A 56,084-nucleotide genomic window follows, 5' to 3' on the forward strand; every position below is an offset into this window, starting at 1 on the left:
TGGCGAGATCTCGGCGCAGGACGTCCGGATCCGGGTCGGAGAAGCGGACTCGTTGCAGGGATGATGCCGCGGCACGGGCGGCGCCCACGACGAGGAGTCCCGACATGACGAGACCGCTCCGGTTCGGGGTCGTCGCCCCGCTCACGACCGACCCGTCGGCGTGGCTGGACCGCGTGCGCCGCATCGCCGACAGCGGCTACTCGACGCTCCTCGTGCCCGACGTCCCGCAGTGGCAGCCCGCCCCCGAGCCGATGCTCGCCACCGCAGCGGCCCACACCGGCCTGCGGGTGGGCACCTGGGTGTACGCGGTCCCGCTGCGCCCGGCGCTGATGGTGGCGTGGCAGGCGCACTCGCTGTCGCTGCTCACCGACGGGCGCTTCGAGCTGGGCATCGGCGCCGGCCGGCCGGGGATCGAGGAGGAGGTGGAGCGGCTCGGGCTCCCGCCGGTCCCGCCGGCCGAGCGGCTCGCGCGGATGCGGGAGACCGTCGCTGTGCTGCGCGAGCTCGACGGCCCCGACCGGCACACCCCGGTGGTGATGGCCGTGAGCGGCCCGAAGGCGCGGGCGCTGGCCGCCGAGGTGGCCGACACGATCACGTTCGCGTTGCACGAGGTGCCGCGGACAGAGGTGGCGGGCCTGGCGGCCGAGGCCGGCGCCGCGCGGGACGACCTCGAGTTGGCGCTGCACGTGCCGGTCGTGGGCGACACGGTCGCGGGGTTCATGGCGCCCCCGGACACGTCCCCGGACGCCCTGCGCGCGATGGACTCGCTGGCCGTGCTCCCCGCCGACCCGGTGGCCGCCGCCGAGGAGGTGCAGCGGCGGCGGGAGGAGATCGGCTTCTCCTACTTCGTGGTCGGCGACGCGGGCGCCGATGCGTTCGCGTCGGTCGTGGCCGAGCTCGCCGGGCGGTAGCCGCCCGCCGCGCCGTCGAGGTGCGCGGAGAGCCACTCGAACACCCGGGCCTGCGTCAGCGCGCGGGCGAGCGGCTGGCAGTGCAGGTCCGCCCCGTCGGCCGCGGTGAACCGGACGACCTCGTGCGGCGCGGTGAGCAGGGCCGCGAGCTCGTCGGACTGTCCCGGCCAGAACCGCTCCCCCTCCGGGTCGGTGATCAGGAGCGGGGTGCGGATCCGGTCCGCCACGTCGCGCAGCTGGTACCGGCGCACCTCGGTGAACAGGTCGAACGGGTCCTCGATCCGGTACGGGCGGGCGCGGAAGGCGAAGGTCCGTTCGGCGTCCGGATCCGGCTCGGCCTCGGCGAGGTAACGGTTGAACAGATCCTTCTGTCCGGTGTCGAGCAGCTGGACCATCTCCGGTGGCAGGTTCGCCATCCACGAGGCGGACACGTCGACGACCCCGGGATCGGCCACGGCCGCCCGGAACCGGTGCTCGAAGGCCAGTGCCCGGGGCAGCCAGTACCCGGCCTGGCTGATCCCGTAGGCCAGGAGCGCCGACGCGTCGACGTCCGGGCGGGCGACGAGCGCGTCGACCACGGGGGTGAGCACGGCCTCCCAGTCCGGCCGGAACGCGGTGCCGTGTTCGAACAGCATCGACTGCTGCCCGGGGCCGTCGTAGACGAAGGCGTTCCAGCCGCGGGCGAGCGCCCCGGCGCCCGCCGCCGACCAGAGCGCGGGCAGGGCGCCGTCGCTGCCGTTGGTGATCACCAGCGTCGGCCGCGCCGCCCCCTCGGCGGCCGGGCGCAGCAGGTAGCCCGGCATGGGCGGGCCGTCCGCGGGGACGTCGACGCGCACGTGCCTGCCGCGGGACCGGTCGATCATCGCGTCCCAGGCGCGGCGGCCCGCGCGGAACGTCGGAATCAGCACGGCGTCGGCGAGGTCTGAAGGCAGGCCGTCGACCGCGCCCAGCGCGCGCGAGTACGCCGCCGACCCCGCGAGCCACGCCCACGCCGACGCCGCGTCGTCGGCGAGTGACGCGGCGAGCTCGGCGAGCTGGCCCGCCCGGTTGGTCCACGCGGTGAACCAGCTCGACCGGTCGCCGTCGGCGATGCGGGCCGCCGTGGCGAGCCACATGCCGGGGTCGCCCACCCCGTTCGCGGTGTCGCCGAGGGCGCAGCGGAACTCGAAGTCGAAGTCCGGGTCGGTGAAGAAGGGCCGGGTGGCCGGTGAGGACGTCGTCATCGTCGCCTCCGGGGTTCGGGTCACCCCTGCTGACTCGCTCCCGGGGCCCGCGACGACACGCCCGCCCGCCTCACATCCCGGGGTGCTGCCTCGTCGAGGAGGTGACCACGTACGAGCAGAGAGGAGACCGACCGCGTGGAACCCCTCACCGCCACGATCGTCTACTACAGCGCCACCGGCACCCTGCACGCGCTCGCCCTCGCGGTGGCCGAGGGCGCGGAGAAGGCCGGCGCCGAGGTCAGGCTGCGCAAGGTCGCCGAGACCGCGCCGCAGGCGGCGATCGAGGCCGATCCCGCGTGGGAGCAGCACCTGCGCGACACCGCCGACGTGCCCGTCGTCGAACTCGACGACCTGGCCTGGGCCGACGCGGTGCTGTTCGGCACCCCCACCCGCTTCGGCAACCCGGCCGCGCAGCTCAAGGCGTTCCTCGACTCCGCGGGACCCCTCTGGTTCGCCGGAGGGCTCGCCGGGAAGGTCTACTCGGCGTTCACCGCGAGCAACACCGCCCACGGCGGGCAGGAGTCCACGATCCTCGCGCTGAGCAACGTCTTCTACCACTGGGGCGGGATCATCGTGCCGCCCGGCTACACCGACCCCGTCCAGTTCCGCTCCGGCAACCCCTACGGCACCTCGCACGTGGCAGGCGAGGGTGCGCCCGGGGAGGTCGTCCTCGAGGCGGCCCGCCACCAGGGCCGCCGCGCCGTCGAGACGGCGGCCGCGCTCAAGGCCGGACGCGCGGCGTAGGGGCGACGATGGGCGACACACCGCAGGACGAGATCGCCGCGCTGCTCGACGAACGGGTCGAGGCGTGCCGCGCCAAGGACGTCGACCGCCTGATGGCGCTGTACTCCCCCGACGTCGTCTACTTCGACGTCGTGCCACCGCTGCGTTTCACGGGGACCGATGCGGTGCGCCGGAACTTCCGGCGGTGGTTCGCCGAGTACGAGGGCCCGATCGGGCTCACCACCGTCGACCAGCGGGTCGCGGTGGACGGCGACGTCGCGTTCGCGCACATGATCCACCACGACTCCGGGTCGCTCGACGCCGCGAGCGACACGCACGAGCGCGCCGAGGAACGGAACCTCTGGCTGCGCTCGACGGTCTGCTTGCGCCGGACCGAGCACGGGTGGCGGATCACGCACGAGCACATCTCGCTCCCCGTCGACCCGCGGACCATGCGGGCCGTGCCGGACCTCGCGCCCTGACCGTCGGCGGACCCCGACCGCGGGGCCCCGGCCGAGCCGGCGGGTGCCCCGCGGTGGGCTGGGACGAGCGCGTCACGGAGCCCATCGGCGCCGGGGCACCCCGGGCTGGTGCGGGCGAGGGCCCGGTGTCACACCCCGCGGCTAGCGTGCACGGCGGCCGTCCGAAGGGAGTCCCCGTGGAGCTCACGTCCCACCTGCCGCCCGCCGACCGCGAACGGGTCGAGTCGCGGTTGCGGCACAACCTCATGGCCTGGCTGACCACGGTGCGGCCCGACGGCCAGCCGATCAGCGTGCCCGTGTGGTTCCTGCTGCGCGACGACGAGACGATCCTGGTCTACAGCCGGCCGGGCAAGCAGAAGCTGCGCAACATCGCCGCCAACCCGAGGGTGAGCCTCGGGCTGGACGTCACCGACCTCGGCCGCAACATCGTGCGCCTGGAGGGCACCGCCGCGGTCGCCGACGACGTGCCGCCCGCGGACCGCCAGCCCGCCTACCTGGCCAAGTACACCGAACGGATCGGCGCCCTGTTCGGCACCCCGGAACGGTTCGCCGAGCTCTTCAGCGTCCCGGTCGTCATCACGCCGACGCGGCTGCACTCCTGACCCGGCGCAGCGGCTGCAACGCCTCCGCCCAGGCGATCACCTCCGACAACATCCCCTGCAGCGACTCGACCCGCGACGGCTGGGGCTTGAACTCGGTGAAGTCGACGAAGTCGGTGAACACCGACAGCGAGACCTGGTCGGCGACGTCGGCCACCCTGAGCTGCCCCAGCACCTGGCGGAGCTGCTCGACGGCCCGGACCCCACCGTCACCGCCGTAGCCGACGAACCCGGCCGACTTGTGGTTCCACTCCTGGTAGAGGAAGTCGATCGCGTTCTTCAGCGCGGCCGGCATCCCGTGGTTGTACTCGGGCGTGACGAAGACGAACCCGTCGAAGGCGCGGATGGTGTCCGCCCACCGCAGGGTGTGCGGCTGCTGGTAGTTCCCCAGCAGCGGGGACAGCGGTTCGTCGAGCATCGGCAGGTCGATCTCGCGCAAGTCGATCAGCGAGAACTCCGCGTCCCCCCGCTCGGATGCGACCTCGTGCACCCACCTCGCCACCGACTCGCCCGCGCGCTGGGGCCGCACGCTCCCGAGGATGATCGCGATATTGGTCATGACCTCGACGGTATGCGCGCGCTGCGAGACGATCCATGCGTCAGAATCCGACTGACATACGCGATCGTCTTCCTGATACGGGATCCGGCTAGACTGGCGCGTCGTGGACGTCCTCAGCCAGGCGATCGTCGTGATGCGCAGCGGGGCGCCACGCTCCTTCGAGGTCGAGTGCCACGCCCCGTGGGGGCGGCGCTACCCCGCGGTGGCGGGTGCGGGGTTCCACGTGATCCTGCAGGGATCCGCGTGGCTGATCCCGCGCGACGGCGAGCCGCGGACACTCGGCCTCGGCGACGTCGTGCTGCTGCCCCACGGCACGCCGCACGGCATGGCCGACCGGCCGGACACCCCGCTGCGGGAGATGGACCACGACGAGCCCGCCGAGCCGGTTGGGTCCTACCGGGTCACGATCGGTCCGGACGGCCCCGGCACGTCGGCCCCACCCACCGCGATGCTGTGCGGCAGCTACGTGCTCGACCGGTCGCGCACGCACCCGCTGGTGGCCGACCTGCCCGAGGTGGTCCACATCCCGGCGCGGCTCGGCAGGCACCCCGAGCTGCGCGCCGCCGTCGACCTGCTCGCCGCCGAGCTGCAGGCCGTCCGCACCGGCTCGGGGGTCGCGGTGACGGCCCTCCTGGACCTGATGCTCGTGCAGATCCTGCGCGCCTGGTACGACGAGCGGCCCGATTCGGGGTGGGGCGCCGCCCTCGCCGACCCGGCCGTCAGCACCGCGCTGCGCCTGATCCACACCCACCCCGAACGGCCGTGGACGGTGGCGGGCCTCGCCGCCGAGGTCGGGCTCTCGCGCGCGGCGTTCGCGCGCCGGTTCCGCGAGCTCGTCGCGTGGGCCCCGCTGAACTACCTGACGTGGTGGCGGATGGTGCTCGCCGCCCGGATGCTGCGCGATTCGCACGCGCCGCTGGCCACCATCGCCCGCCGCGTCGGTTACACCTCCGAGTTCGCGTTCGCGAACGCCTTCAAGCGCGAGCACGGGATCGCGCCCGGGCGCTACCGCGCCGACCACCGGTCCGCGCCGCCCGCGGTGGCGGCGGCCGCCACGTGAGCGCGATGCCCCATCCATCACCGTCAGCAGGGACGACACCAAAGCAGTCGAGCACAGCTCCCGCCGACCTCCGCGTGCACGGACGGGTCGAACCTGGCTACGAGCCCCTGGCGGATGCTTCGCCCGCATCTTCACCGAAGAGGAGCTCGGCGCCGGGCTCTGCGTAGTGCACGGCGGACGGGCTTTTTCGTCGACCTACAGGGCGGGCACCGCCGACGAAACCACGGGAACCGCGCGGACGGCCGACATGGGCGTGAGCCGGCCCAGAGCACGCGCCCGGCGGCCAGGTCCGCGTTCTCGGTCTCAACCAGCGGATATCGACGACCGCGACACCAACCCAGCACTCTCCGCGATCTTGCGAACCGAGGGGATCCGAGGTGCGCAGGCGCCACTGCTCACCACGCACGGTCCGCGCCACGACCGGCGAGGCAGCCGCGGACACGCCGGCGGCGCGACCGACAGCGCTGCGACGATCACCGGCCCGCCTGCGATCGATCGCGCACCCGGTGCCGGGTCCGCGCCGGGCTGCTACTTGCCGAAGTCGGAGCACAGGACGACCCCTGAGTCGTCGAAGTGGCGCCGCGCCCCAGGCCTTCGTGTCCAGCCCCTCGGCTCCGTCCACCGGGGGACGTTCCCCCAGGACCACGCGCGTGGTAGCCGGGGCTGGCGCCTCGTGTCCAGCAGATGACGCAGTGATAACTTTCTATCAGTTCTGCAACTTGTCTATTGACCGGGACGGGGCCGTGCCCCAAACTTCGTGCGAACCGGTCAAGCAAGAACGCCACGTTCTCGATCTTCCGCCCGCTGTCGACCCGCCGCGCGCCGCCCGACGCCACCCGCAGACGATCCACTCGATCCGGGAGACCACCATGTCGATCAGTCACGACGAACCGCTCATCGAACTCGATGGCGTATGCCGCTCGTTCGGCAGCGGCGAGACGCGGGTGGATGCCGTCCGCGACGTGGACCTCGCGATCGGGGAAGGCGAGATCGTCACGGTCGTCGGCCCCAGCGGCTGTGGCAAGTCGAGTTTGCTGAACATGCTCGCCTGCCTCGAACACCCCGACAGGGGCGAGCTCCGTCTCCGCGGAAGGCCGGCGGCCGAAGCGGACGTGGAGATCGGGTATGTGACGCAATCCGATTCGCTTTTCCCGTGGCGGACGCTGCTCGCGAACGTCGAGTATCCGCTTGAGATCCGCGGTGTATCGAAGGCGGAACGCCGGGAGCGGGCGGTGGCCATGCTCGCCCGCGTCGGTCTGTCCGGTTTCGAGAATCACCTAACCCGCCAGCTGTCAGGCGGAATGCGACAACGCGGGAACATCGCGCGGGCCCTCGTCTACGATCCTGACATCGTCCTGATGGACGAACCGTTCGGCGCGCTGGACGCCCAGACCCGCCTGCTGCAACAACGGCAGCTCCAGGCCATCTGCGCCGAGGAACGCAAGACCGTCGTGTTCATCACCCACGATCTGCACGAGGCGATCCTGCTCGGCGACCGGGTCGTCGTCATGACGGCACGGCCCGGGTCGATCAAGATGGTCCGCGACGTCGGTCTGGACCGCCCCCGCGACCTCGACCACATCCACGAGGAACCGCGGTTCCAGCAGCTCATGACCGAGCTGTGGGACGCGCTGCGCGACGAAGTCCTGCGTGCGGCGCCCGCTGCCGCGACGGCGGTGGCATCGTGACCCGCGCGACGACGACGGCCAGCCGGCGCAAGCAGGTACCGGAGCGCGCGACGGCCCGCTCCCACGTCAAGAGGCTCCCGATCTGGGCGCAGAGCGTCCTGCTGCTCGTCGCGGTGCTCGCCGTCTGGCAATTCGTCTCGGGCCGGCTGGTCGATCCGTTCTACCTCCCGGCCCCCTCCGAGATCGTGACGTCGTTGTGGCTCTCCGCCGTGGACGGGTCGCTCTGGGCGAACCTGTGGACCACATTGCAGGAGACGATGATCGGGTTCTGCATCGGGGCGACCGCGGCGCTCGTCGCGGGCGTGATCTTTGGTCGCTCGCCGCGGGTCGCAGCGGTCCTGGACCCGTTCCTGGTCGCCCTCAACGCCACCCCGCGCGTGGCGCTGGCCCCGCTCTTCGTCGTGTGGTTCGGGATCGGTTTGCTCTCGAAGGTGATCCTCGTGATCACGATGGTCTTCTTCATCGTCTTCTACAACACGTTCCAAGGAGTCCGCAGCGTCGATGCCACCTACATCCGGGTGGCCACCGTCATGGGCGCGTCACAGCGGCAGATCTTCCGGACGGTCATCCTCCCGGCGGCCACTCCGCTGATCGTCCTCGGTTTGAAACTCTCGATCCCGTTCGCCCTCATCGGCGCCGTCATCGGCGAGTTCATCGCGTCGAGCGCCGGCCTCGGATTCCAGATCAAGCTCGCGTCCAACACCTACGACACCGCCGGAACGATGGCGGGGATCTTCGTCCTGATGGCCGTGGCCGTCCTCATCGACCTGGCTTTGAATCGTCTCGCTCGACGAATTCTGTTCTGGCAGCCCGAGAGCGCCGAACGCACCACGTCGAGCACCATGTGAGCGAGGAGGCAACGTGAGCACCACCATCCCCCTCTCGCGACGCCAGGCTCTGCGCGGCATGGCGATGCTCGCCGGCCTCAGCCTGGCCGGCCCGGTGCTGTCGTCCTGCGCCGGCGGCGGAACGGGCCCCGACGGCGCGCGCCGGGTCCGGCTGACGCAGGCGGTGAACTCCCTCGCCTACGCGCAGAACTACATCGCGCAGCGAGCGGGCTTCTACCGCGAGGCAGGACTGGTCGTCGAAACGGTGGTCACCGATGGCGGCGGGCCGGACGTCCAGGCCGTGCTCGCAGGCAGCGCGGAGTTCACGATCAACGACGGTGGCCAGGTGGTCACCGCGCTGGCTGGCAACCGCCGCGTGACCGCGGTCGCCGCGACGTTCGACCGCTGCCTGGTCAACGCAACGATCTCGGTGCGGGCGGCGCAGCGGCTGGGCATCGATCCGTCCACCCCGCTGGACCGCAAGATCGCGGCGCTACCCGGCCTGCGGATCGGCGTGACCGCCCCGGGCGCGCTCACCTGGCAGATCGCCCGGTACAACCTGGTGGGCGCCGGCTCCGATCCGGACGCGGCGACGCTGGTCGCCCTGGGCGGCGGCCCCGCAGTTCTCGCCGCGCTCGAGACCGACCAGGTGGACGTCATCTACATCAGCATCCCGTTCGGCGAGGAGGCCGTGAACCGTGGCATCGGCCTTACGCTGATCGACCACAGCGCGGGCGAGGACCCGAACCTTTCCCGGTTCATGATGGAAGGGCTGTGGGTCACCCCCGACGCCATGGAGGAGAACGGCAACACCGTCGCCGCGATGGTGTCAGCGCTGCGGCGCTCGTCTGACTTCATCCGCACGGCGCCCTCCGAGGAGATCGCGGAATTGCTCGAACCGGACTTCACCAACTTCGGACGCGAGGTGCTGCTCACGGCCGTGGAGCGGCTCAAGGGCGCGGTGCCTGCCGACGCCCGCTGGGACGCCACCGCCCAGGCCACAACCGAGCGGGTGCTGCAGACCAATGGGCTGCTGCGGCCCGATGCGCCACCGATCGCCTCGATCGTCGACGACCGGTTCCTGACGTGAGCTCCGCACGGCGCGCCGGGCGGGCGGACCGTTCCGCAGAGCACGACCACCTGATCCGCACCGCGAAGACCATCGCCGACGGCATCGGCGCGATGTTCGGCCGCAACTGCGAGATCGCGGTCCACGACCTGCGTGACCCAACCCGGTCCCTCGTCCACCTGGTCAACGGGCACATCAGCGGCCGGCAGCTGGGCCACCCGATCCGGGACCTCATCTACGCGGTACTGCCCAACATCGGCCCGAGCGACGTGCTGGCCAACTACCCGACCGACCTGCCTGACGGCCGGGTCCTGAAGTCGACCACGTGCCTGCTGCGCGACAGCGCGGGGGAACCGCTCGTCGCGCTCTGCATGAACCTCGACATCAGCTCGATGGCCGCGGCGAAGGAGACGTTGGAGCAGCTCACCGCGATGACGGAGCTGGACACCCGGCCCGGGGAGCCGTCACCCGAGCTCGGCACCGCGGCCGTGGTGGACATCCTGCGCGTGCTCGTGCGCAACACCGCCAAGCAGTTCAGCCGCCCGCCCCACCGGCTCACCAAGGACGAGCGGCTGCAGGCCATCGCGTTCCTCGACTCGAAGGGGGCCTTCCTCATCAAGGGGGCCGTCCCGCTGGTCGCGGAGACGTTCGGCGTGTCCGAACCTTCCGTGTACCGCTACCTCGATCAGGTCAGGGCCGCGCGTCAGTCCGAGAGCTGACGCGCCGCTCCAGCACACCGGCGGATCCCGCCGTCGCCGTCACCGCCGTGCGGTGACCGTACGCCCCACCGGAGGCAATAGTTGATTACGCACGTCGTCCTGTTCCGGTTCCACCCGGAGGCGCGCGCACACCTGGAGAGCGCCCGCGCCGCGCTCGCCTCGCTCGGCACCCGCGTGCCAGAGGTGCGGAGCCTGTCGGTCGGCATCAACGTCCTGGCATCCGAGCGCGCCTACGACCTCGGTCTCATCGCCGAGTTCGACGATCTCGACGCGCTGGCGGCCTACCGCGCCCACCCCGTCCACAAGGACGTGGCGCACACGGTCGACCGGTACTGCACGTCGACGGTGTCGGTGGACTATGAGAGCTGAGCCCTCACCCACCACGGCCAACGCGGTCCCGTCGCCACGGGTGATCGTCTGCGTCGGGTTCAACCACCGCGACTCCCAGCGGGCGATGGGTGCGCCTGACCGCGCCGAACCACTGCTGTTCCTCAAGCCGGCCAGGTCGGTGGCCGGACCGGGCGCGCCGATTCGCTGCCCCGACGGCGTCGACGCACTCGACGTCTCCGCCGAGCTCGCCGTCGTCATCGGCCGCCCGACCCGGTGCGTGACCCCGGAGCAGGCCGTGGGGCACATCGAAGGCTTCACCTGCGCCAACGATGTCGCCGTCCGCGAATGGATGCGCTCGGAGGCCCAGTGGTTCGCCGCGAAGGGCGCCGACGGGTTCTGCCCGCTCGGTCCGAGAACCGTCCCGCTCGACGACCTCGACCGACGGCGCATCACCTTGCGGATCAACGGCGAGGTGCGCCGATCGGGCACGGTCGGTGAGCTGATCTGGAGCGTGCCGGAGCTGGTCGCGCTGGCGACCCGGCACGTGACCCTCGGACCCGGTGACATCATCCTCACCGGCTCACCCGCGGCACCCGCCACCGCGCACCCCGGTGACCACGTCGAGGTCACTGTGGACGGAATCGGCACGCTCATCAACCCGATCGTGGGCACCGGAAGGGAGGGACCGGCTTCGTGATCGTCGACGACATCCGCCAACCGACCTCGCTGCGGGCCGCGGGCCAACTGCTCGACGAACTCGGTGATGACGGCCGCGTTGTCGCCGGGGGCACCGCCGTCATCCTGATGATCAGGCAGCGGCTGCTGTCGACATCAACCCTGGTCAGTCTGGCCCGGGTCACCGACGCCCGCTACCGCGGGATCGACGCGCGGGAGGCGCACCTGCGGATCGGGGGCGGCGAGCGGCTCGCAGACGTCGCCGCCCACCCCGCCGTCCGGCGCCTGTTGCCAGCCCTCGGTACGGCGTGTGCCTCGGTCGGAAACGTCCGCATCCGCAACCGAGCGACGATCGCGGGGAACGTCGCCGAGGCCGACTATTCGTCGGACCCACCCGCGGTGCTGGTCGCGCTGGACGCACAGGTCGACGTCACCGGCCCGGATGGCGACCGGCGCATCCCCGCCTCCGAGCTGTTCCTTGGCTACTACGAGACCGCCCTGCAGGACTCCGAGGTGATCGCCGGGTTCGAAGTCCCGCTGCTCCCTAGCGGTGTCGGTACGGCCTACGTCCGGTACACCAGCCGCGCGTCGGAGGACCGGCCATGTGTCGGGGTCGCCGCCGTGCTCGGGGTCACCCCCGGCGGGCGGATCGAGCACATCCGCGTCGCGGTTGGCGCGGTCGCCGACACGCCACGGATGTTGCCCGCGGTGCTGGCCGACGCCACCGGCAGGCCGGCATCCCCCGAGGTGTTCGCCGACGTCGCGAACGCCTACGCCCAGCAGCTCGATCCGCTCGACGACGAGCGCGGTTCGGCCTGGTACCGCACCCGCATGATCGAGGTACACGTGCGGCGGGCCCTGGCCGAGGCCCATCGGAGGGCAGCCCGATGACCAGCACGCTCAGCGAGACGCCCCGGACGCCCGACGCCCACGACCGCGTGCTCGGCACCCTCCCGATGGCGGTGCACGTCCGCCTTCCCGGCATGCTGCACGCCACCGTCGTCCGCAGCCCGGCCGCGCATGGGCAGCTGCGCGGGATCGACGCGACGGCGGCCCGTGCCGTGCCCGGCGTGGTCGCCGTGCTCACCGCAGCCGACCTCGACGGCGCCGTGCCGGTGTTCGGCGAGGCCACCGCCGATCAACCGGTGCTGGCCGACGGGCGGGTCCGGTACGCGGGCGAGCCGGTCGCGCTGGTCGTCGCCGAGGACGAGTTCGCAGCCTCCGAGGCGGCTGCCGCGGTCGAGCTGGACGTGCAGGTGCTGCCCCACATCACCGACGCGCACCGGGCTCTCGATCCGGACGCGCCGCTGGTGCACCCGGCGGCGGGCACCAACGTGCTGCGCACGTGGACGCTGCGCCACGGGGACGCGGAAGCCGCGCTGGCCCGCGCCGAGAAGGTCTACGACGACGTCTACGAGAGCCCGCCAGCCAGCCACGTCCCGATGGAGCCGCACGTCGCGGTCGCGGCGTGGGAGGACGACGAGCTGCAGGTGTGGACTTCGACGCAGAGCCCGCACGCAGTGCGGGAGACGCTCGCTGCGGCGTTCGCGCTGCCTGCCGAGCGCGTCCGGGTTCACGCCCTCAACGTCGGCGGCGCCTACGGGTCGAAGGTCGTCACCACCATCGAACCTCTCGCGGCGCTCGCGGCACGCCACGTCGGCCGCCCGGTCCGGCTGCGACTCGACCGGGCGGAGGTGTTTCACACGCTCTCCAAGCACGCGGCGCGAGTCCGCATCCGCACGGGTGTGCGCGGTGACGGGAGGATCGTCGCGCGGGTGATCGACGTCGTCTGGAACGCCGGCGCCTATGCCACCAACAGCGAGAGCGCCGCCGGCTACGGGATGGTGCGCGCACCGGGACCGTACGACGTGCCGAACGTCGCGGTCACCTCGACCGCCGTCTACACCCACACCGTCCCCTCCGGGCCGTTCCGCGGCGCGATGACCTCGCAGCTGTGCTGGGCCTACGAGTCGCAGATGGACGACATCGCCGCCGACCTCGGCATCGATCCCGTCCGGCTGCGGGAGCTCAACCTGCTGCGCGACGGCGGCGTTTACCCGACCGGCGAGGTCATGCACGACCTGCACTACGACGAGGTGCTCTCCGGACTCCAGTCGGAGCTGGAGTCGATCGACGTCGCGCCGGTCCAGCCCGGTCACGCCAGGGGACGCGGCGTCGCGCTCATGATCAAGAGCACCCTGACCCCGTCACGCAGCGAATGCAGGCTGCGGGTAGCCGCCGACGGGACCTACGAGCTGTTCACCGCGAGCGTCGAGATCGGCCAGGGCGCCCACGCCACCCTGCGCGACCTCGCCGCCGCCGAGCTCGGGGTCGCCCCGGACCGGGTCGTCGTCCGCCACCCCGACACGGCGTGCGCCCCGTACGACTCGATGACCGCGTCCAGCCGTACGACCTTCGCGATGGGCTCCGCGGTGCGGGACGCAGCCCGGCAGGCGCGGCGGAGGCTGGACGACGGCAAACAGCCACCGTTCGAGGTGACCGGCACCTGGGGGTCGACCGGCGGCCTCGGGAGCCTCGACGAACACGGCCAGGGCACCGCAAGCACGCACTGGCACCAGGGCGGCGTCGCGGTCGAGGTCGACGTCGACCTCGAGACCGGGCGGATCACAGTCGTGCGCGCCGCGGGGGCCTGCTACACAGGCCGGACGGTCAGCCCGATCCGCGTGGCGCACCAGAACGAAGGCGGGATGATCTTCGCGTTGGGGCCGGCACTCTTCGAGGAGCTTGTCTACCGCGACGGGCAGATCACCAACCCGAACCTGTCCGACTACTCGCTTCCGTCGTTCCGCGACGTGCCACGGATGCGCAGCGCGGCCGTCGAGGCTCCCGGCGCGGACGTGCACGGCGCCGGTGAGATGACCGTGCCGCCGATGGCCCCCGCGATCGGCAACGCCATACGGGCCGCCTGCGGTGTTCGCCTCCGCCGGCTCCCCATGCACCCGGAGCGCGTGCTACGCGCGATCATCGAACGAGACGAGGAGCGGTCGGAGTGAGCAATGACGCCGAAGCCCCGATGAGCACCTGCGCGCTGACGGTGAACGGCGCCGCCGTGTCCGTCCCGCAGGGCGAGCCGCTGGCACACACGCTGCGGGAGCGGCTCGGGCACCACAGCGTCCGGGAAACGTGCGGGATCGGGGTGTGCGGCTCGTGCACCGTGCTGGTCGACGGGCGCGCGGTCAGCAGCTGTCTGCTGCTCAACGGGCTGGTCGCAGGCCAGGAGATCGTGACCGCAGAGGGTCTCGCCGAGTGCGGCGGCGGTCCGGTCCAAGAAGCGTTCGTCGAGAACGAGGCGTTCCAGTGCTCGTACTGCATCCCGGCGATGACCGTCGCCGCCCATGCCCTGCTGGCCGAGAACACCGACCCCGACGAGGCTACGGTGCGCGAGCACCTGGCCGGGAACCTCTGCCGGTGCGGGACCCACCCGCGCATCCTGGCCGCGGTCATGGCCGCGGCAGGGCGGATGGGGCCGGCCGCCACCCTGGCCCGGCTCGGCTACGACGTCGGGGACGCCCCGCTCCCGTCCCGACCCGCCCGGCCGGTCACCGATGCGGCCGGCCTGCTGCACGTATCTGGCCAGATCCCCCTGCGGGGCGGGGCGCTCCTGGCGACCGGCACCATCGGTGCGGACGTCGATCTCGACACCGCGCGGCGCTGCGCGGCCCAGGCCGCCGCGAACGCGCTGGCGCACCTGCACTCCCACGCGGGAGGGCTCACCCGGATCCGCGCCGTGAAGCTGACGGTCTTCGTCGTCGGTGCACCGGGCTTCACGGGCCACAGCGAGGTCGGCGCGGCGGCATCGGACCTGCTCATCACCGTGCTCGGGGAGCACGGGCAGCACAGCCGCAGCGTGATCGGCGTCGCTGGGCTTCCCCGCAGGAGTCCGGTCGAGGTGGAGCTGGTCGCGGCGCGGCTGGACCCGGGTGCATGAGGCGCGCCACCCCGGGTCCGGCCACGGTAGCGCGGGCTCAATCGCCGGGTCCGTCGGGCGGGATCGGCGCCGCGGTCCCGGTGACCTTCACCCGCTCGTCGCCCGCGAGCACGTCGACGACCAGCCGGCTCGGCCGGCCCATGTCGGCGCCCTGCAGGACGGTGACGCGCGACGGGACGCCGACCAGGCCGAGGTCGCGCAGGTAGCCGCCGAACGCGGCCGCGGCCGCCCCGGTGGCGGGGTCCTCGACCACTCCCCCGGGCGGGAACGGGTCGCGGGCGTGGAACAGCGTGGGCGACTCGGCCCACACCAGGTGGGCGGTCGTCCAGCCGTGCCGCTCCATGAGCGCGGCCAGCGCGGCGTAGTCGTAGTCGAGCGCCGCGAGCCGGGCGCGCTCGCGCACCGCGAGCACGAGGTGGTCGTTGCCGGCGTGCGCGACGTGGGCCGGGTAGCGCGGGTCCAGGTCGTCGTGCGCCCAGCGCAGCGCGACCAGCGCGCCGTCCAGCTCGTCGGCGCGCGTGGGCCGGGTCCGGGTGGGCACGCTGGTCAGCGTCGCGGTCACCCCGTCGGCCGTGATCTCGGTGTCCACCGTGATCGGCCCGGCGAGGGTGGACAGGTGCAGCGTCCCCGCCCCCTGCCGCTGTGCGATCGCGACCGCGGTGGCGATGGTGGCGTGCCCGCAGAACGCCACCTCCGCCCGCGGGCTGAAGTACCGGACCCGGAAGTGGTCCTTCTCCTCGCCCGCCTCGACGAAGGCGGTCTCGGAGTAACCGACCCGCGCGGCCACCTCGACACGCGCGGCGTCGTCGAGCCCGCCCGCGTCGAGGACGACCCCGGCCGGGTTGCCGCCGCGGCCGGCGTCGGTGAACGCCGCGTACCGCAGGACCTCGGGCGTGGTGTCCGCTGGATGGATCATGAGCACCTCCGATCCCATGCTGGGGGTGGGATGCGGCGGGGTCCAACGACGATCCTCGATGGGTCCCATCGGGGAACGGAAAAGGGGCGGGATGGACACCGAGTTGCTGCGCACGTTCTGCGCGGTCGTGCGGACCCGCAGCTTCACCGCGGCGGCCCGCGAGCTCGGGTACGTCCAGTCCACGGTGACCGGGCACGTGCAGGCCCTCGAGCGGCGGCTCGGCGTCCGCCTGCTCGACCGGCTCCCGACCGGCGCGATCCCCACCGACGCCGGGCGCAGGCTCACCCCGCTCGCCCGGCAGGTGCTGGACCTCGAGAACCGCATACGCACCGAGGTCCCGGCCGACGGCGACGAGCCGGCCGGCCCGGTGCACCTGATCGCGCCGGAGTCGGTGTGCGCCTACCGGCTCCCCGCCCTCATCACGCGGCTGCGCGCCGAGGCGCCGCAGGTGCGCCTCGTGCTCACCCCGGGCGGCACCGCCGCGGCGCTCGCGGCCGTCCGGGACGGGACGACCGACGTCGCGGTCGTGCTCGAGCCCGTGCTCGCCGTGCCCGACCTGGACGTCCGTACGGTCGGCACCGAGGCCGTGGTCCTGCTCGCGGCCCCCGCGGGCGACCGCGCGCGGCGTTGGACGTGGGCCGACCTGGCCGAGCGCGAGACCCTCCTGCTCGAGGAGGGCTGCAGCTACGGTGACCAGGCCGCCCGACACCTCGTCGCCGCCGGGCAGCCGGCCGACCGGCGCACCCGCTTCGGCAGCGTCGAGGCGGTCAAGCGGTGCACCGCGGCCGGCCTCGGCTGGACGGTCCTGCCCGCCGTCACCGCCGCGGCCGAGGTCGGCGCCGGCGCCCTCGAGGTCCTCGACGGCCCCGCCCTCCCGGCCTGCGCGGTCCACGTCGCGACCCACCCGGACCGCACCCGCGGGCCCGCGGTCCGCCTCGTCCTGGAGCGGCTGCGCGCGCTGTGGGCCGACCCGCGCTCATGACGACGCGGGTGCCGCCCCGCGCCAGGCCGTGAACAACCCGCCGGCGAGCCCCTGCTCCCCGGCCGCGACCCCGGCCGTCCCCGTCGCCCGAGCGGGCAGGTGTGCGGTCGTCCCCGCGGGCCGATCGGGTCGGCGGTATCCGGTAGTGCTGCTGCTCGGCGTGTCGTTCGCGCGAATGCGCTGGTCAGAGCATCCCGTTCGGGACGGACCCCGGATCCGGCACGGGCTGCACCACGTCCCAGTGCTCGACGATCTGGCCGTCCTCGAACCGCCAGATGTCGACGTCGGCGGTTCCGCGCTCCTGGCCCGGTTCGATCATCAGGTAATGCATCACGACGTAGGGCCCCTCGGCGATCGTGCGCTTGAGCTCGAGCCGCGCCCGCGCGACGGGCGCCTTCGTGATGTGCGCGATGAAGGCGTCCCGCCCGGACGGGTTGCCGGGGCTGTGCTCGACGAAGTCCTCCCGCAGCAGGGTGTGCAGCACGGCGGTGTTGCCCCGGGCGAACTCGGCGAACCCGTCGAGGGCGAGCTGCCTGTTCCGTTCGGTCTCGGTGGAGGTCATCCCCCGACCCTGGCCACGGCGCCCGTGCCCGTCCATGACGTGACGGGTAGTTGCGGCGCAGGAGATCATCGGGTGCCGGCCCGACCCGGGCCGCCGACACCGAAGGGCCTTCGTCGCCGACCATGCGCATCGTCATCATCGCCGTCGGGACGACCGGGGACGTGCTGCCCTACACCGGGCTCGGCGCCCGGTTGCGGTCGGAGGGGCACGAGGTCGCCATCGCGACGCACGCCTCCTTCGAGACGGCGACGTCGACCACCTCGGCGGGTGCCGGCGGCGGCGCTGCTGAACCCCGGGCAGGATCTCGAGACCCGCCGCGGCCGGCCGGTGGTGGTGCGCCACCGCAACGAGCTGCCGGCCTGCCACAACCTCGAACACGAGGACATGGCGATGATGGCCACGATCAGGACGGTGTGAGCGTCCCGCGACCGGGAGCGCGAGCCTCCCGCTCGGTCAGCGTCCGCGCGGGTCGTGCGGCGGGTTCTGCGGCGGGTTCTGCGGCGGGTTCTGCGGCGGGATGCGCGGGATCTCGGTGGTGAGGGCGTCGCCCGCGCCCATCCGGTCCGGGTCCCTCCAGTTGGGGTCCGAGAAGTACCGCTTGGTCTCGGCCACGACGACGCCGGACAGCACCAGCAGGCCGATCAGGTTCGGCACCGCCATGAGGCCGTTGGCGACGTCGGAGAACGTCCACGCGAGGCTCAGCTCCGAGGTGGCCCCGACGTAGGCGATCAGGACGAACACCACTCGGAACGGCACCACGGCGCCGCGGCCGATGAGGAAGTCCATGCAGCGCTCGCCGTAGTAGGACCAGCCGATGAGCGTGGTGAAGGCGAAGAACATCAGGCTGATCGCCACGATGTAGCCGCCGATCGGCGCCAGCGCGGGCGAGATCCCGCCGAACGCCTCGCTCATCGCCCAGTTGGTCATCAGCGCGCCGTCACCGGTCTCGGCCTGGGTGTCCCAGGCGCCGGTGACGATGATGACCAGGCCGGTCATCGAGACGACGATGATCGTGTCGATGAAGGTCTGGGTCATGGAGACCAGCGCCTGGCGCACCGGCTGGACGGTGCGGGCGGCAGCCGCGGCGATACCACCGGTGCCGAGGCCGGACTCGTTGGAGAACATGCCGCGGGCCATGCCCTGCTGCATCGCCAGCATGAACGTGGAGCCCGCGAAGCCGCCGACCGCCGCGGTGCCGGTGAAGGCGTCGGAGAACACCAGCGCCAACGCCGCCGGGATGTCGGTGACGTGCACCGCGAGGACCAGCAGCGACGCGAGCACGTAGATGACGATCATCAGCGGCACCGCGCCCGCGGCGAACCGGCCGATGCTCTTGATGCCACCCAGGATGACGGCGCCGACGAGGATCACCATCCCGACGCCCGAGACCCAGGTGGGGACGCCGAAGGTCTCGTCCAGCTGGCCGGCCACCGCGTTGGCCTGGGTCATGTTGCCGATGCCGAACGAGGCGATGGCGCCGAAGAGGGCGAACAGGAAGCCCAGCACCAGCCCGACCTTGGCCCCGGAGCTGCCGGGCCCGAACTTCTCGGCGAGCCCGTGGCGCAGGTAGAACATCGGGCCACCGCTCATCTCGCCCTTGGAGTCGGGCCTGCGGTACCTCACACCCAGGAGGGCCTCGCAGTACTTGGTGGCCATGCCCAGCAGGCCCGTCACCCACATCCAGAACAGCGCACCGGGACCGCCGACACCGACCGCGAGCGCCGCACCGGCGATGTTGCCGACGCCGACCGTGGCGGCGAGCGCCGTGCTCAGCGCCTGGTAGTGCGAGATGTCGCCCTTGCCGCTCGCCTCGTTGCGGCGCACGAGCGCGAGCCACAGCGCGTGGATCAGCACGCGGAACTGCAGACCCCGCAGCCGGATCGTGAGGTACACGCCGACGACGAGCAGGAGTGGGATGAGGAAGAACGGCCCCCAGATGAAGGAGGACGCGGCATCGAGGGCCGACTGGATGGCGTCTGTCATTACGAGGCCCCTCGTCGTGGGAGAGATGTCGGTGACAGGTGGCGAGGACGCGCATCATCGCAAGCCCTGCCATCGATCGGGGTCGCCGAATGTGGTGGTCGCTGAGCGTAATGTCGGGTGATCATAGCGGGAGCCGTTCACCCTAACGGAGGTGCCGTCACCCGGGCGGACCTGAACCTTCGGCGAGTCGCCCGACCCCTCGGTCGAGAGCGTCGGCGAGCCGGCGTTCCACGCCGCTGCGCGCGAGGACGCCCGCCCGACCGGGCGGACAGGTCCGGGGCGCCGGGGTAGATTGCCGACAACCGGCAGCACATCGCGACTCGACGCGGGACCGACGGGGGTAGGAGTGGCCGATCACGGCAACCAGCGGCGGGCAGGAACCGCCGCGGCGACGGTCCCCGAGGGCCCGTGGCTCACGGAGGTGGCCGAGGCGGCGTGCCGGGAGGTCGGCGAGGTGCCGATCGAGCTCCTCGGCGGCTACCTGCCCCTCCTCGCCGACGCCGCGACCACGGGGCGCGAACCGGCGACCACCGAGCTCGACGCGATCGGCTTCCTGGGGCGGCGGGCGGCCGAGGCGGGCGTCACGGCGGGCACCGCCGTGCAGCTGTACCTGGCGGCGGCCCGCCGCCTCTGGCAACAGCTGCCCACGGTGGTCCGCTCCCAGGACAGCGAGGTCGTGCGCGCGGCGGCCGCCGCGGTCCTGCACGTGGTCGACGAGGCCGTGGCCCGCCTGGTCGAGGGCTACAACGAGGCGCGCAGGCAACTGATCCGGTGGGAGGAGACGCTGCGGCGCGAGTTCATCGACGACCTGCTGCGCGGCGACGCCGACGTCGGCAGCCTCGTCCAGCGCGCCGAGCCCTTCGGCCTCGACATGGCCCGACCGCACCAGGTCGCGCTGGCGGCTCCGTCCGACCGGCTGGACGAGACCGAGGCGTGGATCAGCGCGCTGGAGCGGGCCGTCGTGCAGTGGGCGGGTGACCGGGACGTCCTGGTCGCGACGAAGGACGGGTGGATCGTCGCGATCACCCCCGCCGACGGCGACGTCCCCGGCTCCCGCACCGGGCCGAAGACGCTCGGCGACCTCCTGCTCTCCGAGCTGCAGCGCTCGTCGCGCAGCGGGCCGTGGCGCGTTGCGGTGGGTCGCCCGCACGTCGGGTCGTACGGCATCGCGCGCTCCTACGAGGAGGCGCGCGAGGGGCTGACGATGGCGGTGCGGCTGCGCCTCGAGAGCCCGCTCATCCAGGCCGAGCAGCTGCTGGTCTACCGGGTCCTGCTGCGCGACCAGCCCGCGATCGCCGACCTCGTGCAGTCGGTTCTCGGCCGGCTCGTGCACGCGCGCGGTGGGGCCGAGCCCCTGCTCGCCACCCTCGACGCCTACTTCGCCACCGGCTGCGTCACCACCGAGACCGCCCGCAGGCTCCACCTGTCGGTCCGGGCCGTCACCTACCGCCTCGACCGGATCACGGCGCTGACCGGCTACGACCCCACCGACCCCGCGCAGCGCTTCACCGTCCACGCCGCCGTGCTCGGCGCCCGGCTGCTCGGGTGGCCGCAGCGCGACCTCGCGATCGAGCGCTGACGCCGGGAACCGCCGTCCGATTTGCCGGTTTTTGCCGGTGCCCGGCAAGGAGCAGCGGGGGTTTTCGACCGGCGCCGACCCCTGCCGCGACCTGCGTGGACGGGCACCGTGGGGTTGTCGGGGCCGGGCAGCCCCGTCGATCGAGCGAGGCAGCCCGTCCCGAGGGACTCGACCGCCGAGGATGCGCCGTGTTGAGCGAACGCGAATGGAAGATCCTGCACGAGTTGGAGCACCGGTTGGAGGCCGAGGACCCGGCCCTGGCGCGGTCCTTCTCGGACGCCGGATGGCGCTGGGCTTCCTCGGTGACCTTCCCGCGCCTGGACCAGCTGCCGCGGTGGGTGTTCTCCACGGCGTTCGCGCTGTCGGTGGCGCTCAGCATCCTGATGCTGGCGGCGCTGGCGCCGTGGTCCGCCGCGCTGTTCATGCTGCTGGCCATCGCGTCCGCGGCGCTGCGGACCCGCTACCACGGCGAGCCGCACGATGCGTCGACGGCACGGGCCGCGAGGTGCGACGAGTGAGCGCGGGCGCCTGGTAGAACCGCGCCGGTGACGACCGAGGCGAACGCGCTGCTCGTACTGGACCTGATCGGCACGTTCGCCTTCGCCCTCAACGGCGCGCTGACCGCGTTGCGCACGGCCCGGCTCGACATCGTCGGCATCGTGACGCTCGGCATGATCACCGCCCTGGGCGGCGGCATCGTGCGGGACGTCCTGCTCGACAGCCTGCCGCCGGCCACGTTCAGCGACTGGCGCTACCTGGCCACCGCGGCGGGCGGCGGCCTGATCGCCTTCGTCGCGGGCCGCAGGCTAGAACGGCTGAACACGCCCATCACCGTGCTGGACGCCGCGGGCCTCAGCCTGTTCGCCGTCACCGGCGCCGGGAAGGCCCTCCAGCTCGGGATGGGCCCGGCGCAGGCGGTCATCGTCGGCGCGATCACCGGGGTCGGCGGTGGCACGCTGCGCGACGTCCTGATCCGCCAGATCCCCACCGTGCTGCACAGCGACCTGTACGCGATCCCCGCGCTGATCGGCGCGGGGGGCATCGTGGTCGCGACGGCGCTCGGCGCCGACCACGCGCCGGCCGCGGTCGGCGGTGCCGTGCTGTGCTTCGCCATCCGCATGGTCGGGGTCCGCTACCACCTCAACGCGCCGTCCCCGCCCGGCGCGCCGGAGCCGGGGGCCGACGATGCGTGACCGCGCGGTTTCCCGGACGCCGCATCGCGGGTACTGGCTGGCTCGACGACACCCGTCTTCCACCCGTTCCCGAGGAGGGCCCACGCCGTGAGCGCTGCAGACCCGACCACATCGACGCGGCCGCGGGTGGTGGTGGTCGGGGGCGGTTTCGGCGGCCTGGCGGCCGCACGCGAACTCGCGGGCGCCGACGTCGACGTGCTGCTGCTCGACCGCGACCCGTACAGCACGTTCCAGCCGCTGCTCTACCAGGTGGCGACCGGGGCGCTGAACCCCGGCGACGTCACCTACGCCCTGCGCGCCTTCGCGGGGCGGCACCGCAACATCCACTTCCAGCGCGCGACCGTCACCCGCGTGGACCCGGCAGGCAGGCGCGTGCACCTCGACAGCGGCGCGGAGATCCCCTACGACTTCCTCGTGCTCGCCTGCGGCGTCACCGCGAACTACTTCGGCATCCCCGGCGCCGCCGAGCACGCCCGCACGATCTACACGCGGGCCGAGGCGATCCGGGTACGGGACCGGCTGCTGAGCAACCTCGAGGAGTTCGCCCAGGGCCGCGAGCACGCCACCGAGCCGGTGACCGTGGTGGTCGGCGGCGGGCCGACCGGGGTGGAGATGGCGGGCGCGCTCGCCGAGCTGCGCAACACCGGCCTGTCGAGGGCCTACCCGGAGGTCGATCCGCGGCGGGTGCGCGTGCTGCTGGTCGAGATGACCGACGAGGTGCTCGGGCAGTTCCACCCGTCACTGCGCGCCTACGCCGCCGACGCGCTGCGCGAACGGGGAGTCGAGCTGCGCCTCGGGGTGGCGGTGAAGGAGGTCCACCCCGACCGCGTCGTGCTGAGCAACGGCGAGGAGGTGCCCACGGCGGCCACGATCTGGGCGACCGGCGTCGAGGTCTCCGACGAGGTCTCGCGCTGGGGGCTGCCGCAGGGCCGCGGCGGGCGCATCCAGGTCCGGCCCGACCTGCGCGTGGAGGGGTTCGACGAGATCTTCGCCGTCGGCGACGTCGCCGCGGGGCGCGACGACCCGCTGCCGCAGCTGGCTCGCCCCGCCATCGACGGCGGGCGGCACGCCGCCGCCCAGATCCGCAGGCTGCTGGCCGGCGAGGAGACCAAGCCGTTCACCTACTTCGACCGCGGGGTGTCGGCGACGATCGGGCGCAGCGACGCGGTGATCCAGCTGCCGCTGGGGATCCGGCTGCGCGGGCTCCCCGCCTGGCTCGGCTGGGTCGGCATCCACGTCCTGATGCTGATGGGCGGGCGCAACCAGTTCGCCACGATGGTCAACCTGGCGGCGCGCTACCTCACGTGGCGGCACGCGCCCAACGTGATCGTCGGCGACCCGCCGTCGCGCAGCTGACCGTGCTCGACCCACGGACCCACCGACGCCACCGCATCCGCAACGTCGCCCAGGCGGCGCTGCTGTTCGGTGGCATGGCCGTCGTGCTCGGCGGGCTCGCCCTGCTGCTGGCCGGGGCGATCGGCGTGCTGTGGGTGCTCCTCGCGTTCGCGGTCGTGGTGGCGCTGCGACCCCGGGTCCCGCCGCGGTGGCTGCTGTCGATGTACGGCGCACGCCCGCTGCCGTACGCGGTCGCGCCCGAGCTGCACCACTACGTCGCGGCGCTCGCCCAGCGGGCGGGGCTGCCCGCGACGCCGCGGCTGTACTACGTCGCGAGCCCCATGGCCAACGCGTTCGCCGTGGGGCGGCCCGACGACGCGGCCCTCGCCGTGACCGACGGGTTGCTGCGCAGCCTCACCGCGCGGGAAGTGGTCGGGGTGCTGGCCCACGAGGTCGGCCACATCCGCGCCGACGACCTGTGGGTCATGAGCCTCGGCGACGCGGTCGGCAGGCTCACCCACGCGCTCGCCTACGTCGGGCTGCTGCTCCTGCTGCTGTCGCTGCCGCTGACCGCAGCCGGCGGGAGCTCGCCGCTGTGGCCCGCGGTACTGCTCACGGCGGCCCCGACCGTGGTGACGCTGCTGCAGCTCGCGCTGTCGCGGTCCCGCGAGTACGACGCCGACCTCGAGGCGGCCGCGCTGACCGGCGACCCGGAGGGGCTCGCGTCCGCGCTGGTCCGGCTGGAACGGCTCGAAGGGCGGATCTGGGAGCGCGTGATCGTCCCCCGCAGGCGGGCCCCGGACCCGCTGCTGCTGCGCACCCACCCGCCGACCGCGGAGCGGGTCCGGCGGTTGCGGCAGCTGGTGCCGCGGGAGGAGCGCCGCCTCGGTGACTCCCGGCGGATCCCTCCCGCCGGCTACCCGCCGGTGCGGTCGCCGGCGCGGTTGCGGCCGCCCGGGGTGCGGTGGTGAGGCGCCCGGCCGCGCGGACGCCCCCGCCGCCGCCGCGCCACCAGCCGGCGACCCACCAGCTCGTCCCAGCCGACCGGGCGGCGTGGCAGCCCGAGCAGGCGCCCGACGCGGCCGCGCACGTCGGCCACCCCCGCGACCCAGCCGTCCGGCCGCGGGCGCAGGCCGATGTCCCCGACCTGGGTGACGTCGCCGGACCGCGTCACGACCGGCTTGCCGATGATCGATCCGAGCAGGATCCGGTCGTCGTTGTCCTTGTCGCGCAGCTTCTGCAGCCCGGCGGCGTCCACCAGCACCTGCTCGTCGTGCCAGCGCCGCACCGCCGACGCGGGCGCGAACAGCCGCAGCCCGCCCACGTCGGTGACCAGGCCCGTGACCACCGGCCCCTGTGGGTCGTCGGTCCGCCGGGCCGCCACGTCGTCGACGTGACCGAGGTGCTGCTCCTCGGGGCCGACCACGGGTTTGCCGATCAGCTCCCGCAGCCAGAGCGTCCGCTCACCCCGGTCCTCGCCCCGGCCGCACCGGCGTGGCGAGGTGCGGCGGGCCGTCGTCAGGTTCCCGGTCATGTCCGCTGCTCCTCCCCACCCGTGCGTCGCTCCTCGGCTCGGCGGCGGTGGCAGTCCAGGCACCACCTCGTCTGCGGGACGGCGAGCAACATCTCGATGGCGATGTCGGCGCCGCAGTCGGCGCAGCGGCCGTAGCGCCCGGTCCGCATCGCCGACAGCGCGAGCTCGATGTCGGCGAGCGCCCTGCCCGCGTTCGCCGCGACCAGCGCGTCCACCTGAGCGCGGGCATCGTCCTGGGGTGTGGGGGCGCCGTGCGACCGGGCTCGCGCGGCCATCGAGCTCAACTGCTCGATGCGGAACGCCCGCTGGCGTTCGAGCGCCTCGCGCAGCTGAGGCAGGTACCGGGCGAGCTCGGCGCGCCGCCGACCCCGGGTCCGCGCCACCCGCGCCCGGGACACCACCGCATCCATCGCCGAAACCACGCTCCTCGCCGAACACCGGTCTGCACCGGAGTTCACGTCTGTTGGGCGTGCGGACCGGAGGCAGGGGACGGCCGAGGGTCCGCACGCCCTGCCCGGCGCACCGGGCACTTTCACGTTGCCTGCGTCACCGCCGCACTGCAGGGGCGCCCACCGGCCAACTCGACCCCTCAGTCTTTGCCGATCCCCGGCAAAGACCGCCCCTACCGGACGCCGCGCAGGCCCGCCGCCCTCGCCTCCTCACCGGTGAGCGGCTGGAGCGGGTCGACGCGCAACGACTGGGCGATGACGATCGCGGCCAGCTCGCGTTCGTCGCAGCCGGGCGCGACCGGGATCACCGGCCCGTCGTCGTGCGCGGGCCCCACGCTGGTCTCCCCGGAGTCGAGTCGCTGCCGGACCCGGACCGTCCAGCGCGGCTCGCGGCCCTCCCGGCCCCGCGGCTCGGCCCAGATCGTGCGCACCCCCGGTCGGGTGTCGAGCGCGCAGGGAACCCCCGCCGCTCGCACGATCCACGCCACGATGCCGAGGTCGGGCACGCCCGGCGTCACGCCGGTCTCGGCTCGGCGGTGAGCGCCCGTCCGTAGGGTACGGCCTGCACGACCTGCACCGTCATCTCGTTGCCGTTGGGGAGCGTGTAACTGCGCCGCTCCCCCTCCTTCGCCCCGACGAGCGCGCGCCCGAGCGGGCACCCGGGCGAGCACACCTCGATGCCCAGCAGCTCGCCCTCGTCCCGCTCGGCGAGCAGGAACGTCTCGGTCTCGTCGTCGTCCTCGTACCGCACGGTGACGACCATCCCGGGCTCGACGACCCCGTCGTCCGGCGGCTCCTCGCCCACCACGGGGTTCTGCAGCAGCTCCTGCAGCTTGCGGATGCGCTGGTTGCGCTCGCGCTCCTCGGCGAGGTCGCGCTCGTCCTCCGGGTCGCGCGCGTTCTGCACCGCTCGCTGCTGGATCAGCTCGCGCAGCTCGGCGCTCAGCCGTTCGTACGCGTCCCTGGTCAGCCAGACCCGCTGCGGCTCGGTCACCGTGACTCCTCGATACGTGGGGTTCGCACGCGCGCTCCGGCCGCGCCGGGAACGGGGCGGCGGGCGCCGGGTACGACGAAGAAGCACGACCCGCGAGCGGATCGTGCCCCGCGGCCGACCATACGACGCCGCCGGTGCGCGCGCAACGACGTGCACTGCCGGTAACCGGCAGCAGCCGGCCGCGTGGAAACCGCAATAATGACCCTGACCTGCGGATCTTACATCCGGACAAGCAGTTCGTTGCCGACGCCCGGCAGGTTCTGACCCGTGAACATTGCCGTTGTCGAACCCTGCCGCCCCGGAGCGGCGGACGGACAGTGGGCGGCGTAGGGACGAGGAGGAGATGCTGTGGTGAGCCCGCAACGGGTCGCGGTCGTCGGGGCCGGCATGGTCGGGCTGAGCACGGCCTGGTTCCTGCAGGAGCGGGGCGCCGAGGTCGCGGTGTTCGACCGGACCGGGGTCGCGGCCGGTGCGTCGTGGGGCAACGCGGGCTGGCTCGCCCCCGCGCTCACCACGCCGCTGCCCGAACCCGCCGTGCTGCGGTACGGGCTGCGCGCCGTCTTGAGCCCTCGCTCCCCCGTCTACGTGCCGATCCGCCCCGACCTCGCGCTGCTGCGCTTCCTCGTCGGGTTCGCCCGGCACTGCACCGGGGCGCGGTGGCGGCGGGCCATGCGGGCCTACGTGCCGCTCAACGACCGCGCCCTCGACGCCTTCGACCTGCTCGAGGCGGGCGGGGTGGCGGCGCCGACGAAGGCCGCCGAGCCGTTCCTCGCCTGCTTCCGCACCGAGGCCGACCGCCGCACCCTGCAGGCGGAGCTCGCCGAAGTGGAGGAGCTCGGCCAGAAGGTCGACGTCGAGGTGCTCGACGGCGCCGAGGCCCGCAGGCGCGAACCCGCCCTGACCGAGGAGGTCGGGGCGGCGCTGCAGCTGCACGGCCAGCGGTTCATCGACCCGCCGCGGTTCGTCGCGGCGCTCGGCACCGCCGTGCAGGAGCGCGGTGGCGCGCTGCACACCGGTGTCACCGTCCACAGCGTCGTCGACCTCGGCGGAGTGGTGGCGCTGCACACCGACGAGGGCCTGCACCGGTTCGACGCGGTCGTCGTGGCCACCGGGGCCGAGCTCAACCGGCTCACCGGCAAGTACGGCGTGCGGCGCCTGGTCCAGGCCGGGCGCGGCTACAGCTTCAGCGTCCCCGCGCCGCGGATCCCCGCCGGCCCGATCTACCTGCCGACCCAGCGGGTGGCGTGCACGCCGCTTTCCGGGCGGCTCCGCGTCGCCGGGATGATGGAGTTCCGCCGCGCGGGCGAGCCGCTCGACCCGCGCCGCATCCGCGCGATCGCCGACGCGGTCCGCCCCTTCCTGCGCGACCTCGACCTCGACGACCGCCGCGACGAGTGGGTGGGCTCGCGGCCGTGCACGGACGACGGCCTCCCGCTGATCGGCCCGACCCGCTCCCGCCGCGTGTTCGCCGCGGGTGGGCACGGCATGTGGGGAATCGTCCTCGGCCCGCTCACCGGGCAGCTGGTCGCCGAGGCCGTCCTCACCGGGCGGACGCCGCCGGAGCTCGCCGCCACCGACCCGCTCAGGTGACGGTCTGCAGCGCGCCGGGTGCGATCGACACGGCGACAGGCGTGCCCGCGTCGAGGTCGTGCAGCTCGCCGTCGATCTGCATCGGGGTCGGCTTGGTCGTGCGGAACCAGTAGTCGCGCACCGTCGGCTGCGGGCCCAGCCCGCGCACGGCGGCCTTCACGGCCGTGCCCAGCACCCGCCACTTCGCGGTGTGCCGCAGCATGATCACCTCGAACCGGCCGTCGTCGGGCCGCCCGTCCTCGCTCAGCGTCGCGAACTTCGCCATCTCCGGGATGTTGGCCAGGATCAGGCTGTCGAACGACTCCCGCCCCTGGTCGGTCTCGATCTCGAACGGCCGGAACCGGGAGAAGGTGCGCACCGTCGAGACGATCTCGCGCAGCGAGCCCTTGCCGCCCCGCTCCAGCTCCAGCGCCACCGCCGGGGTGATGCCCAGGCCGACGTAGGAGTGGGCGTAGCGGACCTCCGGCTCGTCGTCGCCGATCGCGAGCCGCAGCAGGTCGATGCGGCTCGTGTCGCCGGCGACGATCGAGTCGGCGAGGGGGCGCTCCCGGGTGACGCGGCGGTGATCGTTGGCGTTGCCCGCGGCGAGCACCGCCGCCGACGCCGAGCCCGTCCCGGCCGCCATCACCCCGTTGACCACCTCGTGGTAGCCGCCGTCGCCGCTCACCGACACGACCAGCGGGCGGCCCGCCAGGGCCTCCTCGCGGGCGATCTCGACGGCGTGCCCCGCGTACTCGGTGGGGCGCAGGTGCACCGGCAGGTCGGGGGCCCGTTCGCCGAGCTCCGTCGCCAGGTTCCGGGCGCGCGCCTCGGCGTCGCCGGTGCTGTGCGGGTTGAACACCAGCACCACGGATTCGAACGGTCGTGCCATCGGCGTCCGCGGTCCTTCCTGGACGGGGGCGGTGGGCTGTCCACCACCGATCCTGCCCGCAGGAGGGCCGGGCCGCTCGGTCCGCACGGGTCAGGCGCGCAGCCTGCGAGCCACGACGGGGATCACGATCGCGGCCGCGACCACGTGGGTCAGCATCAGCACCGCCTTGGTGCCGGTGGCGGCGTCGACGAGCACGTCCGGCACCAGCGAGAGCGCGGTGAGCGCCACCGTGGTGCGGATCCAGGTGCTGCGCGGGCGCCGGGCGAACCGGCGCAGCCCCAGCGCGATGACGAGGCCGACGACCGAGAAGATCACGGTCAGGTTCGCGAACCCGAACAGCGGGATCGGTGCGCCCGAGATGTCGAGGCCGATCCCGACCGCGGAGGCGGCGGCCGCCACGGTCGGGGTGGCGACGGCGGCGCCGACGGTGGCGACGGCGCCGCCACGCAGGAGCGATCCGGACGTGGGGACGGCGGTGGCAGTGGGGGCGGCGGGAACGGTGATGGCGGGCACGGTGGCCTCCGGCGGTCTCGGACCGGCCCCGTGCCGGTCTCATGCCCACTGAGACCGCCGGTGCGTGCGGAACTCATCGGCGGCGCCGGGAATCCGCCACCGCCGATCACGCCGACACGGTGTTGGCGAGCGTGCCGATCCCGTCCACGGTGATCTCGACGGTGTCGCCGGGCGCGAGGAAGCGGTCGGCGAAGTAGCCCACGCCGCGGGGCGTCCCGGTGCAGATCACGTCGCCCGCCTCGAGCGTGTGGAACCGCGACAGGTGGGCGACGAGGTCCTCGAACGGGTGGAGCAGGGTCGAGGTCCGGTAGTCCTGGCGGAGCTCGCCGTTGACCCGGGTCTGCAGGCGCAGGTCGAGGGGCCGCGGGAACTCGTCGGCCGTGACCAGGCAGGGCCCGAGCGGCTTGAAGGTGTCGAAGCTCTTGGCGCTGCCGTCGGAGACCGCCGGGTCACCGTTCACGGCGCGCATCTGGACGTCACGGGCGGTGACGTCGTTGACGATCGTGAGGCCCGCGATGTGCTCCCACGCCTGGTCGCGGGGGACGTCGCGGGCGGCGCGCCCGATGACGACGGCGATCTCGCCCTCGTAGTCGAGCCGGTCGGGCGCGAGGGCAGGCGGCGTGATCGGCTGACCGTGGGCGGTGATCGCGGATCCGGCGACGAACCGGAAGACCGGCTCCGTCGGGAAGGCGACGTCCCCGCGGCCCATCGCCTCGAGCGCCTCGCGGGCCTCCTCGCCGTGGCTGGGGTAGTTCAGGCCGACGATGATGACCTTGCCCGGCCGCGGTACCGGCGGCCCGAGCACGACCTCGCCGAGCCCGACGGTCTCGCGCGCCGCGGCGTGCCGGGCGGCTTCCGTCCCCGGTCCCTGCAGCAACGCGCCCACGTCGGCGACGGGCAGGCCCAGGATCGACAGCGTGCCGGGCCGGTCCTCCCGGCCGACGCCGCGGTCGGTGGTGTACAGGCGCATGGGTCCTCCGCGTTCAGGCCGGCGCGCCGACGGCGGTGTCGGGGCTCGTGCGGGTCTTCAGGACGAAGTCGAAGACCGCGGTGTGGAAGGGGCGGTCGAACCCGTGCGCTGCGATGTCCTCGGGGTCGTCGTGCAGCACCAGGTCGGCCTGGGCCGAGGGCGGGACGACGTACGGGCCGATGATGTCGAGGGGGATCACCGGGTCGCCCGCGAAGTAGATCTCCCCCCGGTACGGCTTGAGCAGGTCGGGGTGGTGGATCTCGAAGTGGATGTGGGCGGGCCGGTAGGTACTGCGCCCCAGCGCCGCGGCGGCCGCCGACACCCGTTCGACGAGCGGGGGCGGGACCTCGGAGTAGGGCACCGGGGTGATGGTCGTGAAGCGGTAGCGGCCCTCGTCGTCGGTGAGCTGCCTGCCGCGCAGGTGGTACGGGGGCTGGGTGCTGGTGCCGAAGCCGGAGTAGGTGCCGTCGTCGCCCGCGTGGTAGATCACCATCTCCGCACCGGCCAGCGGGTCGCCGTGCCCGTCGAGGACGCGGCCGGAGGCGATCAGGGGCACACCGGGCTCGTCGGGGCGCATGGGCAGCCGGCCCGGGTTGTCGATCAGCGGTGAGCCCGGGAGGTAGGTCGGGCTGTCGACCTCCTCGGAGACCGTGTAGCCGCGACCGCCGTCCTGGAAGACGTCCCCGAACAGCGGCTGCGCGGCCATCGCCAGCGTGATGCCGGTGACCTCGCGCGTCTCGAGGAGGAAGTCGAGCACGTAGCCGATGTCGTCGAACGTGAGCCCGTGCTCGGCGTGCATGCGGGCCACGGCGTCCTTGAACGCCGCCACCAGCCGCACCGCGCGGTGGTCGATCTTGGCCGGGTCGATGGCCCATGGCGGGAGCGTGCGCGGCGGCATGGCGTGGTCCTTTCCGGGAGAGGGAGCTAACTGGAACGGCCTTCCCACTTACAAGCCTCACCGTACCAGAGAAATTGGGCCGCGCGTTCCACTTGGTAGGGTTCGACCATGACGCCCGCAGACGCACCAGGTCAGCGGCGTGATGCCGGCTTGCGGGCGGACGCCGAGCGCAACCGGGAGCGGATCATGGAGGCCGCCCGTCGCCTCTTCGCCACCGAGGGCCTCGGGGTCTCCATGGCCTCGGTGGCTCGCGAGGCCGGGGTCGGGAAGGCGACCCTGTCGCGGCGCTTCGCCACCCGCGAGGAGCTGATCAACGCGGTGTTCACCGACCGGATGGACGGATATGTCGCCGCCATCCGCACGGCGCTGGCCGACCCGGACCCCTGGCACGGCTTCGTCGGCTTCATCGAGGCCGGCTGCGCGATGCAGGCCGCCGACCGCGGGTTCGCCGCCGTGCTCGCGATGCGGCTCCCGGCGGCCGCGGAGCTCGAGGCCCGCCGCGACGAGTGCTTGCGCGGTCTCGTGGAGCTCATCGGGCGCGCCAAGGCCGCGGGCGGCCTCCGGCCGGACGTCACCCCGGAGGACGTGGTGATCCTGCTGATGGCCAACGCGGGCGTCGTGGACGCCACCGGCGAGGACGCCCCCGACGCCTGGCGACGGCTCGTCGGGTACCTGCTGCGCGGGTTCGCTGCGCCTGGCGCGCCGCTGCCGGAACTGCCCCGGTCCCCGGACCCGGCCGTGCTGCACCGCGCGATGGTCCGCGCCGGGCGGGCCTCCGCGGCGGAGGACTAAGGGCCGCTGCGGCGCATCGCGCGGACGCGGTCCTCCCGGGTGGCCCGCTCGAACTCCGTCTCCTGCGCCTGCGGCTCCCCCGCGCCGTCGGGAAGGCGGCGGATCGACTCGAAGGTGTGGAACGCGGCCAGCCCGGCGAGCGCCGGATCGACCGCTTCGAGCAGCTCGCGGAACCGGCGCAGGGCGGGCTCGGCGAGCCGGTCGTAGATGTCGGCGTAGCACTCCCGGGCGGCCGCGCGGGGCCAGCCGGGCGGGAGCAGTTCCGCGGGCAGGCGGGGGTCGGTCAGCTCGGCGTGCCGCCACTCGGCGGTCAGCTCGGTGCGCACCCGCAACGCCTCCCGGGGGGCCACGTCCCCGGCTCGGACCCGCCGGCGCACCGGCTCGTAGCGCTCCAGGAACCCGCGGTAGCGCCCGGCCGGGTCGCGCAGGTCGAAGGCACGCGCGACGATCGCCTCGGGCGGCATGCCCTCCAGCTCGGTGCGGAAGACCGCCGCCGCGTCGACCCCGTGCCGCCCGAGCGCGGCGCGGGCGGCCGCCCGCCGGTCCCGCGGGGAGACCCACAGGCCGTCGAACAGCGGGCCGAACCCCTGCAGCCGCAGGTCGTCGCGCAGGTTGCGGCGGGCGTCCCGGTCCTCCTCGGGCACCGAGTAGGCGACCCCGGTCCAACGCCCGTCCCACGGCTCCTCGGGGCCGACGTCGAACAGCGCCTTCAGCCGGGCCACGATCGTCTCCGTCGACCGCGGCGGGATCCCGTACGCGGTGGTCCGGCCGGACTTGGTGCGCCGCACCAGCCCCCGCTGGGCCAGCCGCCGCATCGCGGCCCGCGCGCTCGCCGGGGTGATCCCGAACTCCCCGAGCACGGCGATCAGCGCCTGGGAGGGGATGGGCTCGGACCGCCAGTACCAGTAGTCGCCCAGCGCGATGACCAGCAGGCGCTGGGGCTCGGGTCCGAGCCGCGGGCGCGGGGGCCCGCCCGGTGCCGCCTCGGCGGCCATCGCGAACGCCCGCACGGGGGCAAGCGTAGATCGGCCGTCAGGTTCCCCCGCCGGGCAGGACGAACTCCAGGTGGGCGGAGACGATGCCGAGCTCGGGCATCCGCGCCCCCTCGCGGGAGCCGACCGCGGTGAACGACGCGGTGCGCGCGAGCAGCTCCTCCAGCGCGATCCGCAGCATCAGCCGCGCCATCGGGGCCCCGGGGCAGCGGTGGCGGCCCCGCCCGAACGCGAGGTGCTCGGCGATGTTGGGCCGGTCGAGGCGGAACTCGTCGGGGTCGTCGAAGACCGTCTCGTCCCGGTTGGCCGAGGCGTAGGTCAGCGTCACCGGCTCGCCGGGCAGGATCTCCCGGCCGAGCACGACGGTCGGCTCGACGACGGTGCGCGCGAAGCCCCGGTACGGCGCGTAGAGCCGCAGGAACTCCTCCAGCGCCGCCGGGATGAGCGCGGGCTCGGCCCGCAGCCGCTGCTGCAGCCCGTGGTCGGTACCGAGGTGGGTGGCGATCGAGCCGATGACGATCGGCGGCGCGACCATGCCGACCACCAGCGACTGGCGCAGCGCGCCGACGACGTGCTCCTCCTCCAGCGGTTCGCCGTCGACCCGCTGGGCGAGCAGCGAGCTCGCCGGGTCCTCGGTGACGGGGCGCGGGCGCTTCCGGCGGTCGGCGACGAGCGCCCGCGCCATCTCGTACATGCGGCCGCTCATGGAGTTGACCACCTCGGCGTCCTGCAGCCGCCAGGCCCGCACCCACCGCGCGGCCGTCTCGGCGAGCTCCGGGGCGAGCTCGGGGTCGAGGTTGAGCCACTCCGTCGTCACCCAGGCCGGGTAGAGGGCGCCGAACTCCTGGGCGATGTCGCCGGATCCCCGTTCGAGCATCGGGGTGAGCACGCGGACGGCGTGCTCGCGCAGCGCGGGCTCCATGGCCGCGAGCCGCCGCCGCGAGAGCGTCGCGTCGAGGGCCTTGCGGAACGGGGTGTGGCGCGGGGCGTCGAAGTTCAGCGGGGGCCGCCGCAGCCCGCGCGGGTCGCTGGGCACCACCGCCTTCACCGAGGAGATGAACCGGGCGTCGTCGAGGGCGGCCGCGCGCACCTCCCGGTGGGTGGTGAGCGCCCAGAAGCCGCCGTAGGCGTCGGTGTGCGCGACCGGGCAGCGTGCCCGCAGGTCGCGGTACAGCGCGTGCACCTCGTCGGGGTCGTCGGTCGAGGTCGGGTCGAAGTCCTCGGGGATGTGGCGGTTCACGGTCGTGGGTCCCTCCAGTTCGCCGCGAGCTCGCCCGTGGTGTCGGCGAGCCAGCGGTCGGCGTCTGCGGCCAGGTGGTGGCGGCGCTCGACGAGCCGGTCCAGGACGTCGCGCGCCGCGGTCAGGTAGGCGGTGGGGCCGCCGTAGCGCGCCACCAGCTCGTCGGCGGTGAGCGGGAACTCGTGTCCGCGCGCCCAGTGCGGCCCGTCGGTGATCACCCGGATCCGGGCGAGCGGCAGCTCGACGGCGGGCAGCCGCAGCCCACCGAGCGGGTGCCCCAGCTCGTCGCGCACGAGCCGCCCGCGGGAGTCGGTCGCGAGCCACGGGGCGGGCACCGGCTCCCGGCCGTCCCGCAGCCACGCGACGAGGGCCTCGAGCAGCGCGTGGACGACGTGGGCGTGCGGGAAGCGGCTCCACCGCGCGCCGGGCGGCGGGGCGTTCGCGGGCGGACGGTCACGGGAGTCGACGTGCGCCATGCCGGGCACCTCGTAGCAGCGGTAGGCCGGGCTGGTGCAGTCCCGGTGCGCCAGCCCCCGGCCCTGGCCGGGCAGGCCGGCCGCCGCACGCACCGATTCGATCTCCGACTCGGCCACGAGTTCCACGGTGGGCAGGTCCAGCTCGGCCGGGAGCGCGGGGCCGCCGCTGTGCAGGGCGAGCAGGCCGTGCGGGCGGGCCGCGCGGGCGAGCGGGCCGCCGGCGGCGGCGAGGCACGCGTAGCGGCGGATGACGCCGCCGGTCTGGGAGGCGCCGGCGAGCACGATCGTCTCCGCCCGCACGCCCGGCAGCCCGCCGTCGCGCAGCAGGGCGAACACCGCGGTGAGGATCGCGAACAGCTGCGGGCTGCTGTCCCACCACTGGCGGGCGAAGGCCTCGGAGGCGCGGCGGAGGTCGGCACCGGGTGCGACCTCCGGCCGGGCGTCGGACGGCGTGCCGGCCAGGCGCACGCGGGCGTACCGCCGCGGGTCGCTCGCGACCATCCGCCGGTACGCCGGCGTGGTCTGGCAGGCGACCTCGACCCAGGCGTGGCCGCCGCGCAGCAGCTGGGCGCGGGCGTGGCCCCAGACGGGGCGGCCGCCGGCGAAGTGCATGGGCTCCACGACGACCACCCCGGACGCCCCCGGCCCGGCGGGGCGGCGCACCAGGAGCCGGGTCCGGAACGGCTCCCCGCACGCCGCCCCCGACAGCAGGAACTCCTCCTGCCGGTAGCCGACGTCGCCGAGCCGGTCGGCGTCGACGTCGTCGGCCCCGAACGCCCGCCCGGGGTCCGGGAGCGCGTCGAGGTCAGCGGGCCCGGTCATCCGGGTGCGGCCGCCAGCGTCGCGAAGGCGCGGCCCCACGGGTCGGTCCGCGGGGACGTCGCCACCCCGTGCCACCACCGGACCCGTTCGTCGACGAACCGGCTCGTCGCCTCGAACCCGTCGTCGCCGAACCGCAGCTGGGTGCGAGCCGTCGACGTGTACTCCGGCCACCGGACCTCGGCGGCGAGGTTGTTGTTCGGGTCCCCGGTGCGGGCGAAGGCGGCCAGCGCGCCCCCCATCACGTGGGCGGCACGCTCGTGGGCGGGCCCGGAGACGGGCATCTCGCCGCGCCCGGTGGTGCGGAAGAACGCGGGCATCTCGATGCCGTGGAACGCCCCGAGCGGCCGGGCGTGGTCGAGGTCGCACAGGTAGCTGTGGACCCGGCCGCCGCCTGCGAGGTGGGCGGCGGCGAGCCGCGCGGTGCGCACCGCGAACTGGTCGCTGAGCAGGTCCATCAGCAGGTCGAGGGTGCGGCGCCCGCCGCCGCGCGCGCGGTAGCCGGCGACGATCCGCTCAGCGGCCGGTGCGTCGTCGACGCCCGCCGCGGCGATCCGGACCGCGGTCTCGTCGTCGACGTCGAGCTCGGGGTCGAGCCAGCGCCGGTGTTGGGCGAGCATGAAGCGGGCCTCGTCGAGCGCCGTTCCGGTCAGCAGCGGGACGTCGGCCGCGACGCCCGCGGCGAGCGCCTCCTCGGGGTAGGCGGGCAGCGACGGCGTGCCCACGACCGGCGCGAACAGCATGCCGTGCTCGGTCGGCTCCCGGCCGACGCCCATGCGGGCCTGCACGTCGAGCAGCCGCTCCAGCGGCAGGTCCCGCAGCGCCGCCGGGTCGGCGCGGTCCAGCCCGAGCAGGTGCAGCGCCCGCTCGGCGACGAGCGTGGCGCGGCCCGCATCCTTCAGGCCGAACGGCGGCCCGCCGTGGACCGCGGCCCGGTGGAACAGGCCGCGCGCCGCCGGCGAGGTGAGCAGGGCGGTGACCTTGGCGCCCCCGCCGGAGTGGCCGAAGATCGTCACGCGGCCCGGGTCGCCGCCGAAGCCCGCGATGTTGTCGCGCACCCACTCCAACGCGGCGACGAGGTCGAGGAGGCTGGGGTTGGCCTCGAACCCCCACTCCGCCCCGCCCAGCTCGGCGAGGTGCAGGAACCCGAGCAGGGCGAGCCGGTGGTTCACCGACACCACGACGACGTCCTCGCTGCGGGCGAGGGCGGCCCCGTCGGTGGTCGGGGTGTAGCCGCTGCCGACGAAGAACCCGCCGCCGTGGATCCACACGAGCACCGGCCGCGCGCCGGTGAGCGCGGGCGTCCACACGTTGAGGACCAGGCAGTCCTCGCCCGGGTCGCCGAGTCGGGGTGGCCCGAACTGCGGCGCGACCGGGCCGGGGGCGACCGCCTCCCGGACGCCGGTCCACGGTTGCGCGGGCTGCGGGGGCAGGAACCGGCCCGCGCCGCTCGTCGGCGCGGCGTACGGGATCCCCAGGAAGCGGTGCACGCCGTCGTCGGTGATGCCCTCCACCGCGCCCTGGGCGGTCTGCGCGATCGTCGTCGTGGCGGTCACGGCGCGGGCCTCCAGGTGTGGGTGCCGGTCGGGTCGATCACCGAGTAGTAGGCGGGGAACCGATCGGTGAGGGTGATACCCGCGACCCCGCGGGAGAGCACGATCAGGTGCACCCGCTCGACGGGCGCGAACCAGCCCTTCTCGGCCAGCAGCCGCACCAGGTCCTGCCATGCGGCCCCGCTCGCGTCCGCGGGTGCCGACGCGAACTCCTGGTACGCCGCCTCGATGTCGGGGTCCACGGTGTCGAACGGGTTGGCGAGCACGTCGGTGCGGGTCAGGCCGCGCGCCATGCGGAACGCGGGCCCGTTGGCCTGGAACATCACGGCGGGCACCTCACCCGCGGCGAATTTCTGGTTGAACTCCGAGACCTCGGACTCCTCGTTGATCGTCATGGTGATCCCGACGCTCGCCAGCGACGTCGCGATCGCCTCCGCGTAGGGGCAGAGGTTCAGCACCGTCGCGCAGGTGACCTCGAAGGAGAAGCCGTTCGGGTAACCGGCCTCCGCGAGCAGCCGGCGGGCCCTCTCCGGGTCGTAGGGGTAGATCGCATCCATGGCCGGGTCGAACCCGTCGTGCTCGGGCAGGCCCATCTGGGACGTCGGCTCGGCGAACCCGTCCGGGTTGATCGCGGCGGAGATCGCCTCGCGGTCGATGGCGTGGTTGATCGCCTGCCGGACCCGCACGTCGCCGAGCGGCGACGCGAGCGCGCCCTCGCGGTCGAGCAGGTAGAGCCCGACGACCCGGCCGGGCACCGACCGCACCTCGATGCCGGCGCGCTCGGCCGCCTTCGCCGTGCTCGGTGCGCCCATGGCGACGTCGAGCTGCCCCGACGACAACGCCGACACGACCGTGTTCCGGTCGGAGATCACGTGGACGACGACCTTGTCGTAGACGACCCCGTTCGGGTTCCAGTAGTGGGGGTTCGGGACGTAGGTGTAGTGGTCGCCGGTCACCGTTGCGGCCGGGTCGAGCATGTAGGGGCCGGTGCCGTTCGTCGCGGCGTCGAGCGATCCGGGGTCGTCCATGCCGGCGGGGGCGGCGACGAGCCCGGCGGCGTACTGCTGCGACAGCACCTCCGGGAGGTCGGGGGCCGGTTCGCTGAGCGTCATCCGCACGGTCCGCGCGTCCACCGCGCGGGCCTCGGTCATCGTCGCCAGAAGGGGGCTCTGCGTGCCCTTGGCGTCCTTGAAGTAGTGCAGCCACCGGGCGACGCCCTCGGCGGTCATCTCGGTGCCGTCGCTGAACCTCACCCCGGTGCGGAGCGTCAGCTCGAACTCCGTGTACCGGTCGTCGACCCACTGCCACGACTCGGCCAGGGCCGGCACCAGCGTGCCGTCGGGCTGCTTGAAGATCAGCGGGTCGTAGGCGAGGGTGTTGTAGATCAGCGACCCGCCACCGCCGGACTTCGCCGGGTCCAGGCCGGTGATGGGCGGGCCGGAGAACTGGATGTCCAGCGTCGTGTCGCCGCTGTCGGCGGCCGCGCCGCCGCAGCCGGTGAGCGCGGCGGCCACCAGCGCGAGCGCGGCCAGCGCCAGCGCGGGCCGGCGCAGGAAGGACGTCATCGTTGCACCTCCACCAGTGCGGCGGCTCGGGCCCGCCGTCGACGTTGGGCTGCGGGGTCCGGGAGCGGGGCGGCGTCGATCAGCGCCCGCGTGTACGGGTCCTTCGGCGATCGGTAGACCTCGGCGGCGGGTCCGGACTCCACGACGCGGCCGCGGTGCATCACGTACATGCGGGCCGCGAGGTGGTGCACCAGCGCGAGGTCGTGGCTGATGAGCAGGTAGCTCATCCCGTGCCGCTCCTGCAGGTCCACGAGGAGGTTGGCCACCTGCGCCTGCACGGACAGGTCGAGCGCGCTGGTCGGCTCGTCGCAGATGAGCAGCCGGGGGCGGACCATCATCGCCCGCGCGATCGCGATGCGCTGCCGCTGCCCGCCGGAGAACTCGCGCGGGTAGCGCTCGGCCGCCCGGGCGTCGAGCCCGACCTCGTCCAGGACGGTGCGGACGCGCGCGTCGACCTCGCGCCGCGGCAGTCGGAGGTGGGCGACCGCCTCGGCGAGGATCGCCCGGACCGGCAGCGCGGGGTCCAGCGAGCTGTACGGGCTCTGGAAGACCGCCTGCGCCCCGGCCTCGACCACGCTCCCCCGGCGCCGGGGGTCGATCGCGCGGCCGTTGACGCGGATGCTGCCCGCGCTGATCGGCACCAGCCCCAGCACGGCCATCGCGATCGAGGTCTTGCCCGAGCCGGACTCGCCCACCAGGCCGACGGTCTCCCCCGCCGCGACGGTCAGCGAGACGTCCTCGACGGCGCGGACCCGGCGCTTGCGCGGCCCGTAGTCGATGCAGATCCCCCGGACGTCGAGCGCGGGCTCAGCTTCCGGCACCGGCCACCTCCTCCCAGCGGATGCAGCGGACCTGGCGCCCGTCGGCACAGGTCGTGAGCGGGATCGGGCCGCGGCCGCACTCCTCGGTGGCGAACGGGCAGCGGGCCTGGAAGCGGCAGCCGCGCGGCCACTCCGCCGGCGCGGGCACCCGCCCGGGGAGCGCGGTCAGGCGCTCCCCGGGGCGGGCCGCGGCGGGGTTGGCGGCCATCAGGCCGCGGGAGTAGGGGTGGCGGGGGCCGGCGAACAGGTCGTCCACCCCGGCCACCTCGACGACCTGGCCGGCGTACATCACCACGCAGCGGGTCGCGATGTCGGCGACCACGCCCCAGTCGTGGGTGACGAAGAGGATGCCCAGCCCGGTCTCGGCCTGCCGCTCGCGCAGCAGGTCCAGCACGCCCTGCTGCACCGTGACGTCGAGCGCGGTGGTCGGCTCGTCGGCGACGAGCACCTTCGGCCGCCCGGCGAGCGCCCGCGCGATGCAGACGCGCTGCGCCATGCCGCCCGACAGCTCGTGGGGGTAGCGGCGCAGCACCGACTCCGGGTCGCGGATGCCGACCTGCCGCACCAGCTCCAGCGCACGCTCCCGGGCGGCCTTGCGGTCCACCCCGGTGTGGCGGCGCACCGATCCGGTGAGCAGCGCGCCGACGGTCAGCGTCGGGTCCAGCGCCGCGACCGGCTCCTGGAAGATCATCGCGATGCCGGCGCCGCGAGGCAGGTCGGGGCCGCGCCCGGTCAGGTCGTAGGTCGTCCCGTCGAGCACCACCGTTCCGGCGTCGACGTGGGCGGTGCTCGGCAGCAGCCCGGCCGCCGCCCGCGCGGTGACGCTCTTGCCGCACCCGGACTCCCCGAGCAGCGCCACGGTCTCCCCCGCCGCCACGCTGAGCGCGACGTCCTGCACGACCGGGTGGCGGTCGGCGCCGTCGCCGAAGCTCACGGTCAGCCCGTCGAGCACCAGCACCCCGGCGTCGGCGGGCAGGGACCGCGACCGGGCCGCCGTCTCGGCCGGGGCCGGGGCGCGCCGCCCGCGGGTGGTGGGCGGGCCCTGCCACCGCTCGGCGAGGGCGTCGCGCAGGCCGTCGCCGACGAACCACAGCGCGATCACGACGAGCGCGATCACACCCCCGGTGGGCACGAGCAGCCACGGCTGCCGGTGGATGGACTCGGCCGCGGTGCTGACCAGGTTGCCCCAGGTCGGGGCGGGCGGCTGCGGGCCGAGGCCGAGGAACTCCAGGCCGCTCTGCGCGACGATCGAGATGCCCGCCACCAGCGTCAGCTGGACCACGACGACGCCGGCGAGCTTGGACCGCACGTGCCGCCAGATGATCCCGGCGTCGCCGATGCCGCTCACGCGGGCGACGTCGATGTACTGCTCGGCGCGCACGCCGAGCACCACGGAGCGCACGACCCGCGCGACGGGCGGCGAGATCAGCAGTCCGAAGAACGCCATCGCGACCGTCATGTTGTGCGGGAAGACCGCGAGGACGGCGAGCAGGAAGATCGTCGACGGGATGGACATGACCCCGTCGAGCACCCAGCCGACGATCCGGTCCAGTCGGCCGGCCCGAAAGCCCGCGGCCATCCCGACCGGTACCCCGACGACCCCGGCGATCAGCACCGACAGCGCAGCGGGCCCGAGGGTGTTCGCACCGCCGTACAGCAGCCGGGAGAAGACGTCGTAGCCGAGGTTGTCGGTGCCCAGCCAGTGCGCGGCCGACGGGCCGGAGGAGGCGTCGGCGAGGATCGCCTCGCTCTCGCCGTAGGGCGCGACGACGGGCGCCGCGACGCAGGCGAGCGTCAAGAGGAGGAGGAATGCCGCCGCGACGACCGCGCCCGGCTTGCGCAGGAATCGGCGCAGCAGGCCGGGGCGCCGGGCGGGCGCGGCGGGCGGCGCCTCACCGGCGGCTGGGACGGGGGTGACCGGCGCGCTCGCCTCGGTCGGAGTGGGTGCTCTCACCGCAGCGCCACCTTCGGGTTGATCCGGCGGTAGGTCAGGTCGAGGACGAGGTTGACCAGGACGACGAGCACCGCGAAGTAGAGGACGACGCCCTGGAGGGTCGGGATGTCGTGGGTGGCGGCGGCGCTCACCGCGAGGCCGCCCAGCCCGGGCAGCCCGAAGATGGTCTCCACCAGCACGGTCCCACCGAGCGCCCCGACGAAGTGCAGGCCGACCATCGCGAGGATCGGCGCGGCCGAGTTGCGCAGGGTGTGCCGGTAGACGACGGCGAGCTCGCTCACCCCGTCGGCGCGGTGCGCGAGCGTGTACTCGGCCGCGAGTCCGCTGAGCATGGCGTCGCGGGTCTGCTTGGCCGTGCCCGCGACGCCGCCGATCACCATGCTGAGCACCGGGAGCGCGAGCGAGCGCGCCCAGCCGGCCGGTGACTCGGTGAGCCCGACGTAGCCGATCGCCGGGAACAGCGGGATCGTCACCGCGAACAGCGTCACGAGGATCAGCGCGATCCAGAAGGTCGGCAGCGCGTTGCCGACCACCGCCGCGAGATCGACCAGCCGGCCGAGCCACCCGCCGCGGTGGGCGCTGATGCAGCCGATGAGGACGCCGAGCAGCGAGGAGATCACCACGGCGGGGATCACGATCGACAAGGTCACCCCGAGCCGCTGGTTGAGCGCCAGCGCGACGTCCTGGCCGTTGACGATGGAGGTGCCGAGGTCACCCTGCAGCGCGCCGGAGAGCCAGTTCCAGTACTGGACCAGGAAGGGGGCGTCGAGGCCGAGCTCCCGGCGCAGCTCCTCGTACTCGGCGGGCGTCGCCTCCGGCCCGGCGAGCACCCGGGCCGCGTCGCCCGGTGCGATCGCGATCAGCGTGAACGTGACCAGCGAGACGGCGAACAGCAGCGGGACGGCGAACGCCAGCCGCCGCAGAACGATCATGCCCATGCGCGCTCCCCGGTCGTCGCGCGGTCGAGGAAGGTGACGTGCCGCCCGCGGCGGGTGAACCCGGCCGCGAGCCCGGCGTCGCGGGTGATGCGCTCGACGTAGTCGACGGTCGCGTCGGAGCCCGGCACCGGGACCGCGTCGGTGTCGAGGTGGCAGGGGATGAAGCCGGCCTCGACGATCCCGCCGGCGTCGACGACGACCCGCGCGATCATCGTGTGCCGGGAGTCCCGGGGGAACGGGAACGGCGCCCGCCCGGGGTCGGGGGTGAAGAAGCCGATGCTCGGGGCCCGGCTCGGCCGCGGCCGCTTCCCGCCGAGCGGGTCGGTCTCGGCGGTGTAGGCGGGCACGAAGTGGTTGATCCCGTGGAAGATCGGGCGGCCCCGGTACACCTCGACGCCGCGCAGGATGTGCGCGTGGTGGCCGATCACGACGTCGGCGCCCGCCTCGACGGCGGCGCGCGCGAGCGGCCGCTCGTAGCAGGCCAGCGTCGCGTGGACGAAGCCCATCCCCTTGTGCAGCGACACGCAGACGACGTCGACGTCCGCGGCGAGGGCCGCGATGTCGGCCCGCATCGCCTCCTCGGACTCCGGCTCGACGCTCGTGTACTCCGCGGGCGCGCTGCCGGGCGAGGCGACGTCGAGCTCGTAGTGGTTGATCACGCGGACCGGGGCGACGCCCGCCTTGACCGGGGTGGCCCACGACTCGCGCGGTCCGACCGCGTTGTAGCTCAGGAACCCGAACGTGATGCCGTCCCGTTCCACGACGGCGGGGCGGCGGGCCTCCTCGATGGTCGCGCCCGCACCGACGGGCCGCATGCCGCGCGCGCGGACCGCCGCGACCGTGTCCGCGACGCCGAAGGGGCCCTGGTCGAACATGTGGTTGCTGGCCAGCGTGAGGACCTCGAACCCGGCGTCCGCGACGGCGTCGAGGTGGGCGGGCGGGCACGCCGGGGCGGGGATGTCGACCACGCACACCTGCCCCCGCTCGGTGTGCGGCCACTCCAGGTGGCCGACCGCGATGTCGGCGCCGGTGAGGATCTCCCGCGACGGGGCGAAGAACCGCGCCGGTTCGGGCGCGGACAGCATCAGGTCGCCGACGAACAGGACTTCGACGGGCATGGTCACCAGCTCCCGGTCGTCGCGGTGGCGGGTGCGAACAGGTCGCGAACGGACGGCGCGGAGCCGATGTCCAGCAGCCGCGCGGCGAGGTGCTCGGGGTCGGCGGGCGGGTGCGCCGCATGCGCGGCGCAGTCGACGAACTTCGCCACGAGCGCTCCCGTGCTGATCGGTGCGTCCGGCCCGCCCGGCGGGCGGATGATCTCGAGCGTCCGCTGCCGGCCGTCGGCGTAGCGGAGGGTGAGCCGACCGGAGGTCATCCGGGCCGGGGTGGCCCACGTCGGCTCGGGGTGGAAGGTCACCTTCCGCGCCACGGCGAGCACCTCGGGCCGGCCCAGGCGGTCGGGGGCGAAGGAGGCGAGCTCCACGGCGCCGTCGACGAGGGCGAGCGCCACCGTGAACGGGAGGCTGAACTTCGCGTCGATCGCGGTGCGCGGGGCGCGCTTGGCCATGAGCGGCTCGGCGAGCATCCGGTTCACGGGCGCGCCGACGAGCTCGATCGCCTCGACCGCGGCCAGATCGGCCTCGGCGCGCAGCCGCAGCGCGGCGGCGATGAACGCGTGGGTGCCGCGGCAGCTCGGCCAGGGTTTGAAGGCCACGCGGGTCCCCCCGAAGTCCTCCCCGAGGCCGTCGAGCAGCGCGCCCGCGTCGACGTCGGCTCCCGCGTAGGCGGCGAGGAAGCCGGCCTCCCCTTCCAGCGGGGCGGCGAACCCGCGCACCCCGCGGCCGGCGAGCTGCACCGCGCGCACCGCGGCGTGCGCGGCGAAGGCGTCGCGGATCCCGCGGATCACGCCGTCCGGGCTGTGCTTGACCTCCCCGCTCGCCGTGGCCTGGGAGACGACGAGCGACAGCGCGTCGACCACCTCGTCGGCGGCGAGCCCGGCGAGGAACGCGCCCGCCACCGTCGCCCCGATCGCACCGGCGAGGGGCGGTGGGTACCAGCCCCGCTCGGCCATGCGCTCGCCGGCGACGGCGGCGACCCGGCAGGCGACGTCGCTGCCGATGGCCACGCTCGCCAGCAGCGCCGCCCCGCAGGCGTCGTGCTCCTCGGCGAGCGCCAGCGCCGCGGGGACGACCTGCGCGTTCGGGTGGACCGGAAGCCCGTCCACCGCATCCTCGAAGTCCAGGGCGTGCGCGAGCGCCCCGTTGGCGAGGGCAGCGGCGGCCGCGGGCGCCCGGGTGCGGTCCCACAGCAGCGTGCTCACGCCGCGGCCGGCCTCCGCGCGGACCAGGTCGGTGAACGCCGCGGTGCCCTCGCCGAGCCCGGTCGCCGCCAGCGACACGCCGACGGCGTCGAGCAGGGAGCGGGCCGCGGCCGCCTTCGCGGCCTCGGGCACCCGCGCCTCGGCGGTGCCCGCGACGAACTCGGCGAGGCGCCGAGACACACCCTGCGCGCTGCGCACACCCATGTGCACCTCCGGGACGAGCCGACACCGGCAGCCCGAGGTACGCCCGACCTCGCGCCTGTATCAGGAAGGCTGATACAGCCTGGCAGCGCGAAAGGTTGTTGTCAACGGTTCGATCGGACGGATTTGTGTCGCCTATTGCGACGCCGGCTCGGCCACCGGCGGGAAGGCCGTCGCCCGCGCCACGTCCTGCCATTCCCGGACCTCGGCCCGGACGGACTCGAGGTGGCCGAGGATCCCGTCGACCGCGTCCGCACCGAGCGGGAGCCGCAACGGGGGGCGCTCCGCGTCGAGCGCGGCGAGGATCGCCGCGGCGGCGAGCGCGGGGTCGCCCGGCTGCACGCCGTCCAGCCCGGTGATCATCTCGCGGGTGGGCCCGACCGTGTCGTCGTAGTCGGCGATCCGCGCGCTCTGCACGAGCGACGGCCCGGAGAACGCGGTGCGGAACGCCCCGGGCTCGACCACGACCACCCGGATGCCCAGCGGGCCGACCTCCGCGGCGAGCGGTCGCACCGAGGACGCGACGGTGGTCGAGCGCGGCAACGCCGAGGTGCTCGTGCACGTCGACGCCTCCACCGGCGCCGCCCGCCCAGACAACGGCTCCGCGCCGGCCCCCCACCACCGCGCGACGACTCGCCTGCGATGCGAAGGTCCAGCTCCTGCTCGACGACCGGGCCGGCAACCGCAGGTACCTCGGCCGCTCCCGCCGCTTCGCCCCCGACGCCCAGGTGCGGGCGCTGACCGCGCGGGATGGAGAACAGCGCCGATTCCCCGGGTGTTCACACACCCCGTATCGGAACCCGCACCACATCATCCCGTGGGAGCTGGGCGGTACGACCGATGTCGACAACCTGATCACGGCGACGAAATCGACCGCGGGGAGTGGGTGTTCCGGCGCCCCGACGGAACACCCGTTCCCGGCGCCGAGCCGCTCACCGGGAAGGCGGAGAGCCTGGTGGAGATGCACACGGCGCCGGCCTGCACATCAGCCACAGACGATCAGCTCGACACGGCAGGGCGACAGCCTCGACGTGGAGCACGTCCTCGGCCTGCTCCTGCTGTCGACGCGGATCCCAGCGGCTGCGTGGAAAGCCGGGTTCCAACCCGAAAGAGCGGGATCGAGGTGTGCGAAGCGCTGCGCTGCGGCTCACCGACCGAACGCCCGCCACACCACCCCACCGATGGCAGCGGCCACCGCCAGCACGACCACCGCGACAGCCGAGAACGCCATGACGGCGAGCGCGAGGACGAGCCCGACGACCGCCGCCCCGACGCCGTTCATCGGTCCTCACCCCCGGCGTCGACGCGCACGATCGCGACCGGGCAGTGCGCGCGGTACAGCACGGCGTGGCTCACCGAGCCGAGCGCCAGGCCGGCGAAGGCGCCGCGGCCGCGCGAGCCGACCACGACGAGCTGGGCGCGGCGGGACTGCTCCACCAGCGCCTGGGCGGGGCGTTGCCGGGTGACGACGCGCTGCACCGGAACGTCGGGGTACTTCTCGCCCCAGCCGGCGAGGCGCTCGGCCAGCACCTCCGCCTCCTCGGACTCGATGGCGTCGCGGTCGAGGAGCGGGGCCACGTCGATCTCGCTCACGACGTCGCGCCAGGCGTGCAGCGCGATCAGGGAGACGCCGCGGGCCGCGGCCGCCTCGTACGCGAACCCGAGCGCGGGGTCGCTGAGGGGTGAGCCGTCCACGCCGACGACGATCGGGGCGGCGGGTTCGGGGTCCTGCTCGCCGCGGACGACGACCAGCGGGGACTTCGCGTGCGTGCCGAGCCCGGCGGCGACCGAGCCCAGCAGGAGGCCCGACACACCGCCGAGGCCGCGGTCGCCGATCACCACGAGCTGGGCGCGCTCGGACTCGGCGGCGAGCACGGGGATCGGGTAGCCGACCACGAGCTGCTGCTCCACCTCGAGGCCCCCGACCGCCTCCTCGGCGGCGGCAGCGGCGTCGGCGAGGTGGCGGCGCGCCTGGTTCAGCATGATCTCCCGGTAGCTCGCGCCGAGGTTGACCCTGCCGATCGGGTGGTTGTGCGTCCACTCGAACGCGATCACGACGCGCAAGGGGACGCGGCGCCGGGCGGCCTCCGCCGCGGCCCAGCGCACCGCGCGCAGGGCGGTCTCCGACCCGTCGACACCGGCCACGACGGTCCGCCCGCTGTGTGTCTCCATGCCTCGACACTCCCCCGGTAGCGGCCGGTTCGGGCAGGTGCGCCCGGCCTCCGCTGCGGGGGCCGTTCGACCCGATCCGGGCCGGTCGGACCGGGTCGGCCCGGGCGAAGGTCCCGGGCCCATCGGGACCCGTGACCTCGAAGGCGCCCATCCGGAGACCCTGCCGAAGATCGGTCCGGGCCCGTGACCCTCGGGGTCATGAACCTCGACCTCGCCCGGTGGCAGTTCGCGGTCACCACCCTGTACCACTTCCTGTTCGTCCCGTTGACGATCGGGCTCTCCGCGCTCGTCGCGGGGATGCAGACGGTGTGGGTGCGCCGGGGCGACGAGCGCTACCTGCGCATGACGAAGTTCTGGGGGAAGCTCTTCCTGATCAACTTCGCCATGGGCGTGGTGACCGGCATCGTGCAGGAGTTCCAGTTCGGGATGAACTGGAGCGAGTACAGCCGGTTCGTCGGCGACATCTTCGGCGCGCCGCTCGCCATCGAGGGGCTGCTCGCGTTCTTCCTGGAGTCGACGTTCCTCGGCCTGTGGATCTTCGGGTGGGACAAGCTGCCGCAGAAGGTGCACCTGGCCTGCATCTGGCTCGTCTCGATCGGCACGATGCTCTCGGCCTACTTCATCCTGGCCGCGAACTCGTGGATGCAGCACCCGGTCGGCTACGTGGTCAACGAGGCCACCGGGCGCGCCGAGCTCACCGACTTCGGCGCGGTGCTCACCAACTCCACCGCGGTCGGCGCCTTCCTGCACACGATCGCGGCCTGCTTCGTGACCGGCGGCGTGTTCGTGCTGGCGATCAGCGCGTGGCACCTCGCGAAGGAGCGCCACGTCGACGTCATGCGCCCGTCGATCCGGATCGGGCTGGTCGTCACGCTGATCGCGGCGCTGGGCACCGTCGTCACCGGCGACCTGCAGGCCCGGCTGATGACCGAGCAGCAGCCGATGAAGATGGCCGCCGCCGAGGCGCTCTACGAGACCTCGGCACCCGCGTCGTTCTCGCTGTTCACCATCGGCACGCTGGACGGGTCGCAGGAGCTGTTCAGCATCCGGGTGCCGGGGGTGCTGTCGTTCATGGCGACCGGCACGTTCGACGGCGAGGTCGAGGGCATCAACGACCTGCAGGCCGCGGCCGAGCGGGCCCACGGCCCCGGCGACTACCGGCCGATGATCCCGGTCACGTACTGGACGTTCCGGCTGATGATCGGGTTCGGGCTGCTGGCCGGGCTGGTCGCCGCCGCCGGGCTGTGGTTCACCCGCCGCCGTGCGCGCGGGCCCGTGCCGCGGTGGTTCTACCGCGCGGCCCTGCTCACCCTCGTGACCCCGTTCGCCGCCAACAGCGTCGGCTGGATCTTCACCGAGATGGGCCGCCAGCCGTGGCTGGTGTTCGAGGTGCTGCGGACCGCGGACGGCGTCTCCCCCGAGGTCGGGACGGCGAGCGTGCTCACCTCGCTGATCGTGTTCACGCTGCTCTACGGCGTGCTGGCGGTGATCGACGGCCTCCTGATGGTCCGCTACGCCGCCGAGGTCCCACCCCCGGCGCCGGCCGCCGAGGGCGAGGACGAGACGGCCGGCGTGCCGAGCGCACTCGCCACGACCTACTACTGAGTCACGAGGACGCACCCCAATGGCACTCACCGACATCTGGTTCCTGCTCATCGCCGTCCTGTGGACCGGCTACTTCGTCCTGGAGGGGTTCGACTTCGGGGTCGGCATGCTGCTGCCCGTCGTGGGCCGCACCGACAACGACCGTCGGGTCGCGATCAACACGATCGGCCCGGTCTGGGACGGCAACGAGGTGTGGCTCATCGTCGCGGGCGGCGCCACCTTCGCCGCCTTCCCCGAGTGGTACGCGAGCCTGTTCTCCGGGTTCTACCTCGCCCTGCTGCTGATCCTCCTCGCGCTGATCCTGCGCGGGGTGGCGTTCGAGTTCCGCGGCAAGATCGACAGCGAGCGGTGGCGGCGCAACTGGGACCGCGCGATCGTCTTCGGCTCGCTCGTCCCCGCCCTGCTGTGGGGCGTGGCGTTCGCGAACATCGTGCGGGGCGTCCCGCTGGACGCGCAGCACGCCTACACCGGCACGCTGCTCACGCTGCTCAACCCGTACGCGCTGCTCGGCGGGCTGGCCACGGTGGCGCTGTTCGGCCTGCACGGCGCGGTGTTCCTCGCGCTGAAGACCGAGGGCCCGGTCCGGGAGCGCGCGGTGGACGTCGCCCGCCGCGGCGGCCTGCTCGCCCTCGTCGTGGGCGGCGCGTTCCTCGTCTGGACCGAGCTCGCGCACGGCGCGGGCTGGACGGTCGGCGCCGTCGCGGTGGCCGCCGCGGCGCTCGCCGGCGGGCTGTGGCTGGTGAACCGCCGCGACGGGTGGGCGTTCGCGCTCACCGCGGTCGCGATCGTCGCGGTGACCGTCACCCTGTTCGGCTCGCTCTACCCCGACGTGCTGCCGTCGACGATCGACCCCGCCTACAGCCTGACCACGACGAACGCCGCCTCCACCCCGTACACGTTGACGATCATGACGTGGGTGGCCGCCGTGTTCACCCCGATCGTGCTCGCCTACCAGGGGTGGACGTTCTGGGTGTTCCGGCGCCGGATCCGGCCGTCGGACATCCCGGCGTCGTCGGGTGTGCCCGCGACGGCGCGATGAAGCCGCTCGACCCGCGGCTCCTGCGGCACGCGGCGGCGGCCCGGCGCTACGTCGGGCTGGCCGCCGCGGTCGCGATCGCCACCGCCGTGCTCGTGCTCGCCCAGGCGCAGCTGCTCGCGGACGGCATCACGGCGGCGTTCCTCGGCGGCGCGACGCTCGCGGACCTGGCCCCGCTGCTCGCGGGGCTGCTCGCCGTGGTCGCGGGGCGCGCCGTGCTCGCGTGGGCGGGCGAGGCCGCCGCGCACCGGGCGGCCGCGGCGGTGATCGGCGAGCTGCGGGCGCGGTTCGTCGAGCACGTGCTGCGGCTCGGGCCGCGCCACCGCGACCTGCCGCCGCGCGGCGAGCTCGCGACCACCGCCACCCGCGGCCTCGACGGCCTCGACGGCTACTTCGGCCGCTACCTGCCCGCGCTGCTGGTCGCCGCGGTCGTGCCCGCGGTGGTCGCCGGGCGGATCCTCGTCGCGGACTGGGTCTCCGGGCTGGTCATCGCGGTCACGGTGCCGCTCATCCCGCTGTTCATGATCCTCATCGGGCTGCACACCGAGCGCTCGACGAAGCGGCAGTACCGGGCGCTGGCCGTGCTGGGCCACCACTTCCTCGACCTCGTCGCCGGCCTCGAGGTGCTGGTCTGCTTCGGCCGGGCGGGGCGGCAGGAGTCGCGGCTGCGGGAGCTCGCGAACTCCTACCGCCGCGCCACCATGCGCACCCTGCGGGTCGCTTTCCTGTCCGCGCTCGCGCTGGAGCTGCTCGCCACGCTGTCGGTGGCCCTGGTCGCCGTCTCGATCGGGCTGCGGCTGGTCGAGGGCCGGCTCGACCTCGCCACGGCGCTGCTCGTGCTCGTGCTCGCCCCCGAGGTCTACCTCCCGCTGCGCGCGGTCGGGGCCCGGTTCCACGACTCCGCGGAGGGCCTCGCCGCGGCGAACGAGGTCTTCGCCGTGCTGGAGACGCCCGCGGCCGGGGGTGGGGCCCGCGTCCCCGCCCCTGACCCCTCCCGGGAGCCGATCGCCCTGCACCGCGTCCGCGTCGACGGGCGCGGCGGCCCCGTGCTCGACCGGTTCGGCCTCGTCCTGCCGCCCGGCACGGTGCTCGGCGTCCGCGGGCGCAGCGGGGCGGGCAAGTCGACGCTGCTCGACCTGCTGCTCGGGCTGCGCACCCCCGACGCCGGGCGGATCACCGTCGGCGGCGTCGACCTCACCGACATCGACCCCGACGACTGGCGGCGCCGGGTGGCCTGGGTCCCGCAGCACCCCGTCCTGCTCACCGGCACCGTCGCCGACAACATCCGCCTCGCCGACCCCGACGCACCACCGGACCGGGTGGCCGCGGCGGCGCGGACCGCCGCGCTCGACGTCCCGCTCGACGCCCGCGTCGGCGAGGACGGCACGGGGCTGTCCACCGGACAGCGCCGCCGGATCGCGCTGGCCAGGGCCGTGCTCGCCGACCGGCCGCTGCTGCTGCTCGACGAGCCGACCGAGGGCGTCGACGCCGCCACCGAGGCCGCGATCGTCGACGCGCTGCCCCGCGTGCTCGCCGGGCGCACCGCCGTGATCGTCAGCCACCGCGACGCGGTGCTGGTGCACTGCGACCGGGTGCTCGACCTGACCCCGGTCCCCACCCGGCGACAGCCCGACGACGCCCGGCCGGCCGACGCGGAGCCGGTCACGGTTCGGGCGGCCGCGCCGGCATCTCCGCCGGCACCTCCGCCCGCGACGAGCGCGGACCACGCGGCCCTCGGCCCGCTGCGCTGGTCGCTCGCCACCGCCCGACCGGTGTGGCACCGCCTCGGCCTCGCCGTGCTGCTGGGCGCGTTGGCGCTCGGCTGCGGCGTCGCGCTCACCGCCACCTCGGCCTGGCTGATCTCCGCCGCCGCGCTGCACCCGCCGGTGCTCGCGCTGCTGGTCGCGATCGTCGCGGTGCGCACGTTCGGCATCGGCAAAGGCGTGCTGCGCTACGCCGAGCGCCTCGCCTCCCACGACGCCGCGCTGCGGGCCTCGAGCGAGCTGCGGGTGCGGATCTGGAAGGCCCTCGTCCGGCTCGGGCCCGCCGTGACGGCCCGCCAACGCCGCGGCGAGCTGCTCTCCCGCCTCATCGGCGACGTCGACGCCCAGCAGGACCTGCTCGTGCGGGTCGTGGTCCCGGCCGCAGCCGCGGCCTGCGTGGGGCTCGGCACCGTCGTCGGGTTCACGCTCCTGCACCCGGGGGCGGGGCTCGTGGTCGCGCTCGGGCTGGCGCTCGCCGGGGTCGGCGCCCCGGCCGCCACCGCGTGGGCCGTGCACCGCAGCGAACGGTGCACGGCGGCGGCGCGCGGCGACGTCGTGGCGCGGGCGGTCGAGCTCCTCGACGCGGCGCCCGACCTGATCGTCTTCGGCGCCGCGCAGCGGTACCGGGCCGGCCTGGCCGCGGCCGACGCGCGGCTGACGGCGCTGCTGCGCCGTGCGGCGACCGCGCGAGGGCTGGGCAGCGGCGTCGCCGAGCTCGCGATCGGCGCGACGGCGGTGGTCGCACTCGCGGTCGGGGTCGCCGCGCTGCGGGCGGGGTCGCTGCCCGGCCAGGCGGTCGCCGTGCTGGCGCTCACCCCGCTGGCCCTCGCCGAGGTCGTCGCGGCCCTCCCCGACGCCGCGGTCCGCCTGCTGTCGGCCGTCCCCGCCGCGGCTCGGCTGCGCGCGCTCGAGCAGCGCCCGCCGTCCGTGCCCGACCCGGCCTCCCCCGTGCCCGTCGCGCCGCCGTCGGCGCTGGCCACCGAGGACCTCGCCGTCCGCTGGCCGGGGGCGGCCGAGGACGCCGTCCGCGGCGTCGACCTCGACCTGACCCCGGGCACCCGGATCGCGCTCACCGGGCCGTCCGGGTCCGGCAAGTCCACCGTGGTCGCGGCGCTGCTGCGCACCGTCGCCCCGAGCGCAGGACGCATCCTCGCCGACCACCGCGACGCGCGCGAGCTCTCGGGCGACGACGTCCGCGCCGGCATCGCCTGGTGCGGGTCGTGGACGCACCTGTTCGACTCCACCCTGCGGGCCAACCTCCAGCTCGCCGCGCCGGACGCCGACGACGACGAGCTGGTCCGGGCGCTGCGCCGGGCCCGGCTCGGCGCGTGGTACGACGCGCTCCCCGACGGCCTCGACACGCACGTGGGCGAGCACGGCGGGACGGTCTCCGGCGGGGAGCGCCAGCGGATCGGGGTGGCCAGGGCGCTGCTCGCGGACCGGCCGGTGCTGCTGTTCGACGAGCCCACCGCCCACCTCGACCCGGCGACCGCCGACGCGCTCGCCGCCGAACTGCTCACGGCCACCGCGGGGCGCACCGCGCTGGTCGTGACGCACCGCCCCGAGCAGACCCCCGGCCTGCAGGAGGTCCGGCTCGACCCCGAATCTCGCCCGGTGACCTCCGGCCTCGCGGCCGCGGGCCCTGCGCCCCTGCCCGGCTGACCGCGTGGAGGCGACCCTCGAGCCCGACGCACGAGGGAGTGACAGTCATGAGCACCGGCCCCGAGCGCCTCGCGGCGCCACCCGAGACCCGCGACGACGACCCGCCCATCAGGTCGGTGATGAGCCGCCACATCGTCGCCATCACCCCGGACGCGTCGGTCTCGACCGCGCTCGCGCTCATGGCGTCGGCCGACGTGCACCACCTGCCGGTCTTCTACGGCAACCGGTGCCGCGCCGTGCTCCGGGAGACCGACGTGCTCCGCCACCTCGCGAGCGGCCGCTCCGCGCCCGCCGACCGGGCCGCGACGCCGGTCGGCCGGCTGGTCCGGCCGGTGACGTCGGTGGACGAACGCGCCCGCCGCTCCGACGCGGCCCGCTGCATGACGAGCGCGGGCACGGACGTCGTGCTCGTGATCGGCCGGCGCGGCCTGGTCGGCATCGTGACCGCCGCCGACCTCGTCCGGTCCCTCGCCGCGGACCCGCCTCAGAGGTCGTTGCCCGCGTAGGACAGGTTGAAGCTCTTGTTGACCAGCGGGAAGTCCGGGACGATCGTGTCGGCGAGCGCCACCGGCAGCGCGGGCCAGTTGAAGAAGCTGGGGTCGACGACCTTGAGCCGCGCGACCGTGCCGTCCACGGCCAGCTCGACGCGGTGCACGATCGTGCCGCGCCACCCCTCGACGATCCCGACGCCCGAACCGGCCGCACCGCTACCCGCCTCCGGCCGGCGGCCGGCCGGCACGCCACCGAGGTGGGAGACCAGCGCGGCGATCATGTCGACGGACGCGGCGACCTCCTCGGCGCGGACGCTGAAGCGGGCGAGCACGTCCCCGCCGGTGTGGCGGTGCTCCGGCCGGGAGAACGCCGCGGAGAGCGTCGGGTGGTCGTGGCGGGCGTCGACCTGCAGCCCGCTCGCGCGGGCGACGTAGCCGAGCGTGCCGAGGTCGGCGGCCTGCTCGCGGGTGAGCACGGCGGTACCGGCGAAGCGGTCGCGGACCACGCTGTGGTCCAGCGCGAGGGTGACGACCTCGTCGACGTCGCGGGCGATGTCGACGAGCTCGTCGGGGTCGGGCAGCCGCAGCACGGTGGCCGTGCCGATCCCGACCGCGCCGCGCAGCAGCCGGTGGCCGGTGACCTGGTCGTTCAGCCGCAGCAACCGCTCGCGGATGCGCAGCGCGTGCGCGTTGAGCACGCCGTGGCCGACGTCGTTGCACAGCGCCCCGATGTCGGCGACGTGGTTGTAGAGCCGCTCCAGCTCGAGCACGACCATCCGCAGCCTGCGGACGTCCTCGTCGACGGCGATCCCGGTGGCGTCCTCGACGGCCTGGCAGAACGCCAGCGCGTGGCCGACCGTGGTGTCGCCGCTGACCCGCTCGGCCACCGGGAGGGCGTCGGCGGGCAACCGGCCCTCCACGAGCTTCTCCAGCCCGCGGTGGACGAACCACAGCCGGGCCTTGAGCTTGAGGATGGTCTCCCCGACCACCGAGAACCGGAAGTGGCCCGGCCCGATCATGCCGGCGTGCACCGGGCCGACCGGGATCTCGTACACGCCGGCGCCCTCGACCTCCCGGAACGGGAACGGGCCGTCGACGTCGCCGAACTCCGGCGGCGCCCCGGCGTCGGAGAGCATCGGGAACCAGCCGCGCGGCCAGTGGAAGTGGCGCACGAGCCGCCGCGGCAGCGGGTGCCCGACGGGCACGATCCCGAACAGGTCGCGCATCTCGCGCTCGAACCGACCGGCCGGGAACGACAGCCCGGCGAGGCTCGGCAGATGCGGCTCGTCGGGGTCGACCGGGACGTGCAGCTCCGTGCGCGCACCGACGTCCGGGCCGGTGAACAGGTACACCGCGCGCAGCCCGCCGCCCGCGGGCCGGTCGTCGTGGCCCGCGACGAGCGCGAGCCGGGCGCCGCCCTCCAGGAGCTCGGCCGCGCGGTCGGGCAGCTCGTTCGGGCGCAGGGTGGGGTGGGGGGTCACGGCGGTCATGGCGCTCCGGTGAGGATCTCGGCGGCCGCGGCGAGCAGGCCGGTCAGCGGGCCGGTGGTCAGGCCCAGCGCGACGCAGGCCGCGAGGCCCGCGACCAGCGCGACCGCGGTGGCGCGGGGCAGCGGCTGCGGCGCGGGGGCCGCGCCCGGGCCCTCGCGCCGGGGCCCGAGCACCATCCGGCTGGTGTGGTTGACCAGCGCGGCGCCGATCACCACGACGAGCAGGAGCGCGGCGGCGACCGCCCAGCCCGTGCCGGACCCGAAGCCGGCGCGGGCGATGCCGAGCTCGCTCGCGAACAGGCTGAACGGCGGCAGCCCGATCAGCGCGAGCACGCCGAGCCCGATGCTCCCGGCGAGGACGGGCTGGCCCGCGGCGAGGCCCCTGACGTCGGCGATGCGGCTGGTGCCGGTGAGCTGCAGGACGCGTCCCGCGCCGAGGAACAGCACGCTCTTGGCCAGGCCGTGGCCGAGGACGTGCAGCAGCACGGCGGCGGTGGCGAGCGGCCCGCCCACGGCGGCGCCGAGGGCGAGCAGGCCCATGTGCTCGATGCTGGAGTAGGCGAGCATCCGCTTGTAGTCGCGCTGCGCGATCAGCAGCGACGCCGCGATCACCAGCGACGCGAGCGCGGCCGCGAGCAGCAGCGCGCGGGCGAACCCGGGGCCGAGCACGGCGTCGGAGACGACCTTGACCCGCAGGACCGCGTAGAAGGCGACCGACAGCAGCACGCCGGACATCAGCGCCGACACCGGGGCGGGCGCCTGGCTGTGGGCGTCGGGCAGCCACGCGTGCAGCGGCGCGAGCCCCGCCTTCGCCCCGAACCCGACGACCAGCAGCACGACCGCGATGCGGGTGACGCCCGGGTCGAGCTGGGGCGCCGCGACGGCGAGCGCCGCCCAGTCCAGCCCCGCGCCGGTGCCGGAGTGGGCGGAGGCGTGGTTGAGCACGACGATGCCGAGCAGCGCCAGCGCGATCCCGGCCGAGCAGATCACCACGTACTTCCAGGCCGCCTCC

Annotated in this window: 55 protein-coding genes and 1 pseudogene (1 of these 56 running past the window's edge); 28 read left to right on the forward strand and 28 right to left on the reverse strand. The window is 74.2% G+C overall.

All coding sequences use genetic code 11. The features are described from left to right. Window positions 1-104: 104 nt before the first annotated feature. Window positions 105-911, forward strand: a complete 807-nt coding sequence (locus VKZ81_RS04815; protein ID WP_324240180.1) for an LLM class flavin-dependent oxidoreductase — start codon at window positions 105-107, stop codon at window positions 909-911. Here the strand turns inward: VKZ81_RS04815 and VKZ81_RS04820 are convergent. Further along, complete coding sequence (locus tag VKZ81_RS04820) at window positions 842-2,158, reverse strand: alpha/beta hydrolase family protein (protein ID WP_324240181.1); 1,317 nt, start codon at window positions 2,156-2,158, stop codon at window positions 842-844. The genes VKZ81_RS04815 and VKZ81_RS04820 overlap by 70 nt on opposite strands. Window positions 2,159-2,269: 111 nt before the next feature. Here VKZ81_RS04820 and wrbA point away from each other — a divergent pair, with 111 nt between their 5' ends. The 3 genes from wrbA (at window position 2,270) to VKZ81_RS04835 (ending at window position 3,941) form a co-directional block, all read left to right on the forward strand. Next, window positions 2,270-2,878 carry an NAD(P)H:quinone oxidoreductase gene (gene wrbA / locus VKZ81_RS04825; RefSeq protein WP_324240182.1) on the forward strand — a complete coding sequence of 203 codons (609 nt, stop codon included), beginning with the start codon at window positions 2,270-2,272 and terminating at the stop codon, window positions 2,876-2,878. A gap of 8 nt (window positions 2,879-2,886) precedes the next feature. Next, window positions 2,887-3,339: a YybH family protein gene (locus tag VKZ81_RS04830; RefSeq protein WP_324240183.1), complete on the forward strand. Its 453-nt coding sequence runs from the start codon at window positions 2,887-2,889 to the stop codon at window positions 3,337-3,339. A gap of 176 nt (window positions 3,340-3,515) precedes the next feature. Then, window positions 3,516-3,941, forward strand: a complete 426-nt coding sequence (locus VKZ81_RS04835) for a TIGR03667 family PPOX class F420-dependent oxidoreductase (RefSeq protein WP_324240184.1) — start codon at window positions 3,516-3,518, stop codon at window positions 3,939-3,941. On the opposite strand, the gene VKZ81_RS04840 is transcribed toward VKZ81_RS04835, so the two are convergent. Then, window positions 3,916-4,497, reverse strand: a complete 582-nt coding sequence (locus tag VKZ81_RS04840; RefSeq protein ID WP_324240185.1) for an NADPH-dependent FMN reductase — start codon at window positions 4,495-4,497, stop codon at window positions 3,916-3,918. The genes VKZ81_RS04835 and VKZ81_RS04840 overlap by 26 nt on opposite strands. Before the next feature lie 103 nt (window positions 4,498-4,600). On the opposite strand from VKZ81_RS04840, the gene VKZ81_RS04845 reads away from it, so the two are divergent. From VKZ81_RS04845 to VKZ81_RS04890, 10 genes are all read left to right on the forward strand, one after another. Then, window positions 4,601-5,557 (forward strand): AraC family transcriptional regulator, encoded by a 957-nt coding sequence (locus tag VKZ81_RS04845; RefSeq protein ID WP_324240186.1) that lies wholly within the window; start codon window positions 4,601-4,603, stop codon window positions 5,555-5,557. Window positions 5,558-6,249: 692 nt separating this feature from the next. Then, window positions 6,250-7,245 carry an ABC transporter ATP-binding protein gene (locus VKZ81_RS04850; RefSeq protein WP_324240187.1) on the forward strand — a complete coding sequence of 332 codons (996 nt, stop codon included), beginning with the start codon at window positions 6,250-6,252 and terminating at the stop codon, window positions 7,243-7,245. Next, the gene (locus VKZ81_RS04855) at window positions 7,242-8,093 is read left to right on the forward strand and encodes an ABC transporter permease (protein ID WP_324240188.1); all 852 of its coding nucleotides are present in this window, start codon (window positions 7,242-7,244) and stop codon (window positions 8,091-8,093) included. Before VKZ81_RS04850 ends, VKZ81_RS04855 begins: the two co-directional genes overlap by 4 nt. Before the next feature lie 13 nt (window positions 8,094-8,106). Beyond that, entirely contained in the window at window positions 8,107-9,162 is a 1,056-nt protein-coding gene (locus VKZ81_RS04860) for an ABC transporter substrate-binding protein (protein WP_324240189.1), read from the forward strand. Continuing rightward, window positions 9,159-9,860, forward strand: coding sequence for a helix-turn-helix transcriptional regulator (locus tag VKZ81_RS04865; RefSeq protein ID WP_324240190.1), 702 nt, complete (start codon window positions 9,159-9,161; stop codon window positions 9,858-9,860). The genes VKZ81_RS04860 and VKZ81_RS04865 overlap by 4 nt, the downstream gene beginning before the upstream one ends. 81 nt (window positions 9,861-9,941) lie before the next feature. Next, the gene (locus VKZ81_RS04870; protein WP_324240191.1) at window positions 9,942-10,229 is read left to right on the forward strand and encodes a Dabb family protein; all 288 of its coding nucleotides are present in this window, start codon (window positions 9,942-9,944) and stop codon (window positions 10,227-10,229) included. Beyond that, a complete protein-coding gene (locus VKZ81_RS04875) occupies window positions 10,219-10,887 on the forward strand; it encodes a fumarylacetoacetate hydrolase family protein (RefSeq protein WP_324240192.1) in 669 nt (222 codons plus the stop codon). The genes VKZ81_RS04870 and VKZ81_RS04875 overlap by 11 nt, the downstream gene beginning before the upstream one ends. Next, complete coding sequence (locus VKZ81_RS04880; protein ID WP_324240193.1) at window positions 10,884-11,756, forward strand: FAD binding domain-containing protein; 873 nt, start codon at window positions 10,884-10,886, stop codon at window positions 11,754-11,756. The genes VKZ81_RS04875 and VKZ81_RS04880 overlap by 4 nt, the downstream gene beginning before the upstream one ends. Next, the gene (locus VKZ81_RS04885; protein ID WP_324240194.1) at window positions 11,753-13,879 is read left to right on the forward strand and encodes a xanthine dehydrogenase family protein molybdopterin-binding subunit; all 2,127 of its coding nucleotides are present in this window, start codon (window positions 11,753-11,755) and stop codon (window positions 13,877-13,879) included. Before VKZ81_RS04880 ends, VKZ81_RS04885 begins: the two co-directional genes overlap by 4 nt. Beyond that, window positions 13,876-14,814, forward strand: a complete 939-nt coding sequence (locus tag VKZ81_RS04890) for an Atu1372/SO_1960 family protein (protein ID WP_324240195.1) — start codon at window positions 13,876-13,878, stop codon at window positions 14,812-14,814. Before VKZ81_RS04885 ends, VKZ81_RS04890 begins: the two co-directional genes overlap by 4 nt. Before the next feature lie 37 nt (window positions 14,815-14,851). Here the strand turns inward: VKZ81_RS04890 and VKZ81_RS04895 are convergent, their stop codons facing one another. Beyond that, window positions 14,852-15,730 (reverse strand): PhzF family phenazine biosynthesis isomerase, encoded by an 879-nt coding sequence (locus VKZ81_RS04895; RefSeq protein ID WP_324240196.1) that lies wholly within the window; start codon window positions 15,728-15,730, stop codon window positions 14,852-14,854. A 91-nt stretch (window positions 15,731-15,821) separates the two neighbouring features. On the opposite strand from VKZ81_RS04895, the gene VKZ81_RS04900 reads away from it, so the two are divergent. Continuing rightward, window positions 15,822-16,712 (forward strand): LysR family transcriptional regulator, encoded by an 891-nt coding sequence (locus tag VKZ81_RS04900; RefSeq protein ID WP_324240197.1) that lies wholly within the window; start codon window positions 15,822-15,824, stop codon window positions 16,710-16,712. Window positions 16,713-16,896: 184 nt separating this feature from the next. Here VKZ81_RS04900 and VKZ81_RS04905 read toward each other — a convergent pair whose 3' ends face one another. Further along, window positions 16,897-17,274 carry a nuclear transport factor 2 family protein gene (locus tag VKZ81_RS04905; RefSeq protein ID WP_324240198.1) on the reverse strand — a complete coding sequence of 126 codons (378 nt, stop codon included), beginning with the start codon at window positions 17,272-17,274 and terminating at the stop codon, window positions 16,897-16,899. A 122-nt stretch (window positions 17,275-17,396) separates the two neighbouring features. Between VKZ81_RS04905 and VKZ81_RS04910 the strand changes: the two are divergent. Beyond that, window positions 17,397-17,513 (forward strand): annotated as a pseudogene (locus VKZ81_RS04910) (glycosyltransferase); the annotation flags it as partial. Window positions 17,514-17,541: 28 nt separating this feature from the next. Then, a complete protein-coding gene (locus VKZ81_RS04915; protein WP_324240279.1) occupies window positions 17,542-17,691 on the forward strand; it encodes a hypothetical protein in 150 nt (49 codons plus the stop codon). Window positions 17,692-17,727: 36 nt separating this feature from the next. On the opposite strand, the gene VKZ81_RS04920 is transcribed toward VKZ81_RS04915, so the two are convergent. After that, the gene (locus VKZ81_RS04920; RefSeq protein ID WP_491723610.1) at window positions 17,728-19,245 is read right to left on the reverse strand and encodes an alanine/glycine:cation symporter family protein; all 1,518 of its coding nucleotides are present in this window, start codon (window positions 19,243-19,245) and stop codon (window positions 17,728-17,730) included. 358 nt (window positions 19,246-19,603) lie between these two features. Here VKZ81_RS04920 and VKZ81_RS04925 point away from each other — a divergent pair, with 358 nt between their 5' ends. From VKZ81_RS04925 to VKZ81_RS04945, 5 genes are all read left to right on the forward strand, one after another. After that, the gene (locus VKZ81_RS04925; protein ID WP_324240200.1) at window positions 19,604-20,836 is read left to right on the forward strand and encodes a PucR family transcriptional regulator; all 1,233 of its coding nucleotides are present in this window, start codon (window positions 19,604-19,606) and stop codon (window positions 20,834-20,836) included. A gap of 191 nt (window positions 20,837-21,027) precedes the next feature. Beyond that, window positions 21,028-21,354: a DUF3040 domain-containing protein gene (locus VKZ81_RS04930; protein WP_324240201.1), complete on the forward strand. Its 327-nt coding sequence runs from the start codon at window positions 21,028-21,030 to the stop codon at window positions 21,352-21,354. Between the two features lie 27 nt (window positions 21,355-21,381). Then, the gene (locus VKZ81_RS04935) at window positions 21,382-22,029 is read left to right on the forward strand and encodes a trimeric intracellular cation channel family protein (RefSeq protein ID WP_324240202.1); all 648 of its coding nucleotides are present in this window, start codon (window positions 21,382-21,384) and stop codon (window positions 22,027-22,029) included. 87 nt (window positions 22,030-22,116) lie between these two features. Further along, window positions 22,117-23,385 carry an NAD(P)/FAD-dependent oxidoreductase gene (locus VKZ81_RS04940; RefSeq protein WP_324240203.1) on the forward strand — a complete coding sequence of 423 codons (1,269 nt, stop codon included), beginning with the start codon at window positions 22,117-22,119 and terminating at the stop codon, window positions 23,383-23,385. A 2-nt stretch (window positions 23,386-23,387) separates the two neighbouring features. Beyond that, the gene (locus VKZ81_RS04945) at window positions 23,388-24,335 is read left to right on the forward strand and encodes a zinc metalloprotease HtpX (RefSeq protein ID WP_324240204.1); all 948 of its coding nucleotides are present in this window, start codon (window positions 23,388-23,390) and stop codon (window positions 24,333-24,335) included. On the opposite strand, the gene VKZ81_RS04950 is transcribed toward VKZ81_RS04945, so the two are convergent. From VKZ81_RS04950 to VKZ81_RS04965, 4 genes are all read right to left on the reverse strand, one after another. Continuing rightward, window positions 24,281-24,898: a hypothetical protein gene (locus VKZ81_RS04950; protein WP_324240205.1), complete on the reverse strand. Its 618-nt coding sequence runs from the start codon at window positions 24,896-24,898 to the stop codon at window positions 24,281-24,283. The genes VKZ81_RS04945 and VKZ81_RS04950 overlap by 55 nt on opposite strands. Beyond that, on the reverse strand, window positions 24,895-25,308 hold the full coding sequence (locus VKZ81_RS04955; RefSeq protein ID WP_324240206.1) for a TraR/DksA family transcriptional regulator: 414 nt from the start codon (window positions 25,306-25,308) through the stop codon (window positions 24,895-24,897). Before VKZ81_RS04955 ends, VKZ81_RS04950 begins: the two co-directional genes overlap by 4 nt. 212 nt (window positions 25,309-25,520) lie before the next feature. Beyond that, window positions 25,521-25,865 carry a hypothetical protein gene (locus VKZ81_RS04960; protein WP_324240207.1) on the reverse strand — a complete coding sequence of 115 codons (345 nt, stop codon included), beginning with the start codon at window positions 25,863-25,865 and terminating at the stop codon, window positions 25,521-25,523. Beyond that, window positions 25,862-26,341, reverse strand: a complete 480-nt coding sequence (locus tag VKZ81_RS04965) for a GreA/GreB family elongation factor (RefSeq protein ID WP_324240208.1) — start codon at window positions 26,339-26,341, stop codon at window positions 25,862-25,864. The genes VKZ81_RS04960 and VKZ81_RS04965 overlap by 4 nt, the downstream gene beginning before the upstream one ends. A 351-nt stretch (window positions 26,342-26,692) precedes the next feature. Here VKZ81_RS04965 and VKZ81_RS04970 point away from each other — a divergent pair, with 351 nt between their 5' ends. Then, window positions 26,693-27,931, forward strand: coding sequence for an NAD(P)/FAD-dependent oxidoreductase (locus VKZ81_RS04970; RefSeq protein WP_324240209.1), 1,239 nt, complete (start codon window positions 26,693-26,695; stop codon window positions 27,929-27,931). Here VKZ81_RS04970 and VKZ81_RS04975 read toward each other — a convergent pair. The 4 genes from VKZ81_RS04975 to VKZ81_RS04990 form a co-directional block, all read right to left on the reverse strand. Beyond that, window positions 27,924-28,802, reverse strand: a complete 879-nt coding sequence (locus VKZ81_RS04975; RefSeq protein ID WP_324240210.1) for a diacylglycerol/lipid kinase family protein — start codon at window positions 28,800-28,802, stop codon at window positions 27,924-27,926. The genes VKZ81_RS04970 and VKZ81_RS04975 overlap by 8 nt on opposite strands. Window positions 28,803-28,892: 90 nt before the next feature. Beyond that, window positions 28,893-29,315, reverse strand: coding sequence for a DUF6069 family protein (locus VKZ81_RS04980; protein ID WP_324240211.1), 423 nt, complete (start codon window positions 29,313-29,315; stop codon window positions 28,893-28,895). Window positions 29,316-29,421: 106 nt separating this feature from the next. Beyond that, window positions 29,422-30,285, reverse strand: a complete 864-nt coding sequence (locus VKZ81_RS04985; protein WP_324240212.1) for a fumarylacetoacetate hydrolase family protein — start codon at window positions 30,283-30,285, stop codon at window positions 29,422-29,424. Between the two features lie 13 nt (window positions 30,286-30,298). Beyond that, on the reverse strand, window positions 30,299-31,183 hold the full coding sequence (locus VKZ81_RS04990) for a dioxygenase family protein (RefSeq protein WP_324240213.1): 885 nt from the start codon (window positions 31,181-31,183) through the stop codon (window positions 30,299-30,301). Between the two features lie 108 nt (window positions 31,184-31,291). Here VKZ81_RS04990 and VKZ81_RS04995 point away from each other — a divergent pair, with 108 nt between their 5' ends. Further along, entirely contained in the window at window positions 31,292-31,975 is a 684-nt protein-coding gene (locus VKZ81_RS04995; RefSeq protein WP_324240214.1) for a TetR/AcrR family transcriptional regulator, read from the forward strand. On the opposite strand, the gene VKZ81_RS05000 is transcribed toward VKZ81_RS04995, so the two are convergent. The 13 genes from VKZ81_RS05000 to VKZ81_RS05060 form a co-directional block, all read right to left on the reverse strand. Next, complete coding sequence (locus VKZ81_RS05000) at window positions 31,972-32,985, reverse strand: PaaX family transcriptional regulator (protein WP_324240215.1); 1,014 nt, start codon at window positions 32,983-32,985, stop codon at window positions 31,972-31,974. The genes VKZ81_RS04995 and VKZ81_RS05000 overlap by 4 nt on opposite strands. Before the next feature lie 22 nt (window positions 32,986-33,007). Next, complete coding sequence (locus VKZ81_RS05005; protein ID WP_324240216.1) at window positions 33,008-34,207, reverse strand: cytochrome P450; 1,200 nt, start codon at window positions 34,205-34,207, stop codon at window positions 33,008-33,010. After that, window positions 34,204-35,505, reverse strand: coding sequence for an alpha/beta hydrolase domain-containing protein (locus tag VKZ81_RS05010; protein ID WP_324240217.1), 1,302 nt, complete (start codon window positions 35,503-35,505; stop codon window positions 34,204-34,206). The genes VKZ81_RS05005 and VKZ81_RS05010 overlap by 4 nt, the downstream gene beginning before the upstream one ends. Continuing rightward, complete coding sequence (locus VKZ81_RS05015) at window positions 35,502-37,058, reverse strand: carboxylesterase/lipase family protein (RefSeq protein WP_324240218.1); 1,557 nt, start codon at window positions 37,056-37,058, stop codon at window positions 35,502-35,504. Before VKZ81_RS05015 ends, VKZ81_RS05010 begins: the two co-directional genes overlap by 4 nt. After that, window positions 37,055-38,620, reverse strand: coding sequence for an ABC transporter substrate-binding protein (locus tag VKZ81_RS05020; protein ID WP_324240219.1), 1,566 nt, complete (start codon window positions 38,618-38,620; stop codon window positions 37,055-37,057). Before VKZ81_RS05020 ends, VKZ81_RS05015 begins: the two co-directional genes overlap by 4 nt. Next, entirely contained in the window at window positions 38,617-39,441 is an 825-nt protein-coding gene (locus VKZ81_RS05025; protein ID WP_324240220.1) for an ABC transporter ATP-binding protein, read from the reverse strand. The genes VKZ81_RS05020 and VKZ81_RS05025 overlap by 4 nt, the downstream gene beginning before the upstream one ends. Continuing rightward, complete coding sequence (locus VKZ81_RS05030; RefSeq protein WP_324240221.1) at window positions 39,428-41,395, reverse strand: dipeptide/oligopeptide/nickel ABC transporter permease/ATP-binding protein; 1,968 nt, start codon at window positions 41,393-41,395, stop codon at window positions 39,428-39,430. The genes VKZ81_RS05025 and VKZ81_RS05030 overlap by 14 nt, the downstream gene beginning before the upstream one ends. Next, complete coding sequence (locus VKZ81_RS05035) at window positions 41,392-42,333, reverse strand: ABC transporter permease (protein ID WP_324240222.1); 942 nt, start codon at window positions 42,331-42,333, stop codon at window positions 41,392-41,394. Before VKZ81_RS05035 ends, VKZ81_RS05030 begins: the two co-directional genes overlap by 4 nt. Next, window positions 42,324-43,451, reverse strand: coding sequence for a CapA family protein (locus tag VKZ81_RS05040; protein ID WP_324240223.1), 1,128 nt, complete (start codon window positions 43,449-43,451; stop codon window positions 42,324-42,326). The genes VKZ81_RS05035 and VKZ81_RS05040 overlap by 10 nt, the downstream gene beginning before the upstream one ends. 2 nt (window positions 43,452-43,453) lie before the next feature. Continuing rightward, entirely contained in the window at window positions 43,454-44,857 is a 1,404-nt protein-coding gene (locus tag VKZ81_RS05045) for an MmgE/PrpD family protein (RefSeq protein ID WP_324240224.1), read from the reverse strand. A gap of 132 nt (window positions 44,858-44,989) precedes the next feature. Then, window positions 44,990-45,367: a Rossmann-fold NAD(P)-binding domain-containing protein gene (locus tag VKZ81_RS05050; protein WP_324240225.1), complete on the reverse strand. Its 378-nt coding sequence runs from the start codon at window positions 45,365-45,367 to the stop codon at window positions 44,990-44,992. 634 nt (window positions 45,368-46,001) lie between these two features. Next, on the reverse strand, window positions 46,002-46,136 hold the full coding sequence (locus VKZ81_RS05055) for a hypothetical protein (protein ID WP_324240226.1): 135 nt from the start codon (window positions 46,134-46,136) through the stop codon (window positions 46,002-46,004). Beyond that, window positions 46,133-47,026, reverse strand: coding sequence for a universal stress protein (locus tag VKZ81_RS05060; protein WP_324240227.1), 894 nt, complete (start codon window positions 47,024-47,026; stop codon window positions 46,133-46,135). Before VKZ81_RS05060 ends, VKZ81_RS05055 begins: the two co-directional genes overlap by 4 nt. 198 nt (window positions 47,027-47,224) lie before the next feature. On the opposite strand from VKZ81_RS05060, the gene VKZ81_RS05065 reads away from it, so the two are divergent. The 4 genes from VKZ81_RS05065 to VKZ81_RS05080 are packed head-to-tail and all read left to right on the forward strand — an operon-like array spanning window position 47,225 to window position 53,598. Further along, complete coding sequence (locus tag VKZ81_RS05065; RefSeq protein WP_324240228.1) at window positions 47,225-48,631, forward strand: cytochrome ubiquinol oxidase subunit I; 1,407 nt, start codon at window positions 47,225-47,227, stop codon at window positions 48,629-48,631. A 19-nt stretch (window positions 48,632-48,650) separates the two neighbouring features. Further along, the gene (cydB, locus tag VKZ81_RS05070) at window positions 48,651-49,670 is read left to right on the forward strand and encodes a cytochrome d ubiquinol oxidase subunit II (protein ID WP_324240229.1); all 1,020 of its coding nucleotides are present in this window, start codon (window positions 48,651-48,653) and stop codon (window positions 49,668-49,670) included. Beyond that, complete coding sequence (cydD, locus tag VKZ81_RS05075) at window positions 49,667-53,092, forward strand: thiol reductant ABC exporter subunit CydD (protein WP_324240230.1); 3,426 nt, start codon at window positions 49,667-49,669, stop codon at window positions 53,090-53,092. Before cydB ends, cydD begins: the two co-directional genes overlap by 4 nt. Before the next feature lie 47 nt (window positions 53,093-53,139). Next, window positions 53,140-53,598, forward strand: coding sequence for a CBS domain-containing protein (locus tag VKZ81_RS05080; protein WP_324240231.1), 459 nt, complete (start codon window positions 53,140-53,142; stop codon window positions 53,596-53,598). Here VKZ81_RS05080 and VKZ81_RS05085 read toward each other — a convergent pair. Both VKZ81_RS05085 and VKZ81_RS05090 read right to left on the reverse strand, forming a co-directional pair. Further along, window positions 53,577-55,073 (reverse strand): hydrogenase large subunit, encoded by a 1,497-nt coding sequence (locus tag VKZ81_RS05085; protein ID WP_324240232.1) that lies wholly within the window; start codon window positions 55,071-55,073, stop codon window positions 53,577-53,579. The two genes, VKZ81_RS05080 and VKZ81_RS05085, sit on opposite strands and share 22 nt — an antisense overlap. Further along, window positions 55,070-56,084 carry the 3' portion of a proton-conducting transporter transmembrane domain-containing protein gene (locus VKZ81_RS05090; protein ID WP_324240233.1) on the reverse strand. Its footprint extends 464 nt past the window's final position, so 1,015 of the gene's 1,479 nt are visible here — the last part of the coding sequence; the start codon falls outside the window, past its right edge — the gene reads right to left on this strand; the stop codon is at window positions 55,070-55,072. The genes VKZ81_RS05085 and VKZ81_RS05090 overlap by 4 nt, the downstream gene beginning before the upstream one ends.

The organism is Pseudonocardia sp., from assembly GCF_035305885.1.
Lineage (GTDB): Bacteria > Actinomycetota > Actinomycetes > Mycobacteriales > Pseudonocardiaceae > Pseudonocardia.

Bases quoted from the DNA above. Each gene is read 5' to 3' on its own strand.
- VKZ81_RS04815 (WP_324240180.1), top strand. From the start codon at position 105: ATGACGAGACCGCTCCGGTTCGGGGTCGTCGCCCCGCTCACGACCGAC.
- VKZ81_RS04830 (WP_324240183.1), top strand. From the start codon at position 2,887: ATGGGCGACACACCGCAGGACGAGATCGCCGCGCTGCTCGACGAACGG.
- VKZ81_RS04840 (WP_324240185.1), bottom strand. From the start codon at position 4,497: ATGACCAATATCGCGATCATCCTCGGGAGCGTGCGGCCCCAGCGCGCG.
- VKZ81_RS04875 (WP_324240192.1), top strand. From the start codon at position 10,219: ATGAGAGCTGAGCCCTCACCCACCACGGCCAACGCGGTCCCGTCGCCA.
- VKZ81_RS04885 (WP_324240194.1), top strand. From the start codon at position 11,753: ATGACCAGCACGCTCAGCGAGACGCCCCGGACGCCCGACGCCCACGAC.
- VKZ81_RS04895 (WP_324240196.1), bottom strand. From the start codon at position 15,730: ATGATCCATCCAGCGGACACCACGCCCGAGGTCCTGCGGTACGCGGCG.
- VKZ81_RS04900 (WP_324240197.1), top strand. From the start codon at position 15,822: ATGGACACCGAGTTGCTGCGCACGTTCTGCGCGGTCGTGCGGACCCGC.
- VKZ81_RS04905 (WP_324240198.1), bottom strand. From the start codon at position 17,274: ATGACCTCCACCGAGACCGAACGGAACAGGCAGCTCGCCCTCGACGGG.
- VKZ81_RS04950 (WP_324240205.1), bottom strand. From the start codon at position 24,898: ATGACCGGGAACCTGACGACGGCCCGCCGCACCTCGCCACGCCGGTGC.
- VKZ81_RS04955 (WP_324240206.1), bottom strand. From the start codon at position 25,308: ATGGATGCGGTGGTGTCCCGGGCGCGGGTGGCGCGGACCCGGGGTCGG.
- VKZ81_RS04975 (WP_324240210.1), bottom strand. From the start codon at position 28,802: ATGGCACGACCGTTCGAATCCGTGGTGCTGGTGTTCAACCCGCACAGC.
- VKZ81_RS04985 (WP_324240212.1), bottom strand. From the start codon at position 30,285: ATGCGCCTGTACACCACCGACCGCGGCGTCGGCCGGGAGGACCGGCCC.
- VKZ81_RS04990 (WP_324240213.1), bottom strand. From the start codon at position 31,183: ATGCCGCCGCGCACGCTCCCGCCATGGGCCATCGACCCGGCCAAGATC.
- VKZ81_RS04995 (WP_324240214.1), top strand. From the start codon at position 31,292: ATGACGCCCGCAGACGCACCAGGTCAGCGGCGTGATGCCGGCTTGCGG.
- VKZ81_RS05010 (WP_324240217.1), bottom strand. From the start codon at position 35,505: ATGACCGGGCCCGCTGACCTCGACGCGCTCCCGGACCCCGGGCGGGCG.
- VKZ81_RS05020 (WP_324240219.1), bottom strand. From the start codon at position 38,620: ATGACGTCCTTCCTGCGCCGGCCCGCGCTGGCGCTGGCCGCGCTCGCG.
- VKZ81_RS05035 (WP_324240222.1), bottom strand. From the start codon at position 42,333: ATGGGCATGATCGTTCTGCGGCGGCTGGCGTTCGCCGTCCCGCTGCTG.
- VKZ81_RS05040 (WP_324240223.1), bottom strand. From the start codon at position 43,451: ATGCCCGTCGAAGTCCTGTTCGTCGGCGACCTGATGCTGTCCGCGCCC.
- VKZ81_RS05045 (WP_324240224.1), bottom strand. From the start codon at position 44,857: ATGGGTGTGCGCAGCGCGCAGGGTGTGTCTCGGCGCCTCGCCGAGTTC.
- VKZ81_RS05055 (WP_324240226.1), bottom strand. From the start codon at position 46,136: ATGAACGGCGTCGGGGCGGCGGTCGTCGGGCTCGTCCTCGCGCTCGCC.
- VKZ81_RS05060 (WP_324240227.1), bottom strand. From the start codon at position 47,026: ATGGAGACACACAGCGGGCGGACCGTCGTGGCCGGTGTCGACGGGTCG.
- VKZ81_RS05065 (WP_324240228.1), top strand. From the start codon at position 47,225: ATGAACCTCGACCTCGCCCGGTGGCAGTTCGCGGTCACCACCCTGTAC.
- cydB (WP_324240229.1), top strand. From the start codon at position 48,651: ATGGCACTCACCGACATCTGGTTCCTGCTCATCGCCGTCCTGTGGACC.
- cydD (WP_324240230.1), top strand. From the start codon at position 49,667: ATGAAGCCGCTCGACCCGCGGCTCCTGCGGCACGCGGCGGCGGCCCGG.
- VKZ81_RS05080 (WP_324240231.1), top strand. From the start codon at position 53,140: ATGAGCACCGGCCCCGAGCGCCTCGCGGCGCCACCCGAGACCCGCGAC.
- VKZ81_RS05085 (WP_324240232.1), bottom strand. From the start codon at position 55,073: ATGACCGCCGTGACCCCCCACCCCACCCTGCGCCCGAACGAGCTGCCC.